Genomic DNA, 57,671 nt, shown 5'->3' on the forward strand with positions numbered 1-57,671 from the left:
CCGCTTTAGTAACATACATTATCCTGTTAATAAAACTGTAGCCAGATATTTAACTCAATTGGTTATTTTTAGAAAAATAAATGTTAGATCTACCAAAAATGGTAACCTCAATGCATATATATAGGTAACAAAGCTATGGAAGTGAAATATCTAAGCATAATAGAGAAATTTAAGACGGATGCTAAAGCAGGCCTGAGTGCACTTTTCGAGGCATATGGCAGACATTTGTTCCAGTTTACCGTTACAAAGTGGTCTTTGGATGAAGATGAGGCCTATGACGTTTTGTATAAAACCTTAGAAACAGTTTGTAAGGTCATCGACCGTTATGAGTTCTCTTCTGAAACTCATTTTCAAAACTGGCTTTTGAAAATTCATAAGAATAATATCCTTCAGTTTATAAGGGCTAAAAAAAGTAAGGAACAAATTGTTCTCAACTACAATGATTGGATTACTGAAGTTGCAGGATTTGAGGAAGATGCTTTTGATGTTGGGGATTATGAACCCATAATACAGAAGCTTAACCAAATAAATCCCTACGAAGAGGTTCCGTTAAACAGTCAATTGTTTCTAGCTCTTCAAAAGGCATTGTTGATAGTTTCAGATATGGAAAGGGAATTACTCTTATTAAAAATGAATAATTATAGCTATGAGGAAATTGCGCGGATGCTTGGGATTGAAAACAAGCAGCTAAAAGTGAAGTTTATAAGGGCTAAAGCAAAAGTTGAAAAAAAGACATTGGAAATTTTAAAAGAAATCAATCATGAAGCAACAAGAAACAATACTACCGTTTGAATTATACCTGAACGCGTATCTTGCCAATGATTACCCTCATTCTGGTGCAGCATTAGATATGGAATCTGTAATTGTATTTGAGCAACCCATCGAGACAGAACTTGCTGAAAATAAGATGGAAAATTTGATGCAGGCCTTACAGTTAGCAATCTCTAAAGATTCTTTAGGTTCATTAGTAGATCATGCATTGCAACAATCTGATCTTACTACTGAAGAGATAAAATCTGTTACAGGATTAACTGAATCTGTTTTGGACTCAGTTAAAAATGATTTGACTTTTACCAATAGTATTCCTGTAAAGTCACTCGTGAAATTACTGAAAATGTTGGATTTGCCCCTTGATAAAGTTAAGCTTGCAATTGAACAGACTTTTGAAAAGTTAAGTACGGAGAGCAAAATGTTTCTTTCCATTCCTTCTGGGATGCAGCCTTCGTTTAGAAAAGGAGCCAGAAGAAGTGCATACCCAGGAGAGGTCACCAATTTACGTTCAGATGAAAGTTATCTTTATCAGAATAGGGAAGCACTTGATAAGTACACCAAGCGATTAACGGAGTTGTATAATCAATTCTAAGAACAGAGGGTTATGGAATGGAACGTTACTAAACTATCAGCAGTAAGGCAATGCCACAGGAAATTTTACTTCGGATACGAAGCATCTAATTTCCATTTTACGTATCCATTCAGGCGTAAGGCTTTTGAGCTCTCTAAAATGCAGAGCTTGAAGATGTGGCAAGGTAGCTTAGTAGATTTTGCCATAACCAGCATGATTATACCTGTATATAAAAGGAAGAAAAAACCTGAATATGCACAAGTGGCTAATGGCTTGGTCGAACTGGCCAAGAGGCAGTTTGATTTTTCAAAGAATAGATATTATCACTTGCCAGAACTCTCGCGAACAGAAGTTGGTAATGATTTTTTGATTTTAGATATACATGAGAACGGAGTAGATTTTCTGCAGGATGATGTGGACCAGGTCTACGATACAATACACAGAATTGTTTTAGCATTTCCTGATTATCCAAGTCCTGACTCCGATAAAAGCATGGATGAATACTTATCCTCTGCCCGTTACCTTCGGGCAGACGTCAGGTATTTTGAGTTTGATTTTGATGGAGTTATTATAAAACCTCAAATAGATTTGGTGCGACATAACGGAAAAATGGCCGATATCATTGATTGGAAAGTTTCTGATCAGGACAATGCTGATTACTCAAGGCAGCTGATCCTGGAAGGTATTGTTTCTTATCATTATCTTAAAAATTGGTACCAGGAAAAAGGCTGGACACCCCTTCCACAAATGAAAGACTTTAGTGTCTACGAAATTAATTTGTTGACTGGGGTGGTCAAAGCTCACCCTTTTACAGTCGAAAACACTGCAATCGCTCTGGACGATGTATATGCGTTGCGTGAAGAACAGGATATCCTTTCTCAAAATAAAAAATGGGATGAGGTAGATCTTGAAAAGGATTACCAAAGCACCGATAAGACGGAAACTTGCATGATGTGTAAATTCAAGTTACTGTGTAAGCATTTAGTATTGAATAATTTTAGTTATGATGAAGACAAATATTCTAAACTGGTACAGGTTAAGCAATTGGCTTGATTTGACTTTTCAGTATCGTCTGGTTGATGTTGCTGTCGAAGGTATGGAAAGTAATACTCGGGAACTCAATAAAGCATTCTTTAATGCGGTTAATTTTTTGGCTTCAGAAACCAAAGGGGTTGTATCCGTTACCCGTTATCAAGGAAAGCGATATATTGCAGTGAAACATGATGCGCAGCTCGAGCGAAGGGTTATCCCTGGAAGTCCCCTTGATACCATACTTACACCGTTGGAAGGAGTCTTTACATTGCATACGCGTAACATTATCGATGATGAGTTGGGGCTTGCCATCAGGTTTTTGGAAAGCTCAATAGAATTCCAGTTACATCAGAACAAAAACCTTTGGGATGGGGGAACAAATACATTTCTGAATAAAGTTCCTTTAAGGGAATCTAAAGATATTGAAACGGATATTTATCATGGATTCAAATATAAAATTGTTGCTGAAGATAAGCGGAATGTATTTGTATGCATTGGTCTTGCTTACAAATATGTAGACAAATTCAACTTGCATGAGGCCTTAAAATCGGTGCCGGCCGAAAGAGTGGGAGATCTGATTAATGGTCGGAATTACTTGTATCAAAATGGGGATCACTGGTATGTGGTAAAAGGAAAATCTGCAGGAATTCCAATAGGTGAACAGACAATCGAGACTGAACAGTTTAAGGGCTCCGTATTTGACTACATTACAAAACATGGAAAATATGCAACTGCCAGATATAAACAGCCTATGTTAAAAGACTCAGCGACTTTTTGGCATAGCTACAGCAACAACAGTGCAAAAGTGGTTTCTGGAGCTACTTGTCTTGCCAAGGCCATCCATTTTGCGGATAATGGTTTACACAGGCTTTCCATTAATGATCCGGGCAAACGTTTTACACGCTCTGAATTTCATGCGGGAAAATATTTTCAAAAATTGAGTTTTAGCGGCCAGGAACTAAAAATCGAGACCAAGCCACACGCTAAGGACTGTGATATTTTTCCGTTACCAGCGTTAAAATATGGTAAAAATGCTATACTTGACCCATATGCAGGTGAAGAAAAATATAGTTCTCCAATCCATCAGTTCCCAAAGCGAAGGAGAGAGTTTGTTTACAATAATGGAATTATTAACGACACAGTTTTTGCGGCCCAGTACCTGCTTGTACCGGAAACTTTACCTTATACTATGGCCAAAAGTATCAAATATTATATGGATAAAGCCATTAAAATGATTGCACCCGAATTTCCTGGTTTCACCATTCATCAGTATTCTATGAAATCCGCACCCTATGCAAGCAATGTCTGTAAGGATCTTAAAGCATTGGTCGCTAGCAAGGGGCTTGCCGGCGGTAATGCATTGTTTGTCCTTCCTGAAAGTAGCGATAATGGACGTTTCAATAAATTCTTACACAACCTTGTTAAAAAGGAACTATTTTCTGATGTGAAGATTAAATGTGTGAGTGCCAGAAGCCTGAAAAGATTTCTTAAGCCTGTCGTAACCAGGAATAAACAGCAGATTTACCAAGTTCCAGATAAGTTGATGCGTGACTTCAAGGCCTATCAGACCAACACTATTTTTGAATATTTGATCGTTAACAAGAAATGGCCGTATGCATTAGCAAAAGATCTCAACCACGATCTATACATTGGTATTGATGCGCATGAATTTTTTGCAGGTTTTGTGTTTTTCTTTAAAAACGGTGAAAAAATCGTTTTCGATGTTGAGCAGGTAGCCAAAGCAACGGGGTCATTCAGAAATGAGAAAATCAATTATGCCGTAATTCAGGATAAAATAGTTAAAGTTTTGTCTCGGCATTTGAATATTGGAGAAGATGCACCGCGAAGTATTGTAATACTTCGGGATGGCGTTTCTTTTGGTGAAGAAGAAAAGGCTCTTGTTGGCGCAATGGAGGAGCTGGAACGAATGAAACTGATCGTTAAAGAAAATGTTCAGCTTGGTGTGCTGGATATTGCAAAATCTTCAGCTGTTCCAGTCAGGGCTGCCTGTTACCAAGGGGCGAATAAAGTTCTGGAGAATCCTGATTGCGGGACATATTTTTATATGAACAAAAAGCAAGCTTATATATTCAATACAGGTTTCCCATATAGAGTGCCGGGATCATCTAATCCGCTTCAGGTTAGCCTGAGCTATGGTGATATTGATTTTGAAAAAGCACTTGAAGATGTATTTGCTCTTACTCAAATTACATTCTCTTCTCCTGACCGACCAACTTCGCTACCGTTACCACTAAAGCTTATCGATACGTTGATCCGAGATGTAGCGCATGAATATACCTATGCCAATACTCAGGAACGTGAACTGAAAATTATAGAACCATCTTTAAACTGATCTTATGAGTGACTTCAATCTTCTTTTCAAAAAATACAATTCAGTTTCGAACCTCACTAATGATCTGAACAAATCAGTCATTACTCTTAAAAGACGTAATCTTACCGGAAGGGCAGGGGTTAAGGATCTGCATCCCAAGCTACAGGTCTCTGATGAGGAAGTGAAAAAGGCTCTCAGCGATATTATGACCATATTGCATGGTCTGGAACAATTTTATAGGCATCAAGATTCAAAAAATGATTTGTATGAATTGAAAGATAATACCTTGTTTAAGAATCAGATCTTGAAGAATGATGAGTTCAAAAATCAGATTCTTTCTGCATTAGAGAAATTGAACCAAGAGAAAAGACTGAGTGCTACTGATCTTTCAAATATTGACAGATTCATCTCCATATTGGACAATGAAGCTTCTATTCTCTTTAGAAAATTGCGTACGAACCGGGGATGAGAAATTTTATTAAGGCTCTTTATGCAGATTTGTTGCATAGAATTGATGTAGTAGTTGCCGATATCAATAGTATTCAGCATCACGACGATATTAAAGATCGCTTCATTACTGACACCCTAAAACAGTTCGCTGATATTCGGGATGTCTTACAGGATGCTTTTGATACAGGTGTACTTGAGTACGATGAATTCACAGGTAATAATCTTTATCTGTTTAATAAGGCCAATAGAGAATTTAATGCCATACACTCTTATCGGTATTTGGCAATAAAGAATTATAAAAAGCCGGAAATTTTCTTTTTTCGTCTGATTACCCAGATCTATAACGAACATCGAATCAATGCGCTTCCTCCAATCGTATCCACCATTAGTAATCATGATTATTATTACTGGGCTGTTCCTTACTTTGAAATTATTGCACTTCCTTCAGGAGAAGAAAATAGTTTGTTGAACCTACCGGATATGTACCATGAAATCGGACATTTAATGCACTCCATGTTTAGGGGTGGGAGTAGTGAACAATCTGCAAAGATTATTGATAAGTATTTTGCATCGGAAATTGTAAGGGTTGAGGATGAAGGTTTAGGGGAACATTTTAAGGGACCACTAGAGGATGCAAGACATCTTTGGGCTGCGTCTTGGCTGGAAGAATTTAGCTGTGATCTGGTTGGAACTTATATGACTGGGGGGGCTTATGCTTGGACAAATCTAAAATTATTGTCAACCGGTCATGGATCTTCAAAGATTTTTGAGTCCTCGGAATCACATCCTGCAGATGAAGCCCGGATGGAGATTATTTTAATGATGCTTGAGAAACTTGGACTTGATGCCGAAAAAGCAAAGGTGGAAAGGTCTTGGAAAAGTTTTCTTAAAGATACTGAGGTCTTTAGGCCGAGTATCCATAAAATGATTTTTCCAAAAAAATTGCTTCAGCAAATTGTTGATGAATTTTTTGAGTTTTACCAGAACGCAGATTTAGCTTCTTACACTGAGCTTTCAGCATTGGGACAGGGCTCTATTTCAGAAATTCTGAACGAAGCATGGGCTACGGCTCAGGCAGATCCATTACAATATTTTGCATATGAAACTGGAAAGATTTTAGACATTAGGGATAGCTTCGGATTGAAAGATAATGTGGCAGAGGTTGCCTAAAATAAATTGTTTTTACCCGTAAATTTTCTAACGATTTTAAGAATGTCATCTCCTAGTTCGGCTGCTTTGTCTTGTCCAATGCCATTTATTGCCCCCAATTCTTGGAGTGAATTGGGTAGCTTGGATGCAATTTTTATGCATAATTTCTCGCTTATGATTATGTATTCTGCTACAGATCGCTTGTGAGCAAGGTCTTTTCTCCAATTCAATAACTCGTCAAAGACCAATGGATTCTGGATTGATTTCTTTTTTGTTTCTGGGAGGCTATAAAATGAGTGGACTGATACATAATTAAGCATCGCATCTTGCATACGTTTGACAGTCTCGTATATTGCAGGCTCGTCGAAATTCGATTCAAATCCAGCAATTTTGGATAAACAAACCGAAATAAAACTGTTATAATATTTGAAAAAAAGATTACTATTTGTTGAGTTCAACGGATAGTTCAGCAGATTCTGAGCAAGTTCATGTAAACCTTTTAATTTCTCTTCAAAATATGTGGAAGCCTTTTTCAACCTGACCAAAAAAATTGGGTGGTGAGACAGTGGTAATGATTGATCTAAGGTGTTAAATTCTCTATTTGTAAATTGACGAGCTACAGAATCTACCTGTTTTTCCACAACAATTTTTATCTGTAATAACAGATCCTTTAAGTTTTCTTGTGGTGTTTCGAAATCCATATCGACCAGGGAATTAAGTCGTTCCCATTGGCAGGAAAAATATGAAAAATCTAATAATTCCTTAACAGATAGATATTGTTCTTTCATTTTATAAATATCTAATTGCTCATTGCTCAACGAAGCTAACTTCATTTGGGACATGAAATCATGGATTTTAGGATCATTCAGTATACTCTCCTCACGTACTGGTGCTCTTAAGATAATTCCTTCTAAACTTCGGCAGCGACTAAGGGCAACGTAAGCCTGCCCGGGTGCGAATGCTGCGTCGATATCAATGGCTGCTTTTTCGAAAGTTAGGCCCTGACTTTTGTGAACGGTAATCGCCCATGAGAGCTTTAACGGATATTGGCTAAATGTTCCTATTGTGGATTCTTTTATACTGTTAGATACGTCATTAATCGTATACTTTTGATTACTCCAGACCTCAGGGCTAATAGTTAGTTCTGAATTGTCATCATGAAATCGGACGCGAATATTAGTATCTTCAATCGAGAGTATATTTGCAACCCTACCGTTATAAAACAGTTTGTTACCTGATGAGTCGTTTTTTATAAAAATAACCCTTGCACCCACTTTCAATCGAAGCTCAAAGTCGGTTGGATATGCTTCCTTTGGAAATTCTCCCTTGATTCTGGCAATATGGGAATAAATTTCACCGGGCAACTCATTTAAGTGTTTCTCGTTAATTTCATTAACAATATGATTATGCGTGGCAATCGTGATGTATTCATCAGAAAGATCTTCCGATGGCAAAAAAATATGTTCATTCAATTTGCCCAGTAATTGAGAATCCACTTTTCCTATTCTGATGTTATTCAGGAGGCTTAAAAAAAACGGATCAGATTGCCGATGGACTTTGGTGAGCTCAAAGGTAATCATGGCCACAGAAGTAAAAACAATGCTGCTGAAAAAATAGGGACTGTTATAATAACGGCGTAAGATTGGCCAGTCATTTTGAAAAATGGGAGGAAGTTGGTAAGGATCGCCAAACATTATTATTTGGACGCCTCCAAAGGGAACTGAAATACCCCTAGCCATCCTTAGAGAAAGATCAATGCGATCGATGGTGTCCGCTCTCACCATACTGATTTCGTCAATAATTAACAGTTCAAGCGCAATTAGCAAACTGCGTTTTTCGCCCGATAGGGCTGGAAGTTTAAGGATGTTTTCATTGTCAATGAAATCCAACGGTTCAAGAGGGCCTAACGGAAGTTGGAAAAAAGAATGAATAGTTACTCCTCCTGCATTCAATGCTGCGATAGCAGTGGGAGCAATTACTGCCAGGTTCTTGGTTATGCTTGATTTTAAGTAATGAAGAAAAGTAGTTTTTCCAGTGCCAGCCTTTCCAGTGACAAAAATAGGCTTTGTCGTGTTTTCTATGAAACTGATAACTTGTTTATGAATCGGATCTAAGTCATCTGTAGTCATGTGTTTCGGCTTTTATTATTCTGGCATTGCAAAGATAAAATATTAAAAGGATATGTTTAGATTCCGACTGATGTTCGGTTTTCGTATCCGTCCATCGCAGTGTAGCACGTATTCTAAACTACTTTACTTTTATAACTGTTTTGGCTGTAATGGGGAGCTTTTAATTCCAATGCATAGGAACTATGATGATTATCCTAAGAAAGCTATCATAGCTATTGAATTGCAAACGGATTGATCTCTTGGCTTATTTTCGGATAAGGCAAATTAAATAGCCTTTAACCAATCGCTTCATTTTCTAATGCTTCTTCTCTCTTACCTCCCAGTAATCAATGCATTTAGTGATAGTAGATGTAGAATTGAGCATAACTTCATTTTGTAGATTAGTTATGGGATTCCAGTTATTACTGAGCTTTGTTACCAATTCTTTAACCGATGATTTAGCTTCTTCTTTTATTTGCCGGATATTCCCGCCATTTTTACCCACATACTTTTTAATTCTCTCTGATTTGTTAGCTTTGAGGTTTAAATAATAGAAATAAATAAAAGGCTTGTCGCCAATTCGAAGAATGGACTAAAAACTGCCTTTAATGCACTATAAATAAGTTAACAAATGAATCATTGGCTAGTAAAATCCGAACCCTTTAAATACAGCTGGGAAAAATTCAATCAGGACGGTAGAACGTTTTGGGATGGCGTGCGTAATTATCAGGCACGTAATAATCTCAAAGCAATGAAAGAAGGTGACCTTGTCTTGTTTTATCACAGCAATGAAGGTAAAAACGTGGTAGGTATAGCCAAAGTAGTAAAGGAGTTTTACCAGGATCCAACAACTGATGATGCCAATTGGGTAGTAGTTGATCTGTCGCCTGTAGAAGGACTTAAAAATCCGGTAAGCCTGGAGCAGATCAAAGCTGAAGAAAGCCTGAAAGATATTTCATTGGTTAGACAAGGCCGGTTATCTGTAATGCCATTAAGGGCTGAAGAATTTGATAAGATCCTGGAAATGGGAAGCTAGTTCCACGAAAGGTATTGGTTCCGGTATACCTTCGGTGTACCTCTTGTATACCTGGCCTATTCAAACGGAGATACTTTGTGCGTCAATCAACTTTAGGATAATGTTGCCTTAATCAGAACCGAAGCAACAGCGTCGCAAGAACGAGTGATGACCGAAGTAGGAGGCCAGGTATATAAGAGGGAGATCTAACGTATACAGGTACTACAAGAATCCGAACATTGTCAATCTGACTTTAAGTAAAAATATCAATGCTCTCGTATGTTAAAAATTGCGCTCATTTGTGGGGATTCTCCCCATGTCTTAGAATTACAGAAGTCTTATGCCTTGTTGCTGGTGAGCAAAGGGAAGGGAAAGTTGAGGTTAAATGATCATCAGGTAAGCTTAATACCGGGCAGGGTATTTTTATTAAAGGAAAATTTATCCGTAAAGTTGGAAGGAACGATACTGGATGGTCACCTGGTTCAGTTTCAGGAAGCAATGATGAGTACATTCCTGCGCCAGTCTGTAATACACAAGGGAAAGGGACTCTATAATCCTGATAGAGCATTGCCTTACATAGATGTGAACAGAAATTCCTTGTCGTTTTTGATAGAACTGATTGCTCAGATTGGTGATGGAATGGATTCAGGAACCTTTGCACTTGCACTCAGGCATTACTTGTTTGTTTTATTAAGGCATGTAAACCGTGAAGCTGAATGCGAAATCAAATTGGTTGCAGGACAGGAGCAGCGATTGACAATGCTATCAGTTTTGATGGATAACAGTTACAAAGAGAACAGGAAAACAAGTTTTTATGCGAAAAAGATGGGGATTAAGGCGCGGCAACTGAATGAATTTACCCATAAACATTTCGGCAAGCGTTTTTTTAAAATTTTGATGGAACGGATACTCGCTGAAGCGGATGCGTTATTGATTGAGAATAACCTGCCGATCAAAGCGATCGCTTACGATTTGGGCTTTAGCCATCAAAATGATTTCAGTGTTTACTACCATAGGCACAGAGGCTGCACACCCAGTGCATTTCGGAACAGCCATTGTAAATAAGTAATACTATTTTGCAAAATTTTAATAAGGTAATTTGGTCTTTGTTGCGAGTTTTATGTTTTTGTAACCAAATATAAATCAAACAATCCCTATTATGTCTAAACGTAAACTCACCAGTTATCTGGGGTCGATGTACCCAGTTAGTAAAGAATTTAAAAGTCATTTGGAAGACGACAGTACACTCCGTAGACAGTTTTTAAAGAAAAATGCTTCATTGCTGATTCCAAGGATGAAGGTAGATGAATCGCACTATTTGTTTAAAGGATCCTGTAAAGCCTTTTTCTTAAACGAAGACAACGAGGAACAGATCTTTATGGTTTTTACAGAGAACAGTATCATCCTGCTGCCTGAAGAATTTTTCGCCGGAGAAAAAAACAATACCACTCATATCGTAATGCTGGAAGACAGCGAGCTGTATACCATTACGAAAACTCAGGTTGATCACATTTTTGAACAATTCCCTGAAGCTACTCCGCTAACTAATGCCATTCGCAGCAATATCAAAGCATTTAGGGAGACCCATCTGCAGATTTTAATGAGGAAGGAAGGTTTAAGGTACGGGATGTTCTGTGATAAATTCTCTGAATTTCAATACAAATTGTCCGACCAGGATATTTGCGCTTTTTTAGCCATTAGCAGAAGTACACTCGCTGTAGGGAAGAATAGTAGCAGGATAAGGGACAGGAGTCGCAGGAACTGAGTTGTACTTATTTAGACGATTTAATGTCTTAAAATAGATGTTTTTATGTCTTTAATCAATGCATTTTGAGCTTGTTGCATGCTGTAGTTTTGACATTACCATTTGGTGCCAGAGTAGCCGGGCATTTTCAAGGAAGACGCTTTAAGCGAAACCGGTGTGCAGGTGGTATAACTAACAGAATGTTTAACAAATAAAATGTTTGATTATGGGAATTCAACATTGGGGAGCCTTCGGAGGCTTCCAAAATAAGACCGGCGCACTGGTTGGTCATTACACTAACGGACAGAATGTGATTACTGCAATCCCTCACCCTTCGCAAACACCCGCTACTACAGCGCAAATTAATCAACGCGCTAAATTTAAAACGGTGGTTAGTTTTTTAAGCCGTTTAACCGGCTTGATCAGGATTGGGTTTCAGAATGCACATGGGGCAAAACAGAGTGCGTTTAATGCCGCTTTTGTGTACAATTACCAGAACGCAGTAATAGGAGTGGGTCCAGATTTTACCCTCGACTACGCAAAATTCGTGTACAGTAAAGGCAATTTAAGCTCGCCTTACGCAGCGGAGTTTCTGACAGATGTGCCTGCGAAGATTAAGTTTAGCTGGCTGGATTATCTGGGTACAGGAATCGGTGCGCAAACTGACATGTTTACGGTAGTGGTTTACTGCCCCGTTTTGGATCAGTTTGTAACCTTAGCTAATGCCGTTCCACGGTCGGCGCTGACCTATACCTTACAGTTACCTCCTCCTTTTTCAGGAAAGGTGGTAAATGCCTGGGTAAGCATGGTAAGTGCTGATGGTAAATTGGCAAGTAACAGTATATCTCTCCCAGATATCACTGTGCTTTAATTAAATGGTGGCTCCGGTGCTTTGCATTGGGCCACCATTTTTTGTAACTGGCCGCTAATTGCAAGTAAATAAGTACAAATTCAAAAAAATGATGAAAGAAATAATGATTAACAGAGGGATGTTCCTGCTGAGGGCTTTTATGGAGGCTAAGAAGGAGCATCATTTAATGGGGATTTTGCGGGTGCTATGGGCGATGGTAACCTTATTGTTTAGCAGTCCGGAGATGAGTGCCGGAATTAACCAGAGCGTGCCCTTAATGGTGGTGCTGAGCCTGATCACTTATCTGATCCTGATGGAGGTAAGCCTGTGGCTGCTTAACAGGTTTTTGATGCGGATGGGCTGTCCGCCGATAGAGGAAATAGTTTTAAAATTTAAAGACCTAGGAGAATGGCAGCAATTAATTTTTTTATGGGCATGTTATGCCTTGGTTTTGTTAGCTGGGGTAGTATGCCTGGCAGCAATTTTATAAACACTAATAAATATACTTATGGAAAATCAAAAAATGGTACAGCAATCGTCGACATCGCCCGTAAAGAAATCGGTGTTAGGGAGTCTGCTCACAATTCTGGTAAGAGAATCAGTGAATACCTTAATTACGTGGGCTTTAAACAAGCTGCGCCTTGGTGTGCCGGATTCGTCTCCTGGTGTCACAAGGAAATAGGATTAGCAGAACCCAGGTCGGCCTGGAGTCCTGCGCTTTTTCCGCTAAGCCGTATGGCCAGGGATGGACTTCCGGGAATGGTTATTGGAATTTATTTTCCATCGTTGGGAAGAATAGGCCATGTGGGTTTGATCGAACGGGTACAAGGATCCTTAATTTTTTCTATTGAAGGTAATACCAACGTAGCCGGGAGCAGGGAGGGGGATGCAGTAATGCGTAAAATAAGGCATAAGCGAGCAATAGCGAAATATGCAGATTGGTTATAATCTCCGTTCTCCCTTACAAGAATCTTTTGCAGGGGAGAGCGGATTAAACAGAAATATTATGGGAATTTTAAGAAAAGGAATATTTGGTGGTTTTGAAAAGAAAACTGGTGCGCTGATTGGGCGTCGGGTAAAAGGCAAAAGTATAATTTATGCCAGGCAGCGTAAAAATGCAAAGTTAAGAACAGTTGCACAGCTGGACCAGCAGTTGAGATTCGATCTGGCCAATTCGATTTTGAAGTGGTTTAGTGATTTGATTGCTGTAGGTTTTAAACGTATTGCTGGCAAAGGATCTGCATTTAATGCAGCGGTCAGGTACAATTTCAGTGCACTGGTAACGGGCATCTCCCCAGACTATGTCATTGACTATAGCAAGCTGGTATATAGTCGGGGAAGTCTGGAAGGTCCACATCGCCCCTCCATTAGCCGGCTTAGCGATGGATTGCAGGTAAGCTGGCTGCCTGATGTGCAAACGCGCTTCAATCAGTATAGTGACAAAGCAACCTTTGTGATTTATTGCCCGGACCGGGAGATGTTCATGAAATTTCCTGAACATGTAATACGATCTGCAATGGGCTGTTTTTTACCATTGCCAGTGGGGTTAACGGATGTTTCATTGTATGCCTGGATGAGTTTCATTAATGCCGATGGGAAGCTCGTGAGTGACAGTGTTTATTTAGGTGTAATTTAAATAAAGCTATGGGAATTATCAGAAATGGATTTGGTGGAAATATAAGTGGTAAAGTGGGTAACATCGTATTTTATACATTAAATGGTAAGCAGGTGGCGCGTACCATTGGTAAGATCACCGCAAATCCTACGGTGCCGCAATTACAATGCAGGCAGGGGATGGCAGTAATTAATATTTTCATAAAGCATGTGGCTGCATTTATCAATGTCGGCTTTCAACTCCTGGCTAAAGGAACGACCAGGACTCCGAACAACATGGCGGTTGCCTACAACAAGAGAAATGCCCTGCAGGGAACTTATCCTAACGTTGTGATCGCTTATGATAAGGTATTGGTTACACAAGGTAGTATGTGGGGTGCTATAGAGCCCTCGGTTGAAATGACGCTCCAGGGATTAGATTTTAGCTGGAGTTGTCCTGCTAGTGTAACCTGGCCGCGGGTTAATGATCAAGTGATGGTTTTAGTTTATTTTCCGGTTATAAAAAAGGTAGTTTATATTTTGTCTGGCGATTGGAGGTCCAATTGCGCAACCAGCCTGGCGCTACAAAGTAATCTGCTTAATGAATATATGGAAGTTTATATATCCTTTATCGCTGAGAATAGAAAAAATATAGCAAACAGTACTTACTTAGGAAGTTTTAATAAACCCTAGACTGGAAAAGGGTGGATGCCCTTTTCAGTTTTTACGTAGACATAGCCGCGACTAATGCTTTAGCAACCTGCGGTTTTTTTATATCGGAATGGTCTTTAATGTATTTATCTGCTTTTAGATTGTAAACTCCACCGGCTGTAAACGAATAGTTGCCATCCATGTCTAGCAGAAGGCCATTGTTCGCTTCCGGTGTTTTTTGAGCACCATTGCTTCCTAAGCCGCCATAAAAATCATCTTTATCACCTACAGCGCTGGCAACCTGGTTGGCCAGTCTCGAAGCTATAGCATAAGCTATGCCTACAGCTTTGTCATTTCTGGTATGTGTAATGATAATGGGCCCGGCTACATATTTTTTTGCAATCGTATTCCTGAAAAGTCCGTCAAAGTTCTTCTCATATTTTTCAGCAAAACCATAATGAGAAAATGCAGCTTGCATTAAGGAAAGCGATTGCACCTGGATTGGAGAAACTGCTGTACTGCCGGAAACGGCTGCGCTCATTAATCTTGCGCCAAAACTATGTCCTGCGAGGTGGATTTTTCCATTACATTTGAGCTTTATTCTTTTGAGGATTGGGTTTAAACCCTGAACACCAATTAATCCGGCGCGTTCCTTCATTTGATAATAGGTAGCCATATTTAAAAGGTTATTGATGCCATTGATCGTCCCATTGAAAATAGACGTAGCACCTCCCATACCTGGTTCGGGCAGGTCGCCTGTTTCCAGAAAATCAGGATCTTCAAGTATTCTGGTCATATTTTCAATGTCGTAATACTTCAAGGCTTCTTCATCCATGGCTCCATTTTCATTTAAGGAGATCGCATGGTAAAGATCTATAAATTGTGTGGCCAATTCTATTGGCTCCGGAGATTTCTTGTCTATGCAGTCAATGATGTTTTTTAGCGCAACGCTAGCATTTGGCGTGTTGATGAATTGATCAAGTTCATGACAAAGCTCAATGGTGTTTGCTGCGTTTGATCTGTTATTTAACGCAGCAGCACTTCCGTCTTTCTGATGATTATGACTGAACTTTTTTGAAGGCCAAAAAATGCCAATTGAAATAAAAGATCTGTCTTTAATGGGATGGTCAACTATTTCGTCATGGACCAGTTGCAGCAGGGAATCATATAGTTCTCTGGCTTCGGTCATGTCATTGTTCCAACCGTGAGAAATGAACAGGATATCTGTGTAATTACCTGATTGAAGAGCCGATTCTATTGCTTCGAGTTCAGCGACCTCAGTTAGCCTGGCATCTTTATCAAATTTAAGTTCAAAAAATGGAATTGAGTTTGTAGTTGTCATCGCTAATATTGTTAAATTGATTGAATGGCTCTCATTAAATCCAACAGACCATTTCCCTGAAAATATTTGTCTCTTTTAAGGTCCGTTGCAGTTGAAGTAAATATTTCTTTTATTTTTTCTGGTTGTCCGATGTATTCTCTTCTTATAGATAAAAATGCGGCGATAGCTCCTGAAACATGTGGGGCTGCCATACTTGTTCCACTATCCTGTAGATAATAACAATGTGCATCATCAGTGAGCTCTTCCTTAATCTGCTTTTTTTTATTTCCAACCGCACAAGAGATGATTTTCTCTCCCGGAGCAACGAGGTCAGGTTTTAATCTGCCATCACCAGTAGGACCTTTAGAGGAGAAAAAAGATACGCCATAGGTATGTGGCATATCGCGATGCGTAGAACCAACTGTTATGGCCAACTCTGCGTTTCCAGGATCATTGATACTCAGCGGCATTCCTGTTGCCAGCCTTCCATTGGATTTTGTGGTTACATACCCGTATCCGGTATTGCCAGCAGCGGCAACAACTACTACACCGGATTTTACCAGTCGGTTAACTTCTATACATAAAGGACTTTGTCCACACGCAAACCATTCCGGATCAAAGCTATAACCCAGACTTAAATTAACGCCATGAATTTTGATGTCCCTGCCATAATTGTTTATTTCCTGGACATGTCCTATGGCCGCAATAAGTGAACTGGCATTCCCTTCCCCTAAATCGTCCAGTACTTTTAGACTAACGAGCTTACATTTAGGGGCCATCCCCGATATCTTATTTAGTTTAATTTTTGAAAATATCGGATTGTTATCTTCGTCTCTGCTCTTAGACATAGCGAAGATATTTGAGGTTTCCTTACTATCAGCAACGATTAATTCACCGGCAATGATCCCTGCAACGTGTGTACCGTGTCCAAATTCATCTTCGAATGGGCTTTCGCTACCCGTAAAATCCATATGATAATCTGTACACTTATTATTGTGGGCGAGGAAATGGGGATGACTAAAATTTATACCTGAATCTACCACAGCCCAGGTAATTTCCTCACCAAGGGCAGAAAACGAAGACCTCGCAGCGTCGGCTTTTATGGTGCTCACAGATTTAGTGGTTTGCGGCTGAATTTTGAAGTCTGGCCAGATCTTAAAAATAGCTCTGTTTGCCTTATTGTCTAATTTTATCAATTTTTTAATCAGGTCAGCAGATATTTTAGTGAAAACGTATTGCTCAGTTAGCCTTGTCTTTTTTACGCCTTCCGATTCTCCTGGCATTAGTTCTGCCAGCAGTGCCATGATTTTTGATCTGGCTTCAGCTCTTCCCCCTTTATAATTTAAATTTAAATCGATGATTACGGCTATTTTCGCACCTGGGTTTTCTTCAATTTCTTTTAATAGCGGGATTGCGATAATGGTTTTGTCCAGTATATCTGGATTGAATTTATAGTCATCAGGTATTTCGTGGTTATCCATTTATTTTGATCTTAAATTATGATAGGAATTTATCTTGTGCCAATCTGGTGTATATATCTTTCAGGCAACTTTGCCCACCGGCACTTCCATCCCAGTAAAATTGATGTGCCTTTAAAGAATAAAGGGACAGGAAATTCCAGATGCCAGATGGGTCTGCCGGAGACACTTCATATTGAATATTTTCTGCAATAGGACCGATCTCGCTAAAACTATACTGCGCGGGTAAGGGGTGAGCATCATTACGGAAGTTGGAAGATAATGCATCTGCCACAGAAAGTACGTTGTACCATTTTTTTAATGACACCGTGTTTGTGTCTCTGTTTTTAAAATACACAGGATAATAGGACTGAATATATTCGTACGGACAGCCAACGGTAATGAGGCATTCAGTTAGCTGGGCGATACGGGAGACAGGGGTACTACCAAATGGATAAAGCAGGTCGAGGGCTAAGATGCTGCCAAAACTGTAGGCGTGAAAGTGGAGTTTAAATTCGTCTTCATTGTCGGCTAATTCTGCGGTCTCTTTTTCTGCTATGAACTCCACTAAAGCATTTAAGTCTCCTATTAAAGCTTGTCTTCGTTTACCTAATTCAAGATAGTTGTCTACGCAACAGAATTCGGTGGCAAAGCCGCTAACGCTCTTTTGGACAGCAGGGAAGAAGGACAGGCCTAATAAAATAAATGAAGTAAAACCTAATATTAGTTTTTTGCTGACTACTGCAAATTCAGTGATTTCTTTATGGTTTGTCAGGGCATTATGAAGTGTTTTGTTGTCGAAAATTTCTTCAATTAGCGTGATTACCGCAGGTATAAGCGATATACCTGCAAGGGCCATGACAAGAAAAATTCCGAAAGTGTAGAAGGAAAGCAATCTTAACCGTTTGGATTGATAGCCCCATACATTGGCTTTAAAGAGCCTTTTGAACAGTATTGGGCTTTTTAATATTATCGTTTTAAAGATCAGAAGACACCGTGTAATGACACTTTTTTCTTCATAATTTCTGGTTAAAGTTTTAGCATAACTAAAATCATAAAGTCGGTATTCCCGTTTCACGATATCGCCATTTTTAGACCATATGGTGATGCAGTCTGTACTGCATTTTCCGGCATATTCAAACCGCTCTTCTGTGGTATAGAATTTTAGCTGTACGGGATTGGCATAATCCATTTCATTGGCTAGTCTCTGTGCATAACCTTTTATTGTTGTTCCTGGGAAAGCTTCGCCAAGCCCAGGTATGAAAATTCCGGCTTTCATTGTTTTTTATTTAAGGGGATTTAGGTTTAATGAGACATTTAAAAAACCTAGAAAGTTATTTTTTTCCAGATCATATTTTAGGGTGAAGGGCAGCCATAAGTTTTGTGTAATCCTGATCCTAAGGTCTGCATTGGCAAAGAATACACTCTTCTCTTCATTTGCAATTGGATTTTTTAGAATCAGCTCATAGGCTAAATAGGGTTTGAACTCAATGAGGTTCCCTGTCTCAGATTTTAAGAGTGCAAAATTAAGACCTGCAGCACTGCTTAATTTTACCTGTGAAATTTTTGTGATGACCAATGTATCCACATAACTAAATGTACTTCTGATATCCAGTTCAGGATTGTTCCCTTTTAAGATTACAGTGCTTAAGGCACCTGATTTGAATTGGTTAAGATGATCAGTGGTACCGTTTGCACTTATAGTCCATAACCACCCCTTATCAATCATGGAATAGGCTTCTTTTCGCATTTTGATAAGTTCTTCGTGCTGTAATGCCAGCTTTTTTCCTTTATCTTCAAAGGTATTCAAGATAAAATCTGGAATGCTATCGGTAAGGCCGGTTCTTTCCATGTAGTCTATGCTATAATTGAAAGCCGCCAATTGTTCTTTCTTTTTTTCGACAGGAATGTCTTTTGTAAGCAGGAGTTTGGCGGAAGCCTCTTTTAACCGTTGGAAATATTCAGTATGCAGGGAATCTATTTTTATTTTCTTTTGGAGATGCCCGGACGTAAAGACTGCAAGCTGATGGTCTCTCTGGTTTACAATCGCATACGTTATTCCACCAGTAAGTCCTTTAAATTTATAAGAAGAATCCAGGTTCAATTTAATGTTGAACTGCAGGTTTCTGGAGAAGTTTTCTTTGGTCAGCAGATTGTCTTTTAATAGTTTGGGATTGCTTTTTAATTTTAACGCAAATAAAGTTGAATTAAAAGTCAGGGACTTATTGTCGCTGGTCAGACCCTTAAGGCCGAGCTGGAAGAAACTGAAAAGCACGTCTTTGCTATTCCCTGATTTTAGCTGTTCGGCTATTTTTAAATCGTTTGTTTGCATTTTCTCCTTTTCTTGGGCTAAAAGGCTTAAGGTTAAGATGGAGATTGATAACGTTAATAAAGATCTTTTCATTTCAGTTAAACTTCTATGTAAAAGAATACGGCATAGGAAGGGGTTTTCCTTGTGAAACTGGCTTCGGGTAGCGGCTCTTCTCTGAAATTTCCTGATACAGAGATGTTGGTATAACCATCTTCAGGGTTCATGCCCGCTACCAGGATGGAATACCTGCCTGCAGGCAGTGTGTATGTTTCATTAAATGAACTGGTCCTTGAAAAATACAGATCATTATTATTATCCAGGTTATCAATATGTACTTTAACAGGAATAGGAGCCTTACCTCCATAAATGCCGACATTTATGTTAATCATGATTGGGGTTTAATTAAAAGTGAATTTATATAAAATATGTTAATTTTATTTTCGGTGGACATCTCCTTAAAACCAAAGGTAGGGCTGCCTATTTAGGCGATAATTTGGGGTTTGTTTTGTTAAGATGTTGGTTTTTATATTATTGTGCTTTTATTCTGTGGTTTATTTCATCCTAATAAGAATTACTTTCTATTGGTTTTGCATAAAAAATAAGTCGTTTCACATAATAAATTTTCATAAGTCGTTTGTCTTGCTGACCTTGATGCTGTTGCCAGTTAAAAATTTATATATATGGAATTGTTAAAATTAGGCTCGAAGGGAAAGTTAGTGAGCTACTTACAAAACAGGCTATTAACGCTAAAGTATGTTGTAAGTGTAACTGGTATATTTGATGCGGTTACGCTAAAGGCTGTGAAGGATTTCCAGACAGCTAGTAAATTGGTAGCGGATGGAATAGTAGGTGGTTTGACCTGGGTAGAGCTTTATTTGAAGATAGAGGGTTCCAGGAAAGCTATGTCACGTACTGACAGACATAATAATATTTTACACCTTCATCCTAAAGTAAGGGTAGCGGTGGTAAAGGTGCATGTACAGTTGCAAAGTGAGGGAATTCCTTTCCAGATTTTTGAAGCCTTTCGTTACCCTGAAAGGCAGACGGATTTGTATGCACAAGGAAGAACCAAACCGGGTAATATAGTTACTTATGCGAAAGCATGGTCGTCCTTTCACCAGTATGGACTTGCTGTAGATTTTGTGTTGTATATAAATGGTGCCTGGAGTTGGGATGATGGGGGGACAAAACTCAAATGGTGGAGTAAAATGCACGAATTTGGTACTGCAGAGGGATTAATGCGTTTGAATTTTGAAACACCTCATTTGCAGATTTTGGGTGTAGATGTAAAAGATCTTCGGAAAGGTGCATATCCTGTAAATGGTGATAAGTCCTGGTCTGAGAACCTGGCTTCAGCTAAAGGAAAATAACATCTTGAGGGAACTATCTAAACTGTTCTCAGATATTTTTGTATAGCGGTTTTATAGGTCTCGCCAATAGTGATCTCAAAATCGTTGGCCAGCGTGATCTTTTTACCTTGAACCAGTTTGATGTGGGGTATTGAGATAATGAAAGATTTATTGATTCTTACAAAGGTCCCTGAAGTGTCTAATTCCTTTTCAAAGTCGCCCATCTTTCCATACGTCATATAGCTTTTTTGATTGGAGGTGTGAATTTTCACGTAATTGGAAGCACCCTGAACGGCTATAATATCGTTGACATATATTTTTCTCAGTTCTCCAATTTTGGATTTAATGAAAAGATGTTTTGCATCCCTGATCAATGCAGATTTCTTTTTTTCAAGATTAATGATTTTGTTTATGGCATCATTAAATTTCTTTTGGGATATGGGCTTCATCAGGTAATTGCAGGCATCAACATCGAAAGCTTCAATGGCATAGGAGGGATCGCCGGTAGTAATCACCAAGTATCGTATTTTATCCTTTAAAAGCTTTGATAATTCAATTCCATTTAAATGGGGCATTAGTACATCCATGAAAACAATATCCACCGGATCTGCATTTCGCAATCCTGCCAGGGCCTCCATTGGATCTGTATAGGTTTTGACTAAGCGAAGTTTTGCTTTTGACTCTGAAATGTAATCGGCTAATAAGTTAATGCAGGATTTAGCGTCGTCTATAATTATGCAATTTAATGTCATTCGAGAGCATTTTTTAACAATATTAGATTTTTAATTTGAAACTTTTTAAATAATTCGAAACAAAATTTCGCAAATCATTTTCGCATAAAATATCGGGCGGTTCACATAATAAATTTTCTGAGGGGGGTTAAGTTGTAGATATTGATCGAAGTTCAGATAAGCACGAAACCATTAAAAAAAATAAAACAAATGCCGAACACCAATTGTCTTTCCGGTCCAGCCTTTTCCGTAATTGGTGACGCGTATTTTAGCGGGACTACAGTTAGTTTTCAGGTAGCTTTTGACAGTCCGGAAGACGCATCCAGCGTTTTGGCTTATGAATGGAGCCTGGATGATACGCTGATGATTGATCAAAACAATGGTCAGTTTAGCGGACAGCTTACTTGTGGTGAGCATACAATAGGTGCAAGGATTTTAAGCACAACTGGATGGTCCGGTATAAAAAGTCTTGAATTTGCTACCTGTAGAACAGCAACTGAATTGTTATTCTATGGTGTAGATACAATTAACGAAGGCGCAAGTACTACCTATTATATCTTTCAGTTGTATTCGGATGGTACTTCGAAAGACGTTACCGTTGAATATATTTTTACCACTACCCCCGGAGGCTCTTTTAACGGAAATGTTTTTACTGCAGATACGGATCTGAGCGGTTACGAGAACTATGAGGTAACTATCAATGCAACCAAAAATGCTGAGGTACCGCTTACCAAGCAAGTTACAGTAATCAATACAACTCCTGTAGTACAAACATCACTGGAAATTGTAGGGCCTGGAAATATCAACGAAGGTGGAACCGCCAGTTATATTGTTTTGGCTACTTATTCGAACGGCTCGGAACAAAATCTGACAAGCAGTTATGTCTTTAGTAGTTCTGAAGGTATTTTTTCCGGGAACACATTGATCATTCCTTCAAATACTACGCTTGGTGATAGCAGGACAGCTATGATATACGCTTCACAAAGTGGCATTCCTGTTTTGTCTAAACAGATTACCATAAACGATGTGAGTGTAAGTTCAGGTGTGTTAGTTGTTGATCTATACGGCAACTCGTCTTTTAATGTCATAGGCTTGATAGACAATGCGGAAGTTGCAGGCAGTCATGTTGCTGCATATACAGGGCATAACATTATGCCATCTACCGCTATCCCTTCAGATGCATTGATTCTGGCTTCCGGTTTTAATTCTCCTACCTGGAGGTTTGAATTCAATATTGAGAAACTGGTGACTGATTATCCGCAAACACAGAATTTTGTGTTTTATATAAAGGGCAGGTCGAATGCGGAAAGTATATTGAATGGGGCCTTTAGTGTTAAAACCAGTGACGGAGTAATGACGCTTGGTAGTGACAATGGGGTACTTATGCCGGGCGTTTTAGGGGGAACCAATCATGTTCCACTCACCAATGTAAGTACAAAAATATTTGCGGGAGCTAATGGAAGCTATGATGAAAGTGACCTGAATACCATTTTAAAATTCACCTATAATGTTCTGGGCGACAGCATCAGCTATACAACTTATGAGGAACCTATTGTGATTGCCGATTTTGATTTCATGGCGGTAAGGTATCATTGGCTAACAGGTTCAGGGGCTGACCTGGATATTTTAGCAGGGCTTGAGAATAATGGTACGCCATTCGATCAGCTTTATGTTGGATACGGAGGGCCAAGTGCGACCATTCCAATAAATACAATTCCACCGTCTGACGCCTATCTATGGTGGGGTTTAGATAATACCGGTCAGCAAGGCTATGAAGGTGTGCTGATTGGGATCAGGAAATTTATTGATGCCTTTCCTAATTCGCCGAACATCGTCGAAGTTGGCTTATATGCAGTATGGTTTGGTATTCCGGCAACGGGCGACTTTAGCGTAGAGCTGGTTACCTATAAAGGCGGAGAAATGAGCTTGGTAGGTAATAATTTTGAGAATGTTGGCGGTGTTGAGGTTTCTTCTAATACAGTTAATATGAATACGCTGATCAGGAAGACAAATCCTTCTCCTTCCACCTATTTTAAAGTAGGTACAATAAAATATAATAAAACGACGGCAACTGCTACCATACAAATCAATTAAAATAAAAACAAATAGACATTGAAAAAGCTAATCATTATACTCCTCTCAATACTTGTGTCTGGAGACTTACTTGCTCAAAAAATTGATTATAAATCGGGGTTATTACAAGTTGATGGGAAAGATCTGGCCAAGGTGGTAAAAATTAAAGATAAAGAGAACTTCGGGTTGACCAGCACTTTCGAATTGCAGAGCATGAGTGGTGAGACACTGATCATTGCAAGAGTTGCGACTAATTTTGTTTCTAATAGGAATGACAATAGCGGTTTTTATTATCAGTTTACTTTTCTTCCGGTTGATAAAGTAGGCGTGTTTTCACTTAGTAAACTTGGAGCGGAAAAATCATTTGCCAAACTGATAGGACAGAGCGGAATTGTCGTAGATGATAAGCTGGATTCAAGAAAGGTTTCGGAAATGCTGGCCAGAAAAAGTGAAAATCCAGAAGTTGCTATTGAATATCATTTGGTTAAACGTGCTAGAATAGGGCCTCCAAATGTTAAGGACAATCAGATATATCAGACAGATGTGTTGATAGGGAAATTTAAAGATATCAGCTCAAACAAGGAGTTTGATACTTATGAATTTAGTTTGCCTGATGGTTTAGTCATTGCTACAGTAAGCTTTGCCGGAGGAAATGGCGCCAAGAATTGCAATATGAGCACAAATAAAGATAAGCAAACCCGAAATGCGGTATTGAAAAGTGATGGAACTTATGGGGCGTTTAAATTTAGAACTGAAGGTGTAGACAGGAATGCTGTGGCTTTAAAGCACATAGCAACGTGGTTGATTGATGGTGGTTATTTGTAAGCATATATAATATAATAATAATTAACGCATCATGGCAGATAGCTATATTTCTAAGTTTAAACCAAAATCGCATTTCTTTACAGATCCGGCAGCGATGAGCCAGGTTATTGGACAGAAATTCGGACCCGAGACACCGGATGTATTCTGGCTAACCAGCAGGTTTACAATTCCGGCCGCAAAAGCTTATGCTATATGTAAGGGCGTAGTCCTTGTACAGCCGCAAACTGGCAGCTCAGAACTTGTGAATTTAATATTGCGCCCATATGAACAGCCTATACCTGGCTTTAACATCAAGTATTTCGTTTATCGTGGATTGAAGAAAAGCGATTTCTTTGCCGGGGATAAGGTCTTGGCTGCAACCACAGATACATCTGATTTTATCAATAAGGTAAACAACAGCTTTGCTTCCTTCTATAACAGTGTGAGTCCGGGACAGCCTTTACCGGCATTCTTTGCCAAATTCATGGGGTATGACCCAGCGACGCAGGCCGATGTTTTGCCCTTGTCTGATTTCTTTTTTAAAGAGAGTGAGTATGTTGAGAGCGGGGGTGAATTTGTAGAACAGGGTGAATTTGCTTTTGAGCTTCCTTTAATTGATAAAGGGGCATCATTGGGAAGTTTTGCAAATGGTGAATGTGGGATAGATATCATCTTGAATTATGGGGATTATAAACTGCCCCTACCTAATGATGAATTTGTATTTGACCTGGCGTATGCACGGGCAGCCAAAGTGAAAATTGAGCTGTCGACTGGTATGACGGACTATGAGAAGAAGCTTAAGAGAGAGCAGATTTTCCAGTTTCTGGATGCGGCAGCCTACTTTGGTTTTCATGCGATAGATGGGGGAGTTGTTTCTGTGACCAGCGGTGGTGTTACTAATAAAAAGGGGACGGCTATTTATGACGATATCGTTTCTAAGTTTTTTACCAAGAATAAATTATACCTGTATATCCAAAGTGACAGGACACGTTCTTATAACTTTTATGGAAATTATTTGGAAGCCGGTTCAGTGAACAATCTAAAGATTGGTACTGGATTAGTTAGCTTAACAGAGGAAGTTTATGGAACTGATGGGTGGCCATTGTATATTGATGATGCACCGAGAGGTCACAATGAAAATCAGAATTCCTTGTATTTTCAATTGGCAACAGACAATAATGTGAATACGATGTTATATGGGCAGGTGGCACAAATTGTTAATGCACAGCATAATAATTTCTGTGGTGCAGATGATTTGCAATTGCCAGATAATTTAGATGGTACATCAAGCATCTGGACTAAAATTATAGAGATATCTAATCCGAATGTAGGGCCTGATGGTGCTAAATTGAATATAGCCAGTTTTAATATTCTGCTTTATCAGGGTAAAATTTACACCTATTTAGCAGGAGAGGAGATAGGTGACCAAAATGAAACATCAAAAATATTAGATGTTCCTAATTTTTTTGATGATGTATTTGATCTGATACAAGGAACTCCCTTATTTAAATACACCAGTAACTCCGTTTATTGGACTTTTCCGAGCCAAAAAATCAAATTGATTAACCATTTCAATAATCAAAAACAATACGGAATCTCATGTGTGCAAACCACTATTGTAAAAGATAGAATTGCTGGAAATGTTACCACTCCAACAGTAGACCGAATAATTTACATTACGGAAACTATAGACACACTAAATAGTGCAACTGCCATAGGTGGGAAGATTAGCAATAACACTCAGTCAAGTCCTGCGTTAGGAACCCTGGTTACAGGCGATGGGAGTTACCAGTTACCAAGTCCCTTTTACTATGAGCGCGTTTTTTTTACAGATAGTACAGAGGTCATAACCGGACTCCGACTTAAGGCTATTGACGGTACAATCCCTGATAAAATTATTTTAGGAGTTACACAAGCAGAAATTAGTTTAATAGAAGATATTATTGTTACAAACTCTTTGACTAACCCGAGATTGTTTTTAATTGATTTGTTTGAAGATGGCAATGAATTGATCTCAGCAGAAAATATTTCTTATCAGAAGTATAAAGTTGGAGTAGTTGGTGAACTAAATACTGGTAGTTTAAAGTTGTTTCTACCAGCAGTTGACTTGATGGTTTATTCTTTAGATAGAAAATATCACTATTCTATGCGTTACAGCGAATTTATGCCTGACATGGTTATTGGTCAGGATTATTTAACAGAAAATACAGTTATATAATGGGAGTTGTAATTTTAAAAACTAACGGCATGCCTGTTGAATTAGATTCCTCATTTACAGGTGTAAATAAATTTGATGTCAATGGTTTTCTAGTAGAATTTACCCGTCAGGATGTTTATAAGTACTATCAAACAGGTGATTTTAAAAAGACTGATAAAGAGGATATGACTGACCTGGAGGGATATTATAAAGAAACGGATTATTTGAAGTACATCCAGAATCTTGAATTTTCTCTATCCATTGTTGAACTAAAAGGTACTAAGTTTAATTTCGAAATATATAAGGCTAAAGTTGGCGATTCTGTAACCGTAAAAGTTGTAGATTTCGAAGCGCCATATGAGTTCTTCTATAAAGAAAAGACGTATAAGTTTAATATAGAAACTGCAATTGATGGTAGTGATGTAAAATATTATAAGGTAGCGGTGTACCAAGGCTCAAGATTGATTTATTGGAAAGTAAATATTCCTCCTGATATTGTACCTGGAATAAATTCAGTTAATTTATTGACTACTCCTCCAGGATATTTCTATACAAAGAATTTTGGTACAGATGTGAATGGTTGGATGGTGACAGCAACAGAAAAAAGTAACATTAAGCAAATGGCTACTTTGATCGCATTCAAAATTTATTATATTGAACAGGAGATAATTAAAAAAATTCTGACACCTCAGGAATTATCCGTTATTGAAGCAGAAGCAAACAGTCGGGCTGGTGATGTCACCACATTAACTGATCTAGAACTTTTTGTTTTTAATCTGAAAAAAAGTTGGGGATATTTTTATGCCCCTAATTCCGATCCTTCCTATATTCATAGGCATAGTTTTGATAAAGTATTGTCCGGAAATCCTGATTATGCAGAATATCGGAGATACTATCTCTGTTTGGTTGATTTTTATGTAAGTGTATATCCGAAAAGGGATCTGCTGCTATTATATGTGCAGAAATATAGATTAGAGATTATCCTAAAACTGATTTCGGCAAATGGTCTTAACGCTGCTATTCCATATGAGATTCGGAAAAGTATAATTAAGGATTTTCTTAAACAAAAGGATATTACCGAAGAAGATGAAAGGTTTATAGTTAAGTTAATACTATCTATAGATAAATCCAAAGCCGACGACTTTCTTGATTTTCTACTGATTATGCAGGATGGCCGGACAACTACGTTTGAAGGGGTTTATAATCTTTTGGATGACGCAAGGTTGGAAAGATATACTGTCGTAAATTGGTTTGTTGATGAGGAGACTAACAGAAAATACTTTGTATTTGCAGTTTATGAACTTTGGAAAGTATCAAAATATAATATTCAATATGTTCCATCAGGTACTGTTTTAATAGACGATGTGGATATTAATCCGAATGCCTATTTTATTCAACATGCTGATGAATTCATTTTTGATAATATACTAGGTTTTAGCACAACTGATGCTTCATCGGGTGGTACATTACAAGATATTGAAGTCTCTTTTGAATCTTCTTTTAATGGTAAACGGATTAAGGTAAATAAAAAGGAGCAAAAGATTCAATTCATCGAGACTTCAGGCGAGTTTTCTACAGTGACGAAGTTAAGACTTCCTGCGAAAATGGAGCTTTTTGGTAATTTTCATATGTACCAGTCCATTTCCCTTTCAGGTTATGATGTAAACTTTGATTTAAAGATTCCTGAGAAATCGAATATTCCTGTCTTTCTATTTCATTATATTAAAGAGTATGATGAGTTAGCTGATTTTGACGCTGGGGTCACTTTAGCTATTGATTTAACAATAGAGGCTGTTCTTTTTTATTTTACAGGTGGAGCAAGTATTTTAAAAGACTTGCGATACTTAAAGCACCTAACCCAACTAGGAAGGGCTTTAAGAGGAACACTTCCTTCTTCACAAGCAATTACTGTTTGGAGGGGGTTAGAACGTAGCAGTGAGGTGTTTACGTTATCGGTTGGTGCTTTAACTGCGATAAATGAATATTTAATATCAACAGAAACTGACCCGGTAAAACGTGCCTTTAAAGAAAAGGTAAGGTTACTGTTTCTCGGATTATTAATGGCTGGGGCAGGGACATCGATTTTATCGCGGTCACGATCTGTTAGAGAAGCCACAAAAATTTTAGATGATATTGCTGCATTGCCATCTGGTGTTGCACATGGGTTGAGCGATAATATAATTTTATTGTTGAATAGATTAAAAGGTAATAGGGTTGTTAGTACCGAATTATTTGCAAATAGATTAAACCAACTTAATTTAGACAATTTACTAAATAGATATACTTCATTTTCTGATGATTTAAAACTTGCTTTTTGGAATGATTTTAAGGCTCTGGATAATGTTAAAGATGTTGGTGGGTTGATAGAACTGAACAAGAAAGTTCAGTATGTGGATAACTGGCTTGATTTACGTAGTATCGGGGCATTACAGGAAGCGAAAACGATTGATTTTTTGATAGATCAGAAATTAGTTGCCGGCATTAAAAGGTACTATCAAGAATCAGAATTGCAGGAGATTATAAAGGGATTTAACTACAATAAAAGGAAAAATTTTCTAAATGATTTAGGAGAAATAACATCCCTAGAATTTAATAAGCTAATTAATAATCCTAACATAGTTGCCGCTTGGGGTAAATTTTATGATGATTCTTTATTGATGTCTTATTTAAATAAACTTTCTAAGTCAGACAAGCTAGAATTCTTAGAAGTTTTTGGAGCAGATGAGTTTCTTGTTTTTAAATTAAAAAAACATCCTACTTATATTGACTATTGGAGTGCATTGTCACAGACAGAAAGGAACTTGGTAAAACTTCACAAATTAGAAAGTATAGTAGCTGTAGAATTGGACAGTTTTCTAATAAAATCTGGTGCGCTCAGAAATCCTGGTAGAAAATTAAACGTTAATGAAGATATTTTATTAACGATATTGGAAGGATTACAAACGTTAAGATTTTCTAAATTTTTAAATCCTATTTTAGGGACTCATAGAGATGGTCCGACAACTTATTTGTGGACTATAGATCAGAGAGGCTTAAATATAGCTTTAGAAAGCACCTATATGCCAACGGATCGTGGAAACATTGTTCATTCTAACTTAAGCTCAAAGGCATACATTGGTGGAGAGGCGTGGTTTACCTCTGAAAGTAAGGTAATAATAAATGCTGGATCTGGGAGATTTGGCTATGGAACGGATGGTAAAGCAAGTTATGAGCAGTGGAACTTAGCTATTGCTTACTGGCATAACTTGGGTTATGAGGTTGAGTCAATTAAATTTAATAAAAGATAATATGAAAGTTTGGCAATTGTTAGTGTGTTTAGAAAATGAAGATAATATTTTTGAACAATATTTTCCAAATATTGAACTGCCGGATGATGGTAGGAATGAGATTGACAATTCGGTAGTTATTTCCGCTCTTTCTCAAAGTACGAAAAGACTATATGTCGATCCGATTAATTATTTGAGATTTTACGTAGAAAATAATAACTCAGATCCTGTTGTTACTGTGTATTCTATATTGGAAGCCTACAATAATTTTGGAGGTGACGCTATAACTGAAGTCTTTGATTATGGCTCTTACCCTTTATAACTTTTTGATATGCCAGCTACAAAAGCCGTAACCAAAAGATACTACCCCGCTTTATCAGAAATGATAACAGTGGATGATTTGCCGGAGTTTTTACATTTTGCAGAGAATGGATTAAACTTCCTGCTGGACCGTATCCATTATAAAAACTTCCAATACTCAAAAAGTTATAGAGGCGATGCGGCTTTTTATAGCCTGGACATTATATCTAAGAACATAGGTGTTGATCTACCGTTTGGGTTACGTTTGGTATTAAACCCGGATAAAGATGGAGATTCTACTATCTCTTCTTTTCCTATTTCCCTGGAGTATCAGTGGGAGATGTTGGCTTTTTTAAGGTCATTCAATCTGCAGAATTTTTCTTTTACACCTGATGCCTTTTTTGAAATTGGGTTAAAGATATTCAGGATCTCGGAAGATCAGGTCATTGCGCAAACGCTCAATTATTTTATAGAGTCGGAAGATCTTGCAGATCCGAGTACCTCTAAATTTGAAGTTTTAATCGAAACTATTAATACTTTTTACCCGAATGCGAATTTAACCTTACCTCCGGATGAAGAGCCTACCGTGGAAATGGTAGCTACTTTGATTAATCAAAACCCGAATATCCCAGATAACGTTTCGCAGGTGATGTTCGTGATATATATCCTGGATGCGGATCTTTCCATTACGAAAGACAACCTGCAAAAGTTTTATGCGTTAATGGTTCCGGATGGTATAGAAGCTTACGTTAAAAAGCTATTAACACCTAAACTTAGGGCAACTTTAAAACTATCAGCAGGCATAGAATTTCCTAATTCTATATTAAAACCGGTGACGGTTGATGGTACACCTATACCCAATGTAAAATCCATGTTTACATTTGGAGAGGCCACTTTTTATGCAGATACAGAAGCTGGCATAGGGTCGCAAGTAGAACTGGCTGGTAACCTGCTCCCTCAGTACAATCAAATTGGCAACACAGGTTTAATCATAGAATTTACTGGAGCCAAGCTTGATCTGAGTCGTAAAACTAATATTCCAGAGGCTGATGCCGCTGGCTACCCCGTAGATTTTATGGGACTGTATGTTAAGCATGCATCGGTAAGATTAAATAATTTTGGCAGTAATGACCCGAACCGGGTTAGTGCTTCTATTACCGCTGATAACTTATTTATCGGTACAGGTGGTGTTTCAGGTCAAATTGCGTTAGCCGCCAATGGCTTTCTTTACCGGAAGTTTGGAAACTTCGCTGTTGAACTACAAGCTTTCGCGATTAATTTCAGACAAAACACCATCATTAGCTCAGACATTAAAGGACAGCTCACCTTCGATAAGTTCAAAATTAACGGTCAGCCTGCAGTAATTGACATAGAGGCCCACTACCGTGATGACGGTGAATTCACCATGTCCGCTATGCTTCAGAACACCTTGCCTAAAATTACCTGGCCTGGTGTAATGGAGATTGAGATCTTAAGCATGGGCATGGGTAAAGAGCCAAGGGGATTTTACCTGGAAGTAGCCGGAACACTGAATCTTATTGCTAACATTCCTGTAATTGGCGATCAGCTACCTAAAGGAATTGAAGTGAAAAAGCTGAGGATATGGGATAATGGTGATCTTGAATTTAAGGGCGGTGCACTTTCCGTTCCGAAAGCCTTTAAGCTCAGCGTTGGTCCTGTTAAGCTGGAAGTCACCAATATTGGCTTAGGATCTTACAGTAAAAAGCTCAATGGCATTGAACGTAGCTATCGTTATTTCAGTTTTGACGGAATGATCAACACCGGCAGGGCTGGTGTGAACGCCACAGGAAATGGAATTAAATTCTATTATACGGTGGATGACAACGATACTGATAAGCCTTTTGATACTTTTATCAGCATTGACAGACTTGGTATCGACATGACCATTCCTGGAAACGTAAGTAAAGAAGAAGCTGCTTTTATCTTGAGCGGTTACCTAAGTGTGGGTACACCCAATCCGGAAATACCAGGTTCAAATGCAGAATCAGAATACAGCGGCTCTGTATCTTTTTCGATGCCGAAACTTAAACTTGCCGGCAGTGCAGGTATGCGCCTGAAACCAACGGTACCTGCATTCGTCGTAGATATTGGTCTTGAACTTTCCACCCCAATTCCCCTGGGGGCTACCGGCTTAGGTATTTATGGTTTTAGAGGACTAATTGGACAACACTACCAACCCTCCAAAGCAGCAACTACACCACCTTTACCGGAGACGGCATCCTGGTGGGATTATTATAAAGCAAAAGATCCAATTACCAAAAAGGAAGGGATCAGCATTAGCAAGTTTGAAGACAAACCAGGCTATACTGTAGGTGCGGGTTTATCTATAGCTACTTCTTTTGATTCGGGAAAAGTCTTTTCAAGTAAGCTATTTTTAATGCTTGGATTGCCTGGTTTATTTATGTTACAGGGACAGGCAGGTATAATACGCAGACGTATCGGACTTGATGATCAGGTTGATCCTCCTTTCAGTGCTTTGGTGGTTATTGAAAAAAGTTCGTTCCGTGCAAACATAGGGGTAAATTATCGTTTACCAGAGGGCGGCTCATGGGATGGGGCCTTATTCTCCCTTCAGGGTACGCTGGATATGGCTTTCTTCTTCAATAATTCCTCTGGCTGGTACCTTAATGTAGGTAAAGATCAGCCGGAGAGTGCCAGGGTAAGGGCAAAAATACTCTCCTTATTCCAGGGTTATGCCTATCTCATGATTTCGTCAAGAGGATTCAAGGCTGGGGCAGGGGCGAGGTTTGACTTTAACAAAAGCTTTGGGCCGGTAGGCATAGGTTTTGGCGCTTCACTCGATATGGGAGGCTCGATAAGTTTTAAACCTGTACAAATTGGGGCCTTTATCCAGTTTGGCGGATACGCCTATGCTAGAGTATTATTTTTTAAGATAGGACTCGCTATACAGGTTGGCCTTGCAGTGGAAGCCCCACATCCATTTAATATTTCAGGTAGTCTGGAAATAAAGATCAACCTGCCATGGCCATTTAAGGATCCTAAATTCCGCTTTGAGGTAAGCTGGTACATCAACAATAATTATGGTCCTTTACTGGAGCCTATGCCTGTATTGCAGCTTCCAGATCCTGTAAAGGGTTATTTACCTGCAACGGCTACAAACATATTGTCCAGCGAAACCTTCCCAATTAACTACCTGAATTACGAGATAACCGGAACGCTAGGAAATATCCCTGCTCCGGGTGATGCAGACTGGAAATATAATTTTAATGACGCTGATGCGGTAATGCAGGTAACCATTCCTTTAGACAGCTTTATCGATATTGAACTGCTTAAGCCTGTAAAGCCGTCACTAGCTAAATTAGGGGGAGCGGGTAATCAGTTGCCTAATGGCTATACTGAATTGTTACCTCCTCAAAAAGGCCGGGGTAACCAGGTGAAGCACGAGTTTCAATTGACAGGACTTGATGTATATGCATGGAAGGAGACCGGGCCCGGTACAGGTTCCTGGCAGCCGTACAACATCTATGAAGCGGTGACCGCAATTGTATCAGAAAATACAGGTCCGGGAGCAATTGATCTGACGGGATTGAAACAAGGTTACTGGCAGTTTTCGGAGCCCAACAGGTACAATAAGATCCGCCTGCTTTCGCAAAATATGTTCAGCTATGCCAACCAGTCTACCGATGCAAGTTCTAACCTCGATGGGTTGAATTTCCGCAGGAAGGACTTATTCTGCTTTGAAAATGTAACCAAGCAGATGGTAGTCAACTGGATAGATGAGCCCTTGAATACTTCGTATCCACAGGGTGCAAGCGCCATGGTTAAGGCATTCAACTTTACTTTCAACAACCTTAACGGTCATGTTAAAAACAATGTAAGTTATGGCAATAAGAGCCTATATATAGATGAGGACAATGGAACAGTTTTAATTACTTTTCCGCAACCGCTTACTTATGTAAAACTCGACTTTGGTGTAAACCAGCATAACATCAGGATCGATTTTATTAAAAAGTCGTATAAAAGGATGCTTCGTTTCTTCTTCACAGAAGTAGATAAATACCTGACCCCTGCTTTTCTATCGAAAACGCAGGAGAACACCAGTATTGTTTACAATGACCTGAGTAATCCCATCGATAAAATACTGCTAACCTTTATCAAAGACCCAGCCCTTGATTTTGATGGTGACCTGGTAGCAGGAGGACATTTTTCGTTACCGGATCAATATATTAGCGGAACTGTGCTTGCTGCACAGCACGTAACGGAAGCGGATAAAGCTTTAATGTTTGTAACCATTTTTAACAGACATTTTACAGCAGCGGAAGTACTCGACAAAGCATACGCTACTTTAACAGGAGCGGTTGGGCAATGGCCTCTTGATGGCAATACTGATAGGGTAGGCAATAATACCGGCATAGTAACCGGAAATCCGGATTGGGCTGCCGGCTTCTACGAACAAAATGTAGATCAGCAAATGGAACTGCACCCGGTGTATTCATTTACTTCAAACGGTGATGCATTCCTGGTGCCTTTTGCTCCGGAACTTAAAGTGGAGACCGGTGATTTTGCTTTTGAGGTTACCGCCATCTTTAATCCTTTCGAAGCCGGGATCAGCACTTTATTCTATAAAATAGATCAGGACCCGGTTACGGGCTATAAAAAAGGTTATGCCCTGCATTTGTACCAGGATACACCCGGAAATCCTGAAGGTACTTATGACAGTTCAAATCTGCCTTCTTTTGGAATCTGGTTTACTTGTTACCAGGGCCTGGAAAGTTCAGGTATCAAAGCAACAGAAAGTTATACTCTAGACTGCAACACTGCAAAGCTTTCAGAAACGGAATACAAGCATGTATTGATATCTGTGAACCGGAGCACTGGCAAAGTGGATATTTTTATCGACAGACAACTGAAAGTTTCTGCGGATATCCCTGCCGAGCTTGATCTGTATCAGGCGCAGCCAGCCACAACCAGTTTAAACCAGCTAAGCTATTTTTCAGAAAGTGTGCAAAGACGGAACGAAGAAAATGAACTTACGCAGGAAGGACTGATCGACGAAATACAGTTGATGGGTGATGGGCTAAGTAAAACGATACAACCAGTATGGAGGCCGGATACTACTTATTCCCTGGTCGTAAAAACCAGAGATGTGGTTAACGGAAATGCCTCGGCGGAAAAAGCGCATATATTTGGATTTAGAACCGCAGGGCCTATCGGTCATTTTCAGCAACAAAGCATTATTTACAAAAAGCTTGAAGAACAAGACAGAGCCGCGGAGTTTAAACTAGCCAGCTTGACGCATTATATTGACTATGAGCGTTCTTCACCCGATGCGCAAAGCCGTTATGACCTGAGTAAACCGGTGTTTTGCCATGATCCTCAGATCCGCTTGTTCTTTACGAGACCTTACATCAACGCGATGTACTCCAATTGGGCAAGCTACCAGGGCATGCCGGAGGTAAAAAGCAGTCTGCAATTGCAGTTAATCGATCCATATGGTGCGGCAGTAAGTCCTGAATTGCTTTGGGAACAAATGCCAGACAAGACTATAGACTTCAATAACTTGAGCTCGTTGCCTCCGGATCAGCAGATCCTGTTCCTGATGAACCAGGCGGCGGCTGCAGATGCTTGTAATGCAAACCCTGTGACCATTAAAAAGCGGACCAAACGTGGTGCTTATCATTTACCTGATCTGCTGCCGAACAAATTGTATACGGCATTGTTCAATGCGATTTACCAGCCAGATGGGGAAGCTGAGCAGAAAACGGAAGTACATAAATTCAGCTTTAAAACATCTTTGTTTGCTTCTTTTGAAGAGCAGGCAGGAAGCTTTATTCTTGATGATTCAGCTGAAATACCTCAATATGCAGTTTATCCCTTAGCTGTTGCTTTTACCGCTACTGAAATAAATGAGAAACTGAAAGTACTGATTGATGACAACCCGGATAATGACCCTACAGCGGTGTTACGGTATGCAGTGAAGTACGACCGGATGGTTTATGGTGGCCTTGCACTGAACAACCTGGAAACAGTGAACAACACGGTGATTACACTGATCATCAATGTCAATCCAGGGGATGCTGCAGATAAAAAAATACTTGGAATACTGATCCGGAACCCGGAACCTTTCAACGACCCGAAGCTTCCTGCAGATTTACTTGCCGATACGGTTAAGCTAACGCTTACACCAGTGGCAGGTGCAGTGATAGGGCCTGAAGCTTTTATCTACATTCATTCGCGTGATACTTCGGCAGTCTTTATTACCAATGCTGCAATGGACATACCAGTAGGGCTGATGCATTTGAACTTTAGGTATAAGCTATTCAACGGCAACGATTATCAGACTGAACATGAGGATTACAGCAGCCCGGAAATTACAATAACAACAGATTTTTAACTATAAAATATTTTCAATGTCATCAGGAACCAAATCTTATGCCTTCTGTGCTGATTACAGTAATATGGCCCAGTGTTTACTGGCTATAAAAACCTTAGAAGACACCGGGGCTTTTGCTGCTGAAGCAGAAATATTGAAGCTTTTATATCTTTTTGAGCATGATCTGTTGCGTAAACTATATTTGCGTACCATCAGGGTTTTAAGGATTCTTGAACATAGCGACGGTAATTATCTGGGCGGTGATTTTAACCCCGGAGGATTTACTTTCAACGATTTTCACGTAGGTTATTTGCTGGATAGCCCGCAAAATAATACCGATCCTAATTTTGTTCTGGGGGACTACCAGGGAGAGGATTACCTGAACGTGGATTATCATGTTGGGTATTCGGATCCAAGAGAAAATGGATATGGCGCTACGTTTGAGTTTATACTGACCAATTTTAAAGAGTTTTGCCAACGGGAAGCGGAAATTTCGGAACAGGAAAAAGCTGCGCTGGATGCTGCACTGATACCTGTTCTGGATGCTTTTGCCGAGTTGCAAAAACAGCTGATTAGCGAAGGATTGAATCCCTGCCAGCTTCCTGAAGAGGGATATTTCGACAATTCGCCTGGTGTGATGCTGCAGACTGCTGGAGCAGACGGTACTGATGGCTTTGCGGAAGGTATTCATTTGCGCTGGAACCTTACTGGGGAAATGGGAAACAATCATATACCCAGAGGAACATACAGTAACAATAGCGGACAGCTGATTGGTTATAACCGGCCGGACGACTTCATAAAGATTTCGAGGATACCTTATTTGAATCCGGTAGTTTTTAGCATTGATTTTGAAAACGATCGACCCGTAGTGGACTTTTTAAAGCGCCGCTGGACTTATACCATCAACCAGACGGTTAATGGAAAAATGATCTCTAACCGGGTACGGGTAACCTTCTCAGATAAAGTGAAGTACAATCAGCTGATGGCTACAGCTAATCCGACCACTGGTTACTTTAGTTTTTTGAAGCAGTATAACAGCATACTCGTCCTGGAGGTTTTAAATAAAACAGCATTCAAGCTGGGCTTCGACTTCAGGAAAAATACCGGCAATGGTGGTACGCTAAAGATTGAGGCGCTGTGCACGGATAACGTTCAGACCGGCACGCAGAATACGCTGACTATCCGTAAAACCATCTTGCTGGATGCCGCTAATGCAGTTACAGATACGATGTTGGGAGAAAACATCAAAACGATCAGGCTGAAAAAGAACGCTGCCGGTTATTTGCAGAAGTTCTCCTTTGAAACTTATTCTGACTTTTTAACGACCAGGAATCCGGAAGACTGGATCAATGTGGGCGACGACTTCAGTTTATCATTAAATGATCAGAAGGTGCTGGACCGCCTGGAAAACGCATCTTACCCGGTAAATGATATTTGGCCACAGTATAACAATGGTACTAGGGTAAGAGTGGCCAACTACCAGGAAAAATGGGAGGTATCCAGACCAAATGAGCCTTCAATAAAAGAGGCCATAACCACTTATCTGGCTTTAAGTGAGACAGATCCCCGTGCTGAGGATGTTCTTCGGGAAGACAATGCCGGACCAGATGATCCTGGCATGCTGATCAGTTATGTTGATGTATTGGCGTTGCAGGCTCTGGACTATCATATGGCACGGATGCTTGGTTTGGGACACATTGATGTCATTCCGGATGCAGGAACAGCAGATCAGTTTCTTTATCGGTTAAGCTATAGTAACCGGAAATCTCTTAGCGATGCAACGCTTGTGAACTACAGTTGCCTGAGTTTGCCGGTTGCAAAAAGAGATAAGCGCGTACCTGAAAAACCATTGATGAGATCGCTTAAATATGGAATTCCGGTGAATGATGGAGAGATTAACACTGTATTTGATGGACAGGGTTATACGAAGCTGGACGATATCAGGGCGGTTAATATTGGTCGTGAGCCTTTCCCAGACGAAATTCCGGGTTATGATTTTTTTTCCGATAGTGCTCCGCTCCTGAACAATAATGCCTTTGAACATGGGACTGCAGTTTTTTATGGCATTGAATACAGAGCCGAAGGCACGTCTGGTTATGTAAAACCTGAGATTACCAACGCAAAGGCAATGGGGACGCCATATTATGCGTACGACAACGATTTTCCGGAAACGGGTGTACTGGAAACGGTTCCAGCGCTGGACGATCCAACGAGTTTATATATCCATTTTGAACAGGAGGCGGGTATTCATCATTATGCCATTTATGGAATCAACTGGTTTGGCAGGCCTTCTGCAATAAGCGATGAGGTAACAACAGATGTAACCGTATTTCCACTTAAAAATTCTTTAATCCCGCCAGCGGATCTTGCCGTTCAGTATATCCAGGAAGAAGATACACTGTTGTTTACCACTACAATTGAGCAAAACTGGCTGAAAGGGCGTACAGAAACTTTCCCAGGTCAGGATGTCAGTTTTACAAGGCTCACCTTTAACTGGCTGGATGTGGTAGATGTATCAAATCTGAAGCAGATTACCGCGCAGGCCCTTGAAAAGGTGGTGAGACCGGATAAGGTGAAGGTCTTTTTTAAACCAGGCATGCCCTTGGAAATCATCGGCGTGATCCGTAATATCCTTCCCGTAGCGGATTCTGATACACAATTGCGCTTGTACACCGGCAGCTATCTCCAAATTGACGGTGCACTGGTAGAACCAGCAATAGCTGCGGCAGACTTTTTTAGGTTTACTGATAGCCTTTTATCGACTGTTGATGGACAATATCATGTAATACGTGTAGAAAGCGGAACGGACTGGCCAGTTATTGTGATTGAAAAGATACTGGATGTAAGTTTAGTTGATGATGCTGAAGATCCCGGAGAGTTTGGAACATTGAAAACTTATTCTTCGCCGGATTTAAACAGCAGGTTTTCGATGGTTGAAAACTTAAGTAACCAGGCCAATTGGGAGCCTGTGGCAGAAGAGATATCGATCGTTAGCTTTACTGATCCTAACACACCAAATATTGAAGAGACAATTGATTCGGAAGGGAACATCACCAAACAATGGATTGGTGGGATTACCGGAAATGCGATTGTAACCCCGATGTTCAGTACACCAGCAGGGCCTGATGATGTTCCTGGTTATTACATGATCTCTTTTGACGCATCGGTTACGATGCCGCCTCATCCACAGATCAACCTTCCGTTTGATCCAGCCGATCCAGATAAAAATTCGCCGGACGCCTTACATATGGCCCATGTAGAATGGTATAGGGGAAGTGTAAGAATGACGCTAGAGGCTGAAGGAGAAGATAAAAAATTACTGGAGGTGCATGTCATTGACCAGTCGGGCGTGTTGACATTGTTCATTTACGATCCGACTTATATGGATACTCCAATTAAGGGGTCTACCGGTCCTGCCGATTTTGTGCAGGTTAACTTTCACCCCGGTTATAGGGTATATGTTTTACCGGAACCCCCACCTGTTTATGCTTTTAACAGGGATCATATTTTGCCCCTTAATGAGGATAACGATAAACGGACTTTGCTCGGTTTACAATGTGTAGACACGCGTCTTGGTGGAAGTGGCTTTCTTTCGCAAGTATCCGTGCCGGCAGTTCTGGTCGCCCAGAAAATTGAGGAGCCCATACAGTTTGAGGAACCTATTGTACCTGGTTTAAGGGTAAGACCTGATGCCACAGATAAAGCTGCATTTACTTTCGATATTCGTATTGCACCTGCAACTAATGGAACAAAGAGAAGCCCCTTTGGCTTTGAGTTTTTTCGCACCACACATGAGGATGTACTGTATGCTTTGTATGCGGATGAGACCGTAACCCAGATTTTTGCAAGTCTGGATGCGTTGGAAGCAGATCCATCCTATGATCTTAGGTACTATCAACTGGTGAACCTGATGTTTGATCCTGCGCAGCCTTCGCAGTTCAGGGTTTTCGATGCGACCCCGGAACCGTATGGTTTCCCGGCACCTGACAGACCTGGACTTACTGATCCAGGCGACAGCAATGCTGTGAAATTCGATAAATTTAAATCAGCGATCCGGCAGACACTTTTGCCTTTGACAGAGCAAACGCCTATTTTTTCTCTCCTTAAAGAAGGCTATCAAACGGAAAACAGGCTTCCGGTGATCAGGGATATAGATGGCAATTTACTGAGTGCATCGAATCCTGCCTTTAATCCTTTCCCTATGGTGAGGAAATTTGTTAAGGGTGGTGAACCTAATACAACTTACATCAGGTTTACGGATTATATACTTAGTGCATCGTCACGAAGCTTGTATTTTTATGCCGGAAATGAAGTGACAAACCAGCTTAAACCTGGGCTGCTGAGCTTATTTGCTGGCCCTGTGACTATTTTACATACTTCGCCCGCTGAGGCCCCGCTGATCAGTAAGTTTACCATAGCTACCCCTCCGGTTGCTTTTGAATCTATAGCGGTTGTTTTTCAGATTGCGCCAATGCAGTTTTCTGAACACATTTCGAGGATTCGCGTTTACCGTACCACAAACCTGTTTAAGGCGAATACGCTGCAAACTATGGACAGCTATTTTGATGTGGAGATAGAGGAAGGAGTGCTAACAGGGTATGAGATCACAGACAATTTTGAAGACCTGACGATACTGCCCCTGGGAGAATTGGTTTATTATCGCTTCGCAGGCATCCGTACCATTGTCAATGAGTTTGATGAATTTGAAGATGTGTTTTCTGAAGGTTCGGAGGTGGTTAGCGTCAGATTGATAGATACCATCAATCCGGATGCGCCTGATATCAGCTATGATGCCGTTGCTAATAAATTAAGCTGGCTGCCAACTGCAAACAACGGACTTTACTATTTATATAAACAGAACATTAAAGGCAACTGGGAAAGGATTTACACGGTGACGCCGCCCGACGTGAACCAGGAAATGGAATATGTGTTTCCCGAGCCATTGGTGTTTGAAGATGATGAAGGAAACAGGATCTATTACAGGTTTAAAGTACAGGTCCAAAACTCGTCGGGGTTGCTGAACCTGGTAGACAATGAAGTAACTATTTAAAAGAAGAAAAACCATTTAAAATATACAATTATGGCACAGATTCCACCTATTGATGACGCTTATATCAACGAGATTATAAAGTCCAACGGACCTTATAATCCCGCGCTGCTTAAAACTCAGGGACTTAAAATGCGCGAGTTAATTAAGTTACTGCGTGACCGTATGGAACAGGGTGACACTGGTGTGGTGCATACAACCGGTGATGAAAGCATTTCGGGGACAAAGACTTTTACTTTAATCAAGGCAGAAGGGCTTTCGGTAAATAACCTGGCCAACCCCTCTTTGAGTACGATAATCTCGCCTATAACCGGTGTGCAAACCAAATTGTTAAACATCACTGAAGGTGCATTTGGCGTGCAACTTTCATCATCAGTTTTATCGGCATCCAGATCACAGTTATTACCCGATAAGGATGGGGTCATTGCTTTGACTTCGGATCTGTCTGCGTTTGCCACATTATCAGAAGTTAACACAGAGTTGGCTTTAAAGATCGACAATACTGCAAGAGGTGTTCCGGGTGGGGTATCCACACTAGATGGCGGAGGTAAGATATTAACATCCCAACTTCCTGACAGCATATCAGGCGCATTAACCTATCAAGGCACATGGAACGCGACTACAAACACACCAGTGTTAGTTGATCCTCCGGCTTCTTCTACTAAAGGACATTACTATGTGACAAATGCAGCAGGGACGCAATTTGGAATTACCTTTGCTGTTGGAGATTGGATTGTATCAAATGGCACTGCGTGGGAAAAAGTGGATAATACCGATGCTGTAGCAACAGTATTTGGAAGGTTAGGAAATATATTAGCCAATGAGGGAGATTATAGTTCCTACTATCCATTGCTAACAGGTAGCTATGCTGATCCTTCATGGATTACTTCAATACCCTATTCTAAAATTACTGGTGCGCCTGTATTAACTGGTTATGTTGACTTAACCACAAATCAAACTATTGATGGAACAAAAACCTTCTTAGAAGAGTTATTTGTGAATGGAGTTAAAGTAGGTAAAGGCTCTGGAACTCAAAATGCAGCAAGTACTGCAATTGGAGCAAGTTCACTTCAAGCAAATACTACTGGGAGAGATAATGTAGGTGTTGGTTATGTAGCACTTCTTGTAAACACAACAGGAAGTCGTAATATTGCACTTGGTGGTTTTTCTCTTACTCACAATACAACTGGAAATAATAATACCGGAATAGGATACCAGGCACTTGTAGCAAATATAACTGGATCTAATAATATTGCAATTGGAGACAACTCACTTTATGCAAATACATCAGGAAATAATAATATTGCAATTGGATCACTATCTCTTTTAGCAAATACAGGCAATAGTAATATTGCACATGGGGTTCAAGCTCTTTCAGCAAATACCACAGGAAATGGCAATACTGCAATTGGACTTTCTGCTCTTCAAACAAATACAACGGGAAATAATAATACAGCACTTGGAAATGCTAACGTTTCAGTTGGAAATTTAGAAAATGCTACAGTAATTGGAGCAGGAGCTGTGGTAAATGAAAGTAATAAAGTACAACTTGGAAATGCTAGTGTAACTAAATTAGCTGTTAGTACAACAACTTTCACAGGACTAAATGGTTCAAATAAAACTTTTGTTCTACCTGCTATAGGAGGGATTCTAGCAATTAGTGTTAATGGACAGACCCCAGATGTTAATGGAAATATTAATATTCCTTCAGGTGGAACCTCACTTACATTAGATCAAGTTCTAACTGCGGGTAATACATCTACTCTAGGAATGAATGTAGGAAATGTAACTACAACTGGAGCAATAAATGTAGGTACTAATATTAATTTTGGAACCGGGACTATATCTCCTGGAGTTGCGAGTGCACTGTATAGGTCAGATCTTGGTTTAGTAATATCCACTAAGGCAGGAACAGGTACAGATTTTAGTTTGGTTGCCCCTGATGGAGGCATTATACTTAACGTAGGTACTGGAACTAAAAATGTTAACTTTACTAATTCACTTAGTGTAGGTGGACTATCTATTAACTCTCTTACAGTTAACACTGCATCAACAGGAACTAGATTGTTATCTAAAGGTCCAAATCTATCTACGCGAGGTAAGTTCACTCTCTCTGTAGCAAATGGAGCAAATGGAGCTGGAAGCGATATTTTAAATGTTTTGGAGTTAAATTCAGTAGGTGATGCGACTTTCTCAGGAAACGTAACAGCCCCTAAAGCAACAGTATCAGGCGCACCAGTTAACCCTACAGATGTGGTAAGGCTTATGGATGTTCCCATATTATCATCAGGAACTTATACGCCAACATTCACCGCATCAACAAATGTAGCAGCAATTGTTACGGGATATACTTCACATTATATTAGGACAGGAAATCAAGTTACAGTAACCGGAAGGTTTGGTCTGAGTGTCACCACTGCTTTAATTGGGACTATCTTTTACTGTACTCTCCCCATACCAAGTAATTTAAATGGGGGGGATGATTTAACGGGGTTGTTTACAGCTCAGTCATACGGAACATCACTCCCTGCTACCGGAGGTACTATAGTTGAAGAGTCAACTTTAGAGAGCGCAAAGTTTTATTTTATTCCTAGTGAAGCGGTTGCTCCGGGATACGATATAACCTTCTCTTTTATGTATACCGTTAAGTAATCCCTGAATATGAGAAAATTTATCATCAATCAGTTTGCGTTATCACATAGGTTAAGGATTCTATGGATATTCCCGAAGATGATCCACTCGGGCGCCATGTGTAATATTTCTTTAATAATGTTAAGTGGGTTTGCCACACTTTTAGATCCTGAATGGCCTACGCAAGTGTGTAGTGGGTATGGCTGATATGAGGAGTATCTCAAACAGAAAAGTCAAAAAATAAAACTATAAATATAAAACTATAAATAATGGAAGAAAAACAATTAACCCCGGCAGCAGCATTTGAAATCGTGTACAGGGCAACCGGCGCTTTACAATTAAACCGTGCCGACAATCAGCTTCTGGAAGCATCACTGAGAGTTTTAGCCTCTTTAATACCTAGTGAAGTCCCAGCTGCAGATAAAAGTGAAGCTGCAAAAAAATAATAACATCTTTCTTACCTTTTAAATTAGCGTTATGGCACAAATTCCACCTATTGATGATGCTTATATTAATGAGATTATTAAGTCGAACGGGCCCTATAATCCCGCACTACTGACAACTCAGGGTGTAAAATTTCGGGAGTTAATTAAGTTGCTGCGTGATCGTATGGAACAGGGGGATAGCAGCGCGGTAAAGGTAACCGACGATCAAAGTATTTCGGGTACGAAAACTTTTACACTGGTTAAAGCCGAATGGATTTCGGTAAACAATCTGATAGAAACTAAGTTGCTGAATCTGAATGCAGGTTCATTTGCAACACAGCTATCTTCTCAGGAGTTATCTACGTTCAGAACACAGATTTTGCAGGATAAAAGTGGGGTGATTGCTTTAACCTCTGATATTGAAGACTTAGCACCATATCAATTAAGATCAGAGAAGGGACAGTCTAATGGTTATGCAGGATTGGATTCTGGTTCTAAGCTATTATTAGCTAACATTCCTGATAGCCTATTGGGACAGGTAGAGTATAGTGGCACATGGAATGCTTCAACTAACACTCCTACTTTAGTTATTCCTTCCGATGTTAGTACTAAAGGACATTATTATATTAATACAGCCGTAGGCACTCAATTTGGTATTGATTTTCAAGTTGGAGATTGGATTATATCTAATGGTACTCAATGGGATAAAGTAGACAATACTGATGCAGTAATAACTGTGTTTGGTAGATTAGGAAATATACTGGCTGTAGATACAGATTATTCAGCTTATTACCCGTTGTTAACAGGAAACTATGTTAATCCTACATGGATAGAGTCATTGCCTTATTCAAAGATTACAGATACACCTAACCTTAGTATTTATGAGTTATTGACTAATAAGCAAAACTCTTTAATGGTTGACGGTTCCGGTGTTAAGTACCCAACTGTAGATGCGGTTAATAGTGGACTAGCTACATACCTACCTTTAATCGGCGGAACTTTAACAGGAGGGTTAAACGGGACAACTGGTAGTTTTACAGGGAAACTTTCTTGGGGAAGCGGTATTTCATCAGCAAATAGTATTACTAGTGGTACTACTAATGGTACAACGTTAAAAACCGGAACAGGATCAGTTAATGATCTTGTGATCGTAGGAAACGCAGGGGCTATTCTTAGCGTACCTACAGGTACAGTAGATGTATCAATTTCAGGCAATGTAACTGCCACTATATTTATAGGTGATTTAACAGGTAATGCTGCTACTGTAACTGATGGTGAGGTTACTACTAATAAATCAGGATCAATCTTCGGCCCAGATGCATTTACTAAATACCCGAACTTACAAGCTATAAGAGATGCACTAGCCACTAATCAAACTATAGGTGCTAATACGAGTGGTTCAGCTGCATACTGGGGTGGCTATTTTGCAGATTTGTCAAACAGTGTTACTAATTTAGTAGCGCCTATAGGCTTAGACGGTCTAAATACAGTAAAAAGGATACCTACTGCTGACATGCTAATGTACCTTGGATTTCCTACAGGTGTTATTGATTTACAAACTATTACTGATATAAATAACACTACTACTAATGGTGCTAACTTTGGTGGAGGTTTGTCTTGGGGCTCAGGTTCACTTGAGCTTAATAAAGGTAAGCTTTATAGTTCTTTTGCTATAGGAACAAACCTAAGTACTAAATCTGGATCTGTATATGACTTCCAATTAACATCACCTGACGGAAGTGGTATATTTAATGTGCCTACAGGTACCATAAACGCATCTTTTGCAGGAAATGTAGCAGCTGCCACCTTAACAAGTTTTGGTAAAATGAGTTGGGGTTCAGGCATAGCTTCTGCAAACAGTATTGTAAGTGGCACTACTAATGGAACTACACTAAAAACCGGAACAGGATCAGTTAATGATTTTACATTAGTTGGTAACGCCGGGTTTATAATGCAGGTTCCTACAGGAACAGCAGATGTTGCTTTTTCGGGAGGTGTTTCTGCTAGTGGTGGTTTCTTGGATATTTCTGGAACTGGTGGGGTATCTGGGAATATATATCAGGGTCAGTTCAACTCTTTTGGTGCAAGTTCTAAATCTGCAAGTCTTGGGTATAATGGGTTAGCTTTCAATACAGGTGGTTCTGGTCATTATTCAGCTATTTTAAAATCAGACAATATATTATCTACAGATAAAATATTTCAGTTCGGAAATACTGCAGGTACGGTTGCTATAAAAGAAGATATAAAATACGGGGCCACTCTTGTTACATTTGACGGTACAGCAACAGTGTTCAATATACCTCACGGCATGGGCAGCACTCCTGCTTCTTTTTCTGTTTCATTCGGAGATGCAGGTCAATTAAACTTCGTGCAGTCAGTCAGAACACTAGGCTCTACAAATATAACTTTTACATGTACAAATCCACCTACAGCAGGGTCACAAACTGTATACTGGCAAGTTTTTAAATAAATCTAAAACCAAATTAAATCATGAAATCTTTATTAATCCAACACATCAAGTTCAGAGACAATGGACCATTAGTGGCTACAGAAAGGTTATTGTTACTTCTGCTGTAGCTACGAATACATTATACTATGGTCCAAGTGCTTTAATAATTAATAGAATTTAAAAAATTGATAGCTGCAGTCACCGGAACTGTTGCATCTGGACTGTCTATTGATATTAGTTCAGCTGGATTTAGTCCTATATAAGTGTAATACTTACAGATAAGCAAAATGTCTCTCTGTTAAAGGGGCCTTAATAGAGTTAAAAAGTTATACAACTTCGGCAATAGTATTAAATATGTATTCTTCCAAGATACAGGGATATTAATAGGTGGTAAGCATTACTAAGGTTCTGGCTTCTTTAATACCGAATGAAGTCCCCACCGCGTATAAAAATGAGCCTGCAAAAAAATAATAACATCTTTTAACCCATATAAATTACGCTATGCCACAAATTCCACCTATTGGGGATGCTTATATTGATGAGATCATCAAAGCAGTAGATTCTTACGATCCATCCTTAAATAAAACACAAGGAGTTAAATTGCGAGAATTGATTAAGCTGATGCGTGATAGGATGGAGCAACAAATAGCTATGTCTGTAGCTAAGAAACAATCATACACATTGGTAGGTGATTCCCATATTTCCGTTAGTCCGGGTACTTATTTTGAACAACCCAGAACATTTATTGTGAACAGAAATAGTGGATCAGATGCTGTAATTAGTTTTGAGGATTATTCTGCTGGAACTGATAATGGCAAAGTGTATCATATTAAAAATATAGGGTTAAAACCTACACTTATAGTAAGTTCGGCTAATACTCCCTTTGATGGAGAGTCTTCTGTAGCACTAGCACAAAATGATAGTGTAGTAATCATGTCTGCAACGCTAACTGGTTCTGTAAATGCAGGGCCTAAATGGGTAATTATATCCAATACCAGGTTTAACAATCCTCCCTGATTCTCCATTTACCAAAGAAGCTAACAAGTATCTGAAAAAAAAGTAAAAATTCTTTAGAACAAATAATTACGCTATGCCACAAATTCCACCTATTGGGGATGCTTACATTGATGAGATTATTAAGTCAGTAGATCCTTATGATCCATCCTTAAATAAAACACAAGGAGTTAAATTACGAGAGTTGATCAAGCTGATGCGTGATCGTATGGAACAACAAATAGCTATGTCTGTAGCTATGCAACAATCCTATACAGAAGTAGCTGATTCTCATATTTCCGTTAGCCCTGGTACTTATTTCGCCCAGCCAACAACCTTTATCACAAACAGAAATAGTGGCGAAGATATTGTAATTAGCTTTGAAGATTACTCCAGCCCAGACAATCAGGGAAAAGTATACCATATTAAAAACATGGGTTTGACCCCTGCGATTGTAGTAAGTTCTGCAGGAGCGCTTTTTGACGGACAATCTACTATTACGCTACCTCAATATGCCAGCGTTAGCATTATGTCACTAAATTTACCGGAAGGTTCCAATACAGCGAGCATGTGGACAATTCTATGCAGCAAGGGAAAAGCAGCAGATGATATACTCAAAATGTTAACCCTGGAGGTTAACGGCTTACCGGCGAATATAGAAGTCTCAGTTAATGACGTAGTATGGCCCAACAGACAAAAGTCTTTTGCCGAGGGAACTGTTTTGCAGAATTTAATGGTCACAGCTATCGGCTATAGTATAACTCCTACTAACATTCCTAGTGTTACAATGGATGCAGACAAGACGCTGACCTTTGAGGCAGTCGAGATGGGTGACGATCCCATTTTATCTATTGTTGTTAATGGAATTCCTGAAACTTATGAGGTGGTGGCCAATGGTATCGTATGGCCCGGCAAACAAAAATCATTTCCATTCGGTACAGTGCTGGAGAATCTGGTTGTAACAGTTGAAGGTTATGACATTAATCCTCCGGTGGTAGAGCAGGTCGTTTTAGATGGGAATAAGACGTTAACGTTTACCGGACAAGGAATAATAAGTGATGATATTCTATTGGATGGTGCTACTAGAATTGTTTTAAACCCTACAATATTTACTAAAACTGGTAATACATATGTTGGTAATGTAAGTGAAGTATCAACAACAATGAGTGAGCGAATGATGGGAAATGGCTACTTTGCTCTACGGTATGAGCTAGATCAAGGATGTACTGTATACTTACTTCAAGATACTAGCTGGTCTGGTTATGTTGGATTCTACGCATACGATGGACTTATCTATGTTGATAACAATGGAGCACAAACTCAAATAACTGTTCCAGATGTTCATCAGTATTATGCTTTACGTAGAGTAGGTGGTGTTCTTGGGCTGTACTCAACGAATGATGGTGTGAGTTTCACTTTATTACATAATATAGGCACAATAGGTTACACATACATATCTTATAGCGCAATTGGAACAAATATAGTGTATGATCCACAGGTTCTTGGTGTAACAACATAATAACTTTAAACATGACAACAGCATATTTAACATACAATGAGGTAGAAAGACTACCTCAAACATTAACATTTAACACACCTTCTTCCTCTTTGTTGTGGGAGAAGGTGTGTTACTTGTATGCAACATCACCAGATCAGGTTAATCCTATTATATTTACAAGCTCAAATCCAACTGTACTTGATGTACAGTTGAAGAATAGTTTCTGGCAAGTAGAGTATTGCGGTGTAGGAACAGCAACAATAACAGCTTCCCAGGTAGGACAGCCCTCGGTTGTCAAGAGTATTACAGTTTCAGCTAAGCCGGCACCAACAGGTAGAGTCATTAATGTTGGTGGTTCAGGTGGAACATTATCAATAACTACTACTGATTTAGGGTTACTCCCCGGAGATACAGTGGTTATTGCAGGCGGGGATTATCATAATATTGGAATTACTGATATACTGATAACGGATGGTGAAGATCCTGTCACAGTTATTACCGATGGTTTGGTAAGACTAGTCGATGAATCGCATTTTAGTTTCAGGAATTTGCGCAATGTGGTCATAGATGGAAGTCGAGTTCCCGGAATTAAACATGCATTACTCGTAGATGGTAATAATTATAGAGGTATCTATTACGATAATATTAATTATGTCACTTTTAAGGGTATAGAAACAAGGAATATTTACGATTATGCCTGGTCTGCCGAGCAATTAGATGAGTTGGTTTATAATGGTACCGAGGATTCTTATCTAAAGGGTTGTAGATTTATTAACTGTAAATCTGATAATTCGTCTGCTTTTTTGAGCTCAGGTGGCTTAAATATTAATGAAGAGCCTAAATTACGTGGCCTTATTGTAGACTTTCAATTTATTGGATGGGAAATAGTGAATAGCAGTTCCGGTTCGTCTTTTTACATCAGTGCATGTCAGGATGTTCTATTCAAAGATTGTACATTTAACCATATCAATTGCCTTAACAATAACCATAATGGTGTTATCATTGCTAATGGGCATGCTGATATCAACAATTGCAGACTCACCAACTTTCAGGGCAACTTAATCAGGATGTGGCCATTCTCAATTGCAGATGGTCATCTTGGAAGCGGACCCAGAACATGTAAGTTTTATGGCAATCAGATTTTTACCAGCAGAAAATATGGTGCCTTTGAAGGCCAGAGCTTTCAATACTTTATGGAATCGGGGTTTACAACTTACTGTAATATTGATATTTTCAATAATACGTGTGGTAACATGAACCAAAACAATCCTACTGTCTATACCGGAACATTGTATGACAATTATGGTCTGTGGGGAGGAACAGCCAGGTTGTTTAATAACATTTTGATCGACCCGATTAATTCAGGTTCTAATAATGTTTTTATGACGTATAATTCTGGTGCTCCGGGCGGAACGGAAACGCAAACCGGCGAGATGCAGGAGTGGAACAACAGAGTTTATTATACACTTGCTGATGCTAAAGTTAATCCTGCTAACCTTGCCCCCCGAGTCGGTAATAGTGGTAAAGGAAAAGCAACAAGCAACACTGCTACTTTAGTATTTACACATGACAGATACGGTAATGCAAAGATAGGAAATATCGGAGCTGTACAATGCAGTGATATGATATTGCCGGCTACGCTGGTTAACCCCACGATTCCGGGCTTAGAACCTCAATTATTAAATCCATCGAGTGGCTCTGATGCAGCCACTTTCCAAATAGACTGCAACGCATCCTTAAGTCCTATAGGTATTAAAAACTATGATTTCGAGAGAAATGGCCAGCTCATAACAACCCGGGGCGGGTATTGCAGAGATGGTAAACCTGATCCATCTGCTGATAGTGGACTTAGTGCATGGACGGCCTATACTTATAAATGGAGAGCAAGGGATTGGAGAGATCAAGTTAGCGAATGGACCATCGCACACACCTTTGCAACAGAAAGTGAGACATCAGAGAACGGTTTGGCAACTGCTTTGACCCTGACAAAAATAACAGGCGGAACCTTAGTTAATACCAATGGCGTATATTCTGCCACCGGCAATGCTGTATTGGCAAGTACCGGAATTGTAGTTCCTGCCGGTTATGCAGCCAGGCTCATTATAGATGTAAATGTCGGGCAAGGGATCTTAGGTTGGGCAACCAGTTCTGTTCCGGGGAGTGCAACGGATATTATAGCAGGTATAACTACGAATGGTGATGCAGGTAGATATGAGTCATTTTCGCAAGGTGTATACAAAGATCTGAGAGATACTGAAAACCACAATATACTGATTAGTTTATATATTGATTACAATGGCAATTCCTGGTGTGAAAAAAGCAATGATGGAATAAGTTGGAACAAACCCGCTAATCAGTTAACAAGCTACTACTTCCTGGGAGAACCTAATTATGGCGCAAAACATATTGTAGCTTATATTCCAACGAATAGGGTTTTAGGGCATCCAAGGATAGTATTTTACCCTGAGCCCTATGTCATAGCGCCCTAGCCCGAATGGAATGGCCTATTATCATATTTTTGAGGAGTAAGGCTCGGCTCTTATATATTTTTTAGTCAGTAGCAGGCCAATACTCATAATTAGACTTGAGCCTAATACTACTACGAATAAAAACGAAGTCCCTACCTCCGGTATTTTAAGTGCCGGAGGTAAATTAAAATAAAGCAAAATACTAATCAAACCTCTTGGTGCAATAAAGCTCTCCGCGCCACTGTTTTCCTTCCTGAAAAACCTGAGGTAAGCAAACCTAAGCACAAATATCGAGGCCAGCATAATTAACCCATTTACAATCACTACCTGATCATTCAGCTCATAAATATTCATCGTAAAGCCGAAGATGACAAAGAAAAACGTGCGGATAATGAAAGCACTTTCTGCTGATAGTTGGTATAGTTGGGTCAGATCGTTCGATAAGTTTTTGTAGATAAATTTACTTCTGAACCAGGCATGTTTAATGGTATCTGCATTATTCAGGAACAATCCAAAAGAAAGGATGAGTACCAGCGAAGAAAGGTGATAAGATTGACCAATTGCATATACCATAATGAGTATAGACAGGATTAGAAAGAACTTGATATGATGGGAGATCTTACCCATGATATAAAGTAGCAGAATACAAGATATGGCCGATACAATAACAATAAGCACGGTACTTCCCGCTAAACCCGTAAAAGAGGATACTGAAATATTAGGGTTGGAAATGGCAAAGTTGAATAAGATGATCCCTAGGATATCCGAAAAGGAGGATTCATAAATGATATATTCCTTCCCCTTTTTACTAAGCGCTGCGGCCGAGGGTATAGCTATGGCCGAACTGACAACACTAAAAGGAATGGCATTGGCAAAGCAGATGTAGAGGTCTCTTCCTGAAATCTGGTAAATGATATAGGTGATTACCGATACTGTAGCTATCAGAATAAAAAAAGCCGATAAAAAGGCCCCTTTTATCAGCTTGTTCTTTTCACGCTCATATTTGAGCTCCAATGACCCCTCGAAGACAATAAGAATTAATCCTACTGTCCCTAAAGTGGGTAAGATCGTTAAAAAATTAAAAGTATGCAGGTGAAGGTTATCCACCAGAATACGAAGGCCAATTCCTAAGATCAGTAATAATAAAACTGAGGGCAATTTGGTTTTACTAGCCACCAAATCGAACAGGTAAGAAAATATGACAAGGCCGCTTAAAATGATAAGTGTTGTGTATGTTGTCATGTTTTCTTGTTGATTAGGGATCCTAAATTAATACTTGTTTTTTCAAGTTTTTACTTGTTAAAACGTCCCTTAAAGTAAGAATTATTCTGGAAAAAACAGCGCTTTCAGCTCTAAAGCGTCATGAGCCTTCATTTTTCCACCCAATATTAAACGCAATTGTCTTCTTCTTAAAGCCCCTGCAAATAGTTCTTTTTCTTCATCCGTTTCAGGGAATAGTTCCGGAACAGGGATCGTTCTTCCGGTTTGATCTACTGCTACAAAAGTATAATAAGCTTCATTTGATTTCGCTCTGGTACCTGATGGAATATTCTCTGCCCATACATCTAGTCTTACTTCGACAGAAGTATTGAAAGCGCGGGTTACCTTGGCTTCAATAGTAATTACGTCCCCTAGTTTAATCGGTTGTTTAAACGATACATTATCAACTGATGCAGTAACAACGATCCTGTTGCAGTGTTTTTGAGCAGAAATTGCAGCTGCAATGTCCATCCAGTGAAGCAATCGGCCTCCCATTAAATTGTTAAGGGTATTGGTATCGTTTGGCAATACCAACTCATTCATAATGGTGAAAGAGTCTTTCGGGCTTTTTATTTTTATACTCATAACTTCTGCAAAAGTAAATAAAAATGAACATACATCAGCAGAACGGATGAATGGGGGACTACTTTCTTAAAGTACTGATGTTGCTATAGCCAATCAGTTCTTCCCATCTCGCACCCGGTTTTCTGTAGTATGCATAAACCTGGTAGGTATTTGCAGTTTCAAAGAATGAACCTTCAAAAATTGCCTGGTCAGTTTTACCGGTTTCCTTATTCAGCCAAACATATTTGTAGTCGTACAAGCCCTGTTTCAATAAGATATTGCCGTAAAAGCGACGCTTTGAAGCGTCATAAGTCATTTTACTGCTTTCATCCAGTATATAATTGTTAAAACGACCTACCACATAGACATCCCCATTGGAAGTAGGAGGGGTAGCGTTTAAGGTGAAAAATATACGGGCATAATCGCTATCTGTATTGTTATCTCTTCCATCGGCATTGCGGATAAAGAAGTTGCCATTCTCATCTACCAGATTGGTGTACTTCGGCTTATTTCCATTTACATCTTGAAACAAGACGACTTCGTTGCCCAGGTTTCTACTAATCTCCTGCACATTCTCTCCTTTGTATCGGAAATTGCGGATGTCAAATTTCCTAAACTGATTGCCTCCTGGGAAATCGTTTGCAGTAATTTCGCTGTATACCAATGAACCCGGTTTGATGAAAGAAGGTTTGGTGTTTACAATAGCTGTTTGCGGATTGCCATTTTGCATCACTATAGCCTTCAGGTCGGAATGCGAATTCTGTATTGGCGTTTTGTGGAAGATCGTGAAATTGATCTTTTGGTTGCTAAATCGCAATGGTACCTGCGAGCTGGCGATAGCTTCGATGCCGATATCCACCATGTTTTCTACAATATAAAAACGTTGCGAAATGACAGGCTTTTGCTGATTACCGTCCTCATAAACCTTCAGGAGATAGTTCCCCGAAATTTTAGGCTTAATCTGATCATTGGGCAGGGTAAGCTGGTAATTTGTATATTTTTGAAGGGTATTGAACGAATATTTATAATTATTGATGCGGTCTTCGGATATGCCATCAAGGTAATCGATGGTAGAGATTCGTGATGATTTCCAGTCCGAGGTGCAATGCTCTACGGTATACCAGTAAATTTTGCTGCCACCATTCAGGTCATCAAACGAAAATACCAGCTGCTCGTTCGATTTTAGTGTGATAACAGGGATGGATTGTTCTTTTTTAGCGTTGTAACATTGCACAGTTTTAATCTGCGGCAAGTATACTTTATTGTCGTAAACAAACTGCTGGTTTTGTGCCCCGGCAATTTGAATGCTCAATAGGAGCAAAAAGAACAATCCTATCCGTTTTATCATTTCGTTTCCAGTTCCATAATCTGCGAAGCCAAATCTTCCCAGTTTTTTTGTGCTGTATCCAGCAAGAATTTAGCTGATGAATATTCCTTATTGGCTTCTGCTAATTTGCCTGCGTTCGAATAAACCCCCTCATCAGCAATTTTTGCTTCAATGGTTTTTACGCTTTGCTCAAAAGCGGCAATTTCCTGCTCCATTTTCTGCAACTGATCATTCAGTTTTTTAAGCTGTTGCTGTGCATTCGGAGTAGTTTTTACCTCAACCTTAGGTTTTACTTCTTTCTCCTGTTTTACCGGGATACTTGTAGGAACCGGTTGCGGTCTTTTAGCATTCCATTCTTCATACTCTGCGTATGTACCTGGATATTCCTTAATGTCTTTATCTTCGATGAACCAGATCTTATTGGCTACATTATCAAGGAAATACCTATCGTGGGATACTGCAATGAAAGTACCTTCATACTGCTGTAAAGCCTGGATTAGGATGTTTACAGATTGTATGTCAAGGTGGTTGGTAGGCTCATCCAGAATCAGGAAGTTCGAATCAGTAGTTAATGATTTAGCCAGGGCAACCCTCGACTTTTCTCCTCCTGAAAGTACCTTGATCTTTTTGAAAACATCATCTCCCGTGAAAAGGAAACAGCCCAAAATACCACGAAGCTCGGTATCGGTATGCTTAGGTGCAAAAGCCTGTAGCTCTTCTAAAATGGTATTTTCAAGGTGTAATGATTCCAGTTGATGCTGTGCAAAGAAGGTGGTGGTTACATTGTGACCTGTTTCGCATGTTCCTTCAAATCCTTCGGCACCGGCAATCATACGCAATAAGGTAGATTTACCTTTACCGTTGGCACCAATCAGGGCAATTTTATCTCCCTTTTCAATTAAACCATCCGCTTTTCTAAGAATTTCTATATTAGGATAGCTTTTATAAGCGTCTTCAATACGGATTACATGACGACCTGAAGGCTTTGAGAATTTAAACTGGAAGTTAACCGTTGGGTTATCATCGTCTACATCTTCTACACGTTCCAGTTTATCCAGGGCTTTTATCCTTGATTGTGCCATTTTAGCTTTTGATGCTTTGGCTCTGAAACGTTCAATTAATTTTTCTTCCTGCTTGATCTTAGCCTGTTGGTTTTTAAACTCTCCTTTTTGGATTTCACCTCTTAGTGCTTTTTCCTCTAAATAGAAAGTGTAGTTACCAGCGTATGGAGTAAGTTTTCCTTTGCGGGATTCAACAATCTTGTTGACAACTTTGTCTAAGAAGTATCTATCGTGAGAAACAATCACAATAGCGCCTTCAAACCCAAGTAAGTAAGTTTCCAGCCATTTGATGGAAGGTAAATCCATGTGGTTGGTCGGCTCATCCAGTAATAGGATATCCGGGGTTTGTAAAAGGATTTTTGCAAGCATTACCCTCATCCGCCAACCTCCCGAAAAGGTATTAAGCGGTCTGTGTTGGTCTTGAGTACTAAAACCCAAACCAGCCAGAATTTCATTAGCGCGGTATTCGATGTTATATCCGTCTAAAGCTTCAAATTCCTGTTGCTTATCGCTCAGTTTATTTAATACTTCTTCTGAATAATCTGTTTCAATCTTTTTTAATAATTCTTCAATTTCATCGTGCAGTTGGTTCTGGCGCTCAAAAGCCTCCATTGCTACGTGCAAAATGGTATGATGTGAATCGTATGAAAGTAAATCCTGGTTCAGGTAGCCAATTTTCAAGTCTTTCGACATAGAAATCGAACCCGAAGAAGGTGCGTATTCTCCAACAATTATTTTTAGTAAGGTAGATTTTCCCGTTCCATTGGCACCAATAAGCCCAATTCTCTCTCCTGGTTTAATGTGCCAGTCTGCTTCATCGTATAATGCCCTAGAGCCCAGCAGGAATGTTAAGTCGTTTATAGAAATCATTTGGGTGCAAAAATACACTTTTGCAGCTAATTTTCCTCAACGTTCCTTATCTTCGCGCCATGTATCAGCTAATTAAACCTATATTTTTCAAGTTCGACCCTGAAAAAGTGCATTATTTTGTAGTTCAACGCTTAAAATGGTTTAACGATCATTTTCCATTGGGCAAAACAATTCTGCGCAGCAGCTTTGATGTGAACATTAAAGGTCTGGAACGTGAGGTCTTTGGAATTAAATTTAAAAACCCGGTAGGACTTGCAGCTGGTTTTGATAAGAATGGCGAGTACATCGAGGCGCTAAGTAATCTAGGCTTCGGTTTTATTGAAGTCGGCACGGTAACGCCATTGCCACAAACTGGTAATGATAAGCCAAGGATGTTCCGTTTGGAAGAAGACAGCGCGCTGATTAACCGAATGGGCTTTAACAACAAAGGTGTGGATACGCTTGCAGAAAGACTGAGACTATTAAAGAGTAAGCATAGCGATATTGTTGTGGGTGGTAACATCGGTAAAAATAAAAATACCCCGAATGAAGATGCCGTAAGTGATTATATCAAGTGTTTTGATCGCTTGTTTGATGTGGTTGATTACTTTGTAGTGAATGTAAGTTCGCCAAATACGCCCGGATTAAGGGAGTTGCAGGAAAAGGAGC

At 39.5% G+C, this 57,671-nt stretch carries 40 protein-coding genes (1 of these 40 running past the window's edge); 29 read left to right on the forward strand and 11 right to left on the reverse strand.

Going from position 1 to position 57,671, the window contains the following annotated elements:
• Window positions 1–135 precede the first annotated feature (135 nt).
• From B9A18_RS00990 to B9A18_RS01015, 6 genes are read left to right on the forward strand one after another with little or no spacing between them, the layout of a single operon-like run.
• Window positions 136–792, forward strand: coding sequence for an RNA polymerase sigma factor (locus B9A18_RS00990; protein WP_084286800.1), 657 nt, complete (start codon window positions 136–138; stop codon window positions 790–792).
• A complete protein-coding gene (locus tag B9A18_RS00995; RefSeq protein ID WP_084286801.1) occupies window positions 761–1,363 on the forward strand; it encodes a hypothetical protein in 603 nt (200 codons plus the stop codon). The genes B9A18_RS00990 and B9A18_RS00995 overlap by 32 nt, the downstream gene beginning before the upstream one ends.
• A gap of 12 nt (window positions 1,364–1,375) precedes the next feature.
• A complete protein-coding gene (locus B9A18_RS01000) occupies window positions 1,376–2,395 on the forward strand; it encodes a hypothetical protein (RefSeq protein WP_144009353.1) in 1,020 nt (339 codons plus the stop codon).
• Window positions 2,346–4,727 carry an argonaute/piwi family protein gene (locus B9A18_RS01005; protein ID WP_144009354.1) on the forward strand — a complete coding sequence of 794 codons (2,382 nt, stop codon included), beginning with the start codon at window positions 2,346–2,348 and terminating at the stop codon, window positions 4,725–4,727. Before B9A18_RS01000 ends, B9A18_RS01005 begins: the two co-directional genes overlap by 50 nt.
• A 4-nt stretch (window positions 4,728–4,731) precedes the next feature.
• A complete protein-coding gene (locus B9A18_RS01010) occupies window positions 4,732–5,175 on the forward strand; it encodes a hypothetical protein (protein WP_084286804.1) in 444 nt (147 codons plus the stop codon).
• A complete protein-coding gene (locus B9A18_RS01015) occupies window positions 5,172–6,326 on the forward strand; it encodes a hypothetical protein (protein ID WP_084286805.1) in 1,155 nt (384 codons plus the stop codon). The genes B9A18_RS01010 and B9A18_RS01015 overlap by 4 nt, the downstream gene beginning before the upstream one ends.
• On the opposite strand, the gene B9A18_RS01020 is transcribed toward B9A18_RS01015, so the two are convergent.
• A complete protein-coding gene (locus B9A18_RS01020) occupies window positions 6,323–8,434 on the reverse strand; it encodes an HRDC domain-containing protein (RefSeq protein ID WP_084286806.1) in 2,112 nt (703 codons plus the stop codon). The two genes, B9A18_RS01015 and B9A18_RS01020, sit on opposite strands and share 4 nt — an antisense overlap.
• 610 nt (window positions 8,435–9,044) lie before the next feature.
• Here B9A18_RS01020 and B9A18_RS01025 point away from each other — a divergent pair.
• The 8 genes from B9A18_RS01025 to B9A18_RS01060 all read left to right on the forward strand — a co-directional run bounded on the left by B9A18_RS01025 (window position 9,045) and on the right by B9A18_RS01060 (window position 14,308).
• Window positions 9,045–9,449: an EVE domain-containing protein gene (locus B9A18_RS01025; RefSeq protein WP_084286807.1), complete on the forward strand. Its 405-nt coding sequence runs from the start codon at window positions 9,045–9,047 to the stop codon at window positions 9,447–9,449.
• A 258-nt stretch (window positions 9,450–9,707) separates the two neighbouring features.
• Window positions 9,708–10,493, forward strand: coding sequence for an AraC family transcriptional regulator (locus tag B9A18_RS01030; protein ID WP_084286808.1), 786 nt, complete (start codon window positions 9,708–9,710; stop codon window positions 10,491–10,493).
• 94 nt (window positions 10,494–10,587) lie between these two features.
• Entirely contained in the window at window positions 10,588–11,193 is a 606-nt protein-coding gene (locus B9A18_RS01035; protein ID WP_084286809.1) for a Crp/Fnr family transcriptional regulator, read from the forward strand.
• 205 nt (window positions 11,194–11,398) lie between these two features.
• Complete coding sequence (locus B9A18_RS01040) at window positions 11,399–12,043, forward strand: DUF6266 family protein (protein WP_084286810.1); 645 nt, start codon at window positions 11,399–11,401, stop codon at window positions 12,041–12,043.
• 88 nt (window positions 12,044–12,131) lie between these two features.
• Window positions 12,132–12,512, forward strand: a complete 381-nt coding sequence (locus tag B9A18_RS01045; protein ID WP_144009355.1) for a hypothetical protein — start codon at window positions 12,132–12,134, stop codon at window positions 12,510–12,512.
• Window positions 12,431–12,970 (forward strand): C40 family peptidase, encoded by a 540-nt coding sequence (locus B9A18_RS01050; protein ID WP_084286812.1) that lies wholly within the window; start codon window positions 12,431–12,433, stop codon window positions 12,968–12,970. Before B9A18_RS01045 ends, B9A18_RS01050 begins: the two co-directional genes overlap by 82 nt.
• Before the next feature lie 58 nt (window positions 12,971–13,028).
• The gene (locus B9A18_RS01055) at window positions 13,029–13,658 is read left to right on the forward strand and encodes a DUF6266 family protein (protein WP_144009356.1); all 630 of its coding nucleotides are present in this window, start codon (window positions 13,029–13,031) and stop codon (window positions 13,656–13,658) included.
• Between the two features lie 8 nt (window positions 13,659–13,666).
• The gene (locus tag B9A18_RS01060; protein WP_084286814.1) at window positions 13,667–14,308 is read left to right on the forward strand and encodes a DUF6266 family protein; all 642 of its coding nucleotides are present in this window, start codon (window positions 13,667–13,669) and stop codon (window positions 14,306–14,308) included.
• A 31-nt stretch (window positions 14,309–14,339) separates the two neighbouring features.
• Here B9A18_RS01060 and B9A18_RS01065 read toward each other — a convergent pair whose 3' ends face one another.
• Genes B9A18_RS01065 through B9A18_RS01085 form a run of 5 tightly spaced genes read right to left on the reverse strand, consistent with a single transcriptional unit; the run spans window position 14,340 to window position 19,744 of the window.
• Window positions 14,340–15,608 (reverse strand): hypothetical protein, encoded by a 1,269-nt coding sequence (locus B9A18_RS01065; protein WP_084286815.1) that lies wholly within the window; start codon window positions 15,606–15,608, stop codon window positions 14,340–14,342.
• Window positions 15,609–15,619: 11 nt separating this feature from the next.
• The gene (locus B9A18_RS01070) at window positions 15,620–17,068 is read right to left on the reverse strand and encodes a S8 family peptidase (protein ID WP_084286816.1); all 1,449 of its coding nucleotides are present in this window, start codon (window positions 17,066–17,068) and stop codon (window positions 15,620–15,622) included.
• A 16-nt stretch (window positions 17,069–17,084) separates the two neighbouring features.
• Window positions 17,085–18,323 (reverse strand): hypothetical protein, encoded by a 1,239-nt coding sequence (locus B9A18_RS01075; protein ID WP_084286817.1) that lies wholly within the window; start codon window positions 18,321–18,323, stop codon window positions 17,085–17,087.
• Window positions 18,324–18,329: 6 nt separating this feature from the next.
• Window positions 18,330–19,448: a hypothetical protein gene (locus tag B9A18_RS01080; RefSeq protein WP_084286818.1), complete on the reverse strand. Its 1,119-nt coding sequence runs from the start codon at window positions 19,446–19,448 to the stop codon at window positions 18,330–18,332.
• 5 nt (window positions 19,449–19,453) lie between these two features.
• Window positions 19,454–19,744 carry a hypothetical protein gene (locus B9A18_RS01085; protein ID WP_084286819.1) on the reverse strand — a complete coding sequence of 97 codons (291 nt, stop codon included), beginning with the start codon at window positions 19,742–19,744 and terminating at the stop codon, window positions 19,454–19,456.
• Between the two features lie 291 nt (window positions 19,745–20,035).
• Here B9A18_RS01085 and B9A18_RS01090 point away from each other — a divergent pair, with 291 nt between their 5' ends.
• A complete protein-coding gene (locus B9A18_RS01090) occupies window positions 20,036–20,725 on the forward strand; it encodes a peptidoglycan-binding protein (protein ID WP_084286820.1) in 690 nt (229 codons plus the stop codon).
• Window positions 20,726–20,742: 17 nt separating this feature from the next.
• On the opposite strand, the gene B9A18_RS01095 is transcribed toward B9A18_RS01090, so the two are convergent.
• Window positions 20,743–21,456: a LytR/AlgR family response regulator transcription factor gene (locus B9A18_RS01095; RefSeq protein WP_084286821.1), complete on the reverse strand. Its 714-nt coding sequence runs from the start codon at window positions 21,454–21,456 to the stop codon at window positions 20,743–20,745.
• A 189-nt stretch (window positions 21,457–21,645) separates the two neighbouring features.
• Between B9A18_RS01095 and B9A18_RS01100 the strand changes: the two genes are divergently transcribed.
• The 13 genes from B9A18_RS01100 (at window position 21,646) to B9A18_RS01155 (ending at window position 51,962) form a co-directional block, all read left to right on the forward strand.
• A complete protein-coding gene (locus B9A18_RS01100) occupies window positions 21,646–23,529 on the forward strand; it encodes a hypothetical protein (RefSeq protein WP_144009357.1) in 1,884 nt (627 codons plus the stop codon).
• Window positions 23,530–23,547: 18 nt separating this feature from the next.
• Window positions 23,548–24,333: a hypothetical protein gene (locus B9A18_RS01105; RefSeq protein WP_144009358.1), complete on the forward strand. Its 786-nt coding sequence runs from the start codon at window positions 23,548–23,550 to the stop codon at window positions 24,331–24,333.
• Between the two features lie 31 nt (window positions 24,334–24,364).
• The gene (locus B9A18_RS01110) at window positions 24,365–26,530 is read left to right on the forward strand and encodes a hypothetical protein (protein ID WP_084286824.1); all 2,166 of its coding nucleotides are present in this window, start codon (window positions 24,365–24,367) and stop codon (window positions 26,528–26,530) included.
• Complete coding sequence (locus B9A18_RS01115; protein WP_084286825.1) at window positions 26,530–29,796, forward strand: hypothetical protein; 3,267 nt, start codon at window positions 26,530–26,532, stop codon at window positions 29,794–29,796. The genes B9A18_RS01110 and B9A18_RS01115 overlap by 1 nt, the downstream gene beginning before the upstream one ends.
• A 1-nt stretch (window position 29,797) precedes the next feature.
• Entirely contained in the window at window positions 29,798–30,097 is a 300-nt protein-coding gene (locus tag B9A18_RS01120) for a hypothetical protein (protein ID WP_144009359.1), read from the forward strand.
• 9 nt (window positions 30,098–30,106) lie between these two features.
• A complete protein-coding gene (locus B9A18_RS01125; RefSeq protein WP_084286827.1) occupies window positions 30,107–36,451 on the forward strand; it encodes a hypothetical protein in 6,345 nt (2,114 codons plus the stop codon).
• Between the two features lie 16 nt (window positions 36,452–36,467).
• Entirely contained in the window at window positions 36,468–41,480 is a 5,013-nt protein-coding gene (locus B9A18_RS01130) for a hypothetical protein (protein WP_084286828.1), read from the forward strand.
• 30 nt (window positions 41,481–41,510) lie between these two features.
• Window positions 41,511–44,129, forward strand: coding sequence for a beta strand repeat-containing protein (locus B9A18_RS01135; protein ID WP_084286829.1), 2,619 nt, complete (start codon window positions 41,511–41,513; stop codon window positions 44,127–44,129).
• 248 nt (window positions 44,130–44,377) lie between these two features.
• Window positions 44,378–44,554 (forward strand): hypothetical protein, encoded by a 177-nt coding sequence (locus tag B9A18_RS25100; RefSeq protein ID WP_159452565.1) that lies wholly within the window; start codon window positions 44,378–44,380, stop codon window positions 44,552–44,554.
• Window positions 44,555–44,585: 31 nt separating this feature from the next.
• The gene (locus tag B9A18_RS01140; RefSeq protein ID WP_084286830.1) at window positions 44,586–47,003 is read left to right on the forward strand and encodes a hypothetical protein; all 2,418 of its coding nucleotides are present in this window, start codon (window positions 44,586–44,588) and stop codon (window positions 47,001–47,003) included.
• 480 nt (window positions 47,004–47,483) lie between these two features.
• Complete coding sequence (locus B9A18_RS01145; protein WP_084286831.1) at window positions 47,484–47,999, forward strand: hypothetical protein; 516 nt, start codon at window positions 47,484–47,486, stop codon at window positions 47,997–47,999.
• Between the two features lie 193 nt (window positions 48,000–48,192).
• Window positions 48,193–49,494 (forward strand): hypothetical protein, encoded by a 1,302-nt coding sequence (locus B9A18_RS01150; RefSeq protein ID WP_144009360.1) that lies wholly within the window; start codon window positions 48,193–48,195, stop codon window positions 49,492–49,494.
• Between the two features lie 11 nt (window positions 49,495–49,505).
• Complete coding sequence (locus tag B9A18_RS01155) at window positions 49,506–51,962, forward strand: hypothetical protein (RefSeq protein WP_084286833.1); 2,457 nt, start codon at window positions 49,506–49,508, stop codon at window positions 51,960–51,962.
• Between the two features lie 21 nt (window positions 51,963–51,983).
• On the opposite strand, the gene B9A18_RS01160 is transcribed toward B9A18_RS01155, so the two are convergent.
• From B9A18_RS01160 to B9A18_RS01175, 4 genes are all read right to left on the reverse strand, one after another.
• Window positions 51,984–53,183, reverse strand: coding sequence for a cation:proton antiporter (locus B9A18_RS01160; RefSeq protein WP_084286834.1), 1,200 nt, complete (start codon window positions 53,181–53,183; stop codon window positions 51,984–51,986).
• A gap of 81 nt (window positions 53,184–53,264) precedes the next feature.
• Window positions 53,265–53,786, reverse strand: a complete 522-nt coding sequence (locus B9A18_RS01165; RefSeq protein WP_084286835.1) for an acyl-CoA thioesterase — start codon at window positions 53,784–53,786, stop codon at window positions 53,265–53,267.
• Between the two features lie 58 nt (window positions 53,787–53,844).
• Window positions 53,845–55,113, reverse strand: coding sequence for a type IX secretion system plug protein (locus tag B9A18_RS01170; protein WP_084286836.1), 1,269 nt, complete (start codon window positions 55,111–55,113; stop codon window positions 53,845–53,847).
• The gene (locus B9A18_RS01175; RefSeq protein ID WP_084286837.1) at window positions 55,110–57,023 is read right to left on the reverse strand and encodes an ABC-F family ATP-binding cassette domain-containing protein; all 1,914 of its coding nucleotides are present in this window, start codon (window positions 57,021–57,023) and stop codon (window positions 55,110–55,112) included. The genes B9A18_RS01170 and B9A18_RS01175 overlap by 4 nt, the downstream gene beginning before the upstream one ends.
• A 59-nt stretch (window positions 57,024–57,082) precedes the next feature.
• Here B9A18_RS01175 and B9A18_RS01180 point away from each other — a divergent pair, with 59 nt between their 5' ends.
• On the forward strand, window positions 57,083–57,671 hold the 5' portion of the coding sequence (locus B9A18_RS01180; protein ID WP_084286838.1) for a quinone-dependent dihydroorotate dehydrogenase. The gene runs 446 nt beyond the window's last position; 589 of the gene's 1,035 nt are visible here — the first part of the coding sequence; the start codon lies at window positions 57,083–57,085; the stop codon falls past the right edge of the window.

This window comes from Pedobacter nyackensis (genome assembly GCF_900176505.1).
Classification (GTDB): Bacteria; Bacteroidota; Bacteroidia; order Sphingobacteriales; family Sphingobacteriaceae; genus Pedobacter; species Pedobacter nyackensis.

Bases quoted from the DNA above. Each gene is read 5' to 3' on its own strand.
- B9A18_RS00990 (WP_084286800.1), top strand. From the start codon at position 136: ATGGAAGTGAAATATCTAAGCATAATAGAGAAATTTAAGACGGATGCT.
- B9A18_RS00995 (WP_084286801.1), top strand. From the start codon at position 761: ATGAAGCAACAAGAAACAATACTACCGTTTGAATTATACCTGAACGCG.
- B9A18_RS01000 (WP_144009353.1), top strand. From the start codon at position 1,376: ATGGAATGGAACGTTACTAAACTATCAGCAGTAAGGCAATGCCACAGG.
- B9A18_RS01005 (WP_144009354.1), top strand. From the start codon at position 2,346: ATGATGAAGACAAATATTCTAAACTGGTACAGGTTAAGCAATTGGCTT.
- B9A18_RS01010 (WP_084286804.1), top strand. From the start codon at position 4,732: ATGAGTGACTTCAATCTTCTTTTCAAAAAATACAATTCAGTTTCGAAC.
- B9A18_RS01015 (WP_084286805.1), top strand. From the start codon at position 5,172: ATGAGAAATTTTATTAAGGCTCTTTATGCAGATTTGTTGCATAGAATT.
- B9A18_RS01020 (WP_084286806.1), bottom strand. From the start codon at position 8,434: ATGACTACAGATGACTTAGATCCGATTCATAAACAAGTTATCAGTTTC.
- B9A18_RS01025 (WP_084286807.1), top strand. From the start codon at position 9,045: ATGAATCATTGGCTAGTAAAATCCGAACCCTTTAAATACAGCTGGGAA.
- B9A18_RS01030 (WP_084286808.1), top strand. From the start codon at position 9,708: ATGTTAAAAATTGCGCTCATTTGTGGGGATTCTCCCCATGTCTTAGAA.
- B9A18_RS01035 (WP_084286809.1), top strand. From the start codon at position 10,588: ATGTCTAAACGTAAACTCACCAGTTATCTGGGGTCGATGTACCCAGTT.
- B9A18_RS01040 (WP_084286810.1), top strand. From the start codon at position 11,399: ATGGGAATTCAACATTGGGGAGCCTTCGGAGGCTTCCAAAATAAGACC.
- B9A18_RS01045 (WP_144009355.1), top strand. From the start codon at position 12,132: ATGATGAAAGAAATAATGATTAACAGAGGGATGTTCCTGCTGAGGGCT.
- B9A18_RS01050 (WP_084286812.1), top strand. From the start codon at position 12,431: ATGGCAGCAATTAATTTTTTTATGGGCATGTTATGCCTTGGTTTTGTT.
- B9A18_RS01055 (WP_144009356.1), top strand. From the start codon at position 13,029: ATGGGAATTTTAAGAAAAGGAATATTTGGTGGTTTTGAAAAGAAAACT.
- B9A18_RS01060 (WP_084286814.1), top strand. From the start codon at position 13,667: ATGGGAATTATCAGAAATGGATTTGGTGGAAATATAAGTGGTAAAGTG.
- B9A18_RS01065 (WP_084286815.1), bottom strand. From the start codon at position 15,608: ATGACAACTACAAACTCAATTCCATTTTTTGAACTTAAATTTGATAAA.
- B9A18_RS01070 (WP_084286816.1), bottom strand. From the start codon at position 17,068: ATGGATAACCACGAAATACCTGATGACTATAAATTCAATCCAGATATA.
- B9A18_RS01075 (WP_084286817.1), bottom strand. From the start codon at position 18,323: ATGAAAGCCGGAATTTTCATACCTGGGCTTGGCGAAGCTTTCCCAGGA.
- B9A18_RS01080 (WP_084286818.1), bottom strand. From the start codon at position 19,448: ATGAAAAGATCTTTATTAACGTTATCAATCTCCATCTTAACCTTAAGC.
- B9A18_RS01085 (WP_084286819.1), bottom strand. From the start codon at position 19,744: ATGATTAACATAAATGTCGGCATTTATGGAGGTAAGGCTCCTATTCCT.
- B9A18_RS01090 (WP_084286820.1), top strand. From the start codon at position 20,036: ATGGAATTGTTAAAATTAGGCTCGAAGGGAAAGTTAGTGAGCTACTTA.
- B9A18_RS01095 (WP_084286821.1), bottom strand. From the start codon at position 21,456: ATGACATTAAATTGCATAATTATAGACGACGCTAAATCCTGCATTAAC.
- B9A18_RS01100 (WP_144009357.1), top strand. From the start codon at position 21,646: ATGCCGAACACCAATTGTCTTTCCGGTCCAGCCTTTTCCGTAATTGGT.
- B9A18_RS01110 (WP_084286824.1), top strand. From the start codon at position 24,365: ATGGCAGATAGCTATATTTCTAAGTTTAAACCAAAATCGCATTTCTTT.
- B9A18_RS01115 (WP_084286825.1), top strand. From the start codon at position 26,530: ATGGGAGTTGTAATTTTAAAAACTAACGGCATGCCTGTTGAATTAGAT.
- B9A18_RS01120 (WP_144009359.1), top strand. From the start codon at position 29,798: ATGAAAGTTTGGCAATTGTTAGTGTGTTTAGAAAATGAAGATAATATT.
- B9A18_RS01125 (WP_084286827.1), top strand. From the start codon at position 30,107: ATGCCAGCTACAAAAGCCGTAACCAAAAGATACTACCCCGCTTTATCA.
- B9A18_RS01130 (WP_084286828.1), top strand. From the start codon at position 36,468: ATGTCATCAGGAACCAAATCTTATGCCTTCTGTGCTGATTACAGTAAT.
- B9A18_RS01135 (WP_084286829.1), top strand. From the start codon at position 41,511: ATGGCACAGATTCCACCTATTGATGACGCTTATATCAACGAGATTATA.
- B9A18_RS25100 (WP_159452565.1), top strand. From the start codon at position 44,378: ATGGAAGAAAAACAATTAACCCCGGCAGCAGCATTTGAAATCGTGTAC.
- B9A18_RS01140 (WP_084286830.1), top strand. From the start codon at position 44,586: ATGGCACAAATTCCACCTATTGATGATGCTTATATTAATGAGATTATT.
- B9A18_RS01145 (WP_084286831.1), top strand. From the start codon at position 47,484: ATGCCACAAATTCCACCTATTGGGGATGCTTATATTGATGAGATCATC.
- B9A18_RS01150 (WP_144009360.1), top strand. From the start codon at position 48,193: ATGCGTGATCGTATGGAACAACAAATAGCTATGTCTGTAGCTATGCAA.
- B9A18_RS01155 (WP_084286833.1), top strand. From the start codon at position 49,506: ATGACAACAGCATATTTAACATACAATGAGGTAGAAAGACTACCTCAA.
- B9A18_RS01160 (WP_084286834.1), bottom strand. From the start codon at position 53,183: ATGACAACATACACAACACTTATCATTTTAAGCGGCCTTGTCATATTT.
- B9A18_RS01165 (WP_084286835.1), bottom strand. From the start codon at position 53,786: ATGAGTATAAAAATAAAAAGCCCGAAAGACTCTTTCACCATTATGAAT.
- B9A18_RS01170 (WP_084286836.1), bottom strand. From the start codon at position 55,113: ATGATAAAACGGATAGGATTGTTCTTTTTGCTCCTATTGAGCATTCAA.
- B9A18_RS01175 (WP_084286837.1), bottom strand. From the start codon at position 57,023: ATGATTTCTATAAACGACTTAACATTCCTGCTGGGCTCTAGGGCATTA.